Here is a 55,683-nt window from a genome sequence, read left to right on the forward strand (position 1 = left end):
AAAGAGTCCACAGATCTTCAGGTGCCATCCGCTCGACAAGCGCAGCAGTCATCACCCCAGACTGCCGCAAGATCACACCAAGTGAAATGGCGTCTTAGCCCGTAGGATCGCGGCCCTTGCCGGCTTGACCAGGAAGGTGACGTCCCGGCCGGACCGAGCGAGGTGGGCTCCGAAGTATCCGCCCGTCGCCCCTGCTCCTACAACGAGAATGCGACTCACCGCGTGACTCCGTTCATCGACACCAGCGGAAGGGTGAGAATTATTTTGCGGCTGGTCACGGGCTGACTCTCCTGGGTACCGCAGATGAGTTTCTTCATACAGGGAAATGGATCGGCTCGCTGCCGAGCAGTCGGCCGCGGCATACTCAGTTGCGGTCCCTGAGGACGAGCACCAGGACAGCAGCGAGCGCAGAGAGTACTGCGGAGACGATCACGGCGAGGTCCGCTCCGTGCGCTGCAGATCCAGCCGATGTCACGATTGCGATGGTCATCGCCACACCGGCGCAAGACCCTATGTATCGGAAGGTTTGCTGCGCACCCGACCCCATGGCTGCCCTCGTCGGGGGCACCGACTCCACGGAGATCAGGGGCAGTGCGGCGTTGAGAAGCCCACTGCCGATGCCGGCCACGATCAGGCCGGGCAGGAGCCGAGTCCAGGAATGGGCTGCGATGGAGCCCAGCAGGGCCACCACACCAATGGCATGCAGGACGAATCCCAGTGCCAACTGGTGGCGGGACGTGACGCGGTCCGCGAGGCGCCGTACCTGAAGCGCGGTGAGGAAGGAAATGCCCGACCACAGCATGAGCAGCCACGCGGTGCCGATGGCGGACATGCCCATGCTCCTCTGGAGCAGGGAAGGCATGAAGCTGAAGAGTCCGATCACAGCCAGTCCGGTGAACAGGCCGCCGGCTGACGAAGCCAGAAAGCGAGGGTGCCGCAGCAGTCCGAGGTCGATCATCGGAGCTCGGCCACGGTGTTCAACCCTGACGAAGATCGCGGTCAGCAGCACAGCCACCGCGAGCAGAACACCGACCGGCGTCCGGAACCAACCGTCCCGGCCCAGGGTCAGCGCGGCCACCAGCGCGCCGAGAGCCAGGCTGAACACCAGGGCACCGACGATGTCCGGACGGCCGCTACGAGGTGCACGCGTTTCCGTCAGCGTACGAGCCCCGAAAGCTGCGAGCAGGAGTGCCACGACGCCGAACACCGCGTAGGCGACGCGCCACGTAGGCATGACTCCGGCGACCAACGGCCCTACCGCGATGCCGCCGCTCACGCATGCGCCCCATACGCCTGTCGCGTGCCGTCGGGCCTGCGGTGTCGGGAAGGCGTGCACGATCAGGCCGAGGCTGCTCGCAAGGATCGCCGCGCTTGCCGCGCCCTGCGCGATCCGGGCGATGGTGAACCACCATGTCGTCGTGAGGAAGGCTCCCGCAGCGGTCGTGAGGCCCAGGGCTACCGTGCCGGACACGAACAGCCTTCGGCGGCCGTAGTCGTCAGCGAGGCTGCCGGCCACGAGAAGCAGGGCCGCCAGGCCCAACGGAGTGCCGTTGAGCAGCCAGGCCTGGGCAGAAAGGGGGGTGTGCAGTGCGGCGGCGGTCTCGGGAAGCGTGACCATGGGCGCTGTGTAGATCATGAGTGCTACCGCGGTGACCGCACTGGTCAGGACGAGGGTGGCTCGGGCCCTGGGAGGGGGACTCGCCGTGTGCGAGGCGGAGGCGGTGTCGCCCACGGTTGCTGTGGTCTCTGTGGCCGAACCAGTTGAAGCCTTATCCAGGTGGGCCATGATTTGCCCTTCCATCCGTCGATACGGTGACTGAACCCTGAGTTCTCATAGTTCACTGACTGAACCCTGAGTCGCCCTGACCTTAGCACCATCAGTTCAGTCATTGAACTGAGTGGGTGAGGTGCGAGTACAGTGGTGTCATGTCACTGGGAAAGGCCTACGCGGCGCAGGACTGCTCGATCGCGCGCACCCTGGAGATTGTGGGCGAGCGATGGACTCTGCTGATCATCCGTGACGCACTCTACGGAGTACGCCGCTACAACGATCTCCTTGTTCACCTCGGCATTCCGCGCGCCGTCCTGGCCAACCGGCTCCAGACGCTCACTGCCTTCGGCATCCTGGAGAAACGCCGCTACCAGGAGTCGCCACCGCGTGACGAGTACGTGGTGACTGAGCGCGGCGCAGGCCTGTGGCCAACTCTGCGCTCGCTCAGTTTCTGGGGGCAGAGTCATGTCCTCGACCATCCGACACGAACCTTCCGGCACGCCGATTGCGGAACCGAGCTCGGCGTCTACGGCGAGTGCCCCACGTGCCGAACCGCCGTACCTGTCAGGGATGTCGAGATGGTCCCGGGTCCAGGCCTCAACCTCCAGCCATCCGATCCTGTCAGTCGAGCGCTGCTCAAGCCCAAGCGGCTCCTTCAGCCCATCGAGGCAGACCGCGGATGACCGGTCACCGGTCTCTGCCCACCCACCCTGCCTCAGTGGAGATGGAGGGGGACTCGCATCCAGGCCGGAGGAGTTCGCTCCGATCGCCGCCGCAGCGAACAGCGCCCGGATCGAGGCCGTCCTGGACGCGGGCTCCGTGGAGGAGCTCTTCGCCTCGGAGTCCGACTATGAGGCTACGAACCTCATGCACGCGCGCTCCAGCCTGAATTCGCGCTTCAGCCGCTACCAGACGGCTCGCTTCGCACTCCGGCTCTACGCATGGGCCTCGCTGGTCAGACCGGAGCGGGGCTTGAGTGGGTCACTCATCCGGTTGGCAGTCCGCACCTGGTGATCGCGACGACACACCTATTGCATGCGGATAGTGACTGCACTGGTGAGCTTGCGCTGCTGGTGGAGGATGCCTGGCAGAACAGCGGATTGGGCGGCAGCCTCATCCGCTACGCCCTCGCTCATGCCTCGGTGCTCGGCCTGCGTTCGGTGATGGTCAGGACTCAGCGTTCCAATGACCGGATGCTGGCGATTTGCAGAGCTTTGGGTGCCTACAATCCATCTCGAGGTAGACAGGGAACCGACGTCGAACTGGTTCTTCCCGCGACCTGACTGTGCGGCTACACCTAAGCCGGAACATTCGGGTGCCGGAGACAAACTGCCTTCAGGGACGGCGGTTCGTGAGACGTGCACGAAGGCTGTCCTCATCCACCCTCCAGAAGGTGTGCTGGACACCGTGCACCAGCACCACCGGAACCTGTTCCCAGTAGGCGCGATGAAGATCTTCGTCCCGAGTGATGTCTCTCTGTTCCCAGGAGACCCCAAGCTCCGAGCAGACCTTCTCGACAACGATTCGCGCGTCGTCGCACAGGTGACAGTCAGGCTTGCCGATCAGCGTGACGACTCGATCAGACTTCTTGCCAGCCGTACGAGCATCACTGCGGCGGATCGTCATCTTCGGTACCGGCCTCTCACTCAGTTGAACCCACTGGGACACTACGTCACCTTAACTTCATCGCATCGACTGACATCCTTCGAGCCGCTCTCTCCCTCCGCCTTGACCGGCGCATGCGCGCCGCACGTGTGCTGGCGCCGACCGGCCTCGCCCGTGGATCGCTCCGGACCGGCGGCGCCGCGCCCAGAAATATTTGACTTGAAGGTACAGAACATGTTGGATGGGACCATGGGTAGGCCGAAGCAGTTCGATCCGGAAGCAGCTGTCGAGCAGGCCATGCAGGTCTTCTGGCGCCATGGATACGCCGGCACCACGCCACAGTGCCTCGTGGACGCACTGGGTATCGGCAAAGGCAGTCTCTATAACGCCTTCGGTGGCAAGCGGCAGCTGTTCGACCTGGCACTGCGCCGCTACTTGGACGCACACGCCACGGCGATGGACGAGCTGCTCAATGAGGCCGGACCGGTGAAGGAGCGGCTGCGCAGAACGCTTCACTTCCTCGCCGAGACGGATCTCGCCGACCCTGACCGCCGGGGGTGTCTGGCCATGAACACGGCCATGGAGTTCGGACACAGCGACGTTTCCCTGACGACCTTGACTCAGGGGATGCTCGACCGGACCGACCGAGCCCTGCAAGCACTCCTCGAAGAGGGGCAGCGGGCGGGAGACATCAGTCGTGAGCGTGATTCCAAGGATCTCGCAGCACTGTTGTTGAACACGGTCACCGGTCTTCGCGTCCTGGCCCGCATCGAGTCCGGGCCCGAACGCATCAGGCGCGCGATCGACACCACTGTCGATCTTCTCTGAGCCCCGCTCCCCTCTGGGTAGCTGGGTGAACTCTGTCCATTTTCTGTACCTGCAAGTCAAGAAAAGGTCAACAGTATGAACTTGAACCTCGATTCCAAGACCGCGGTCGTCACCGGCGCCAGCCGGGGTATCGGCCTGGCCGTCGTCAAGGGCCTGGTAGCTGAGGGCGTGCGTGTCGTCGGTGTCGCCAGGAACATCACGCCCGAACTCAAGGACGCCGGCGCCATTCCGGTGGCTGCGGACCTGAGCACCGCGGAGGGTGTCAGCGCGGCGTTCGACACCGCGGCGACCGAGCTGGGCGGCATCGACCTGCTCGTCAACAATGTCGGGGGTGGCGACCTCAAGGTCCAGGGCTTCCTCGACACGGACGACGAGCAGTGGGCGCACCTGATCGACGTCAATCTGCTCACCACTGTCCGCGCGAGCCGGATCGCCCTGCCGAGCCTCATCGAGCGCAAGGGGGCGATAGTCAACATCTCGACGGCCGCCGCCCACATGCCCGGCCTCGGCCCGGTTGCCTACGCCTCCGCCAAGGCCGCAGTCACCGCCCTCAGCAAGGCGCTCGCCGAGGAGTTCGGCGCCCAGGGCGTACGCGTCAACACTGTCTCCCCCGGATTCGTCCGCAGTTCCATCTACGACAGCCCGAAGAACTTCGGCGGCAAGATCGCCTCCGCATTCGGGATGGACATCGCAACCTTCCTCGAGCAGGCACCGGGCGCTCTCGGCGTCACCACCGGCCGCTTCGTCGAACCGGAAGAAATCGCGGCGGTCGTGGTGTTCCTCCTCTCCGGCGCCGCGGCCAGCATCACGGGGGCGGACTACGTGGTCGACGGTGGCATGCTCAAGACTGTGTGACCTCTTCGTATCCACCGCCTGCCGCCAAGAGCCGAACGCCTTGGCGGCAGGCGCGTCTACCCGTTCGAGCTCCGGACTTCCTCCAGGCATGCTGACGCGGAAGGCGCAGGGTTGCGATTGACTTGCGGTCAGTCGTACGGTTGTGCCGAGCAGGGCTCGGCAACATGAGGAGCACCGATGGGAACCGCCACACGAAGGAAACGGGTCTCCAAGCCGCCGGAGGAACGCCGCAAGGACATCATGGACGCGGCAGCAGAGGTCTTCGCGCGCAAGGGCATCGCGGACTCGAAGATCGATGAGATCACCGTTCTCGCCGAAGTTTCCAAGGGCACGTTCTACCTGTACTTCAAAACGAAGGACGACGCTGCCGCAGCGCTGTGGGAACGCCACATGAACGACTTCGCGGATGTCGGCGAGAAGATCCTGAGCAACACAGACGCGCCTCTCGACTCACGTCTCGTGAACGTCCTGGAGTCGCTGTGCCGCTTCGCGCTCGACCATGCCGACCTGCACCGGGTCCTCTATGACGGGGCAGGCGCCCAAGCAGTCCACGCTGCGACCAACGAACGCCTGATCGGCATGATCGCAGCCGCGGCACGGGGTGGTGTGGAATCGGGCGAGATCGAGTGCGCCCATCCGGACATGATGTCCAGGGCGCTGTTCCACGGCTTCTGCGGAGCAGTGACCGATGCGATCACCGGATTCGCACCCATCTCCCGCGACGAGGTGATCATCGCATCGGGCCAGATGACGCGCGCCGTATTCGGGCTCAAGAGGCCGACGCCGGCCTGAGGTCGTTCCCGCAGGCGTCTTCCGTCCTCCGCCGGCGGGAGTCGGCCGGTGGGCGCCCCTTGGAACCGCATCGCCCAGGCGGTGTGGTTCCAAGGGCCCTCGGCAGGAGCGAACAGCCCGGTGGAGCATTTCCACACGCTTCCGTTGGGCACCGCCCGGTCGACGGTTCCGGTTCAGTTCACCGGAGTGTCACCCGACCGTGAACCACTCAGGGCCCAGTGAAGTCAGCGCCTTGAGTCAGGCTTATCGTTCGAGTTGTGCCGGGCCGTACGGATCACGTCGGGCCGTCCCGTCCGGGCTGCACGGCGGGCTTCCGCACCGGCGGTTCGACGTCGGCTCCGCACCCCGGAACATGTCGACTGAGGACTGAGTCACATCGATTGACTGCCGGTCAGTCAGTGGTTATGGTGGTCTCATCCTGCAACTGACAGGGTCCTCGCCACTCAACCCCGTGGCCCTTACCTCCGAGGTCGATATGACTGACTCGAAGTACCCCGCCCCCCCGTTCGACGCAGAGCTCAAGCCCGTCCTCGAAGTCGTCCTCCAGGCCTTCAACTCCTCGCTTCACCCTGAAGACATTCCGACGCTGCGTACCGGGAGCTTCACCCCGGGTGTCGAGGATCTCGTCAAGGGACGACCGATCGAGCACTTCGAGCGCACGATTCCCGGCCCGCAGGGAGCTGCAGACCTGGTCCTCTCCGTCTTCCGCCGGACTGACCACGTCACCCCCGGGCCTGCGTTCTTCTTCACCCACGTAGGCGGCCTGATGTTCGGCGACCGCTTCGTGGGCATCGAGCCGATCGTCAACTACGTCGAGCAGTTCGACGCGGTGGTCGTTTCGGTCGAGTACCGGCTCGCTCCCGAGAACCCGGCACCGGCTCAGATCGAGGACGCTTACGCGGCGTTGAAGTGGACCGCTGAGCACGCCGAGGAGCTCGGCTTCGACCCTGCCAAGCTCATCACCGCCGGCGGAAGCGCCGGTGGCGGTCTGGCCGCCGCCGTCACGCTGAAGGCCCGCGACGACAGCAACGGCCCCGCTCTTGCCGGCCAGCTGCTGATGTACCCGATGCTCGACGACCGCAACGAAACCGTCTCCAGCCATCAGATCGACGGCATCGGAGTCTGGGACCGTACCAGCAACTTCACCGGCTGGAACGCCGTGCTGGGCGACCGCCGCGGTACGGACGACGTCTCCATCTACGAGTCCCCGGGCCGGGCCACCGACCTGTCCGACCTGCCCCCCACCTACATCGAGGTGGGCAGCGCGGAGGTCTTCCGCGACGAGAGCGTCGCCTACGCCTCTTCCATCTGGGCGGCCGGCGGCTCTGCCGATCTGCACATCTGGGCCGGCGGCTTCCACCTGTACGAGCTCGTCGCCGCGGACACCGTCATCGGAACCGCCTCCCGCGAGGCACGCACGAGCTGGGTGCGGCGCACCCTGGGGCTGTAGGACCAGTCCTGACTGTCGTCGGCGGAAGGCGGTGAGGCATAGAGCGTCCTCATAACTCCTGTCCGTGTGGGCTCCCTTCACATCGCCGTAGCCAGGCATGCAACCACTACGGAACCGGAGCCGACAAGGTCATCGGCGGGTGTGCCGGCCCAATGACGGGTCGGCACACCTCCGTATGCCCCTCCCGTGCCGACGAGACGCTCCGGTCCTGACCGGCCATCGGCGACCGGGCCAGCAGTGCGCCGGACAGTCCGTCCTGCTCTGCCGGGAGCGCTGACTTCGCGGACGCTCTGCGGCTCCCTTCTTTCGTTCCAGTCCTGTGTTGAGGGCGGACGGAGGCCAAGTCCACGCACACGAGCGATCATTGGGTGGAGCGGGCGATGTTCCCACGCCCGATCGGTCAGCTGCTGACGATGCCGCCCGGACAGGCAAACCCACGATCACCCCTTGCGGGCTGGGCCTGATGCGCCGCATGCCCTTGGCATACAGGCGCCACAGCCCCTGTCTCACGGAGGAACCGTGCTCACCACAACATGCGACCTGGCCCACGGCGTCCTGTCGGCACGACCGGCCACGCCCCTCCGAGCACCGCTCGCCGCAGGCCTGCACTGGCTGGACACACCCACCAACCCCGCCCTGTTGTACGTGCCGGACCGTCTGCCTTACCGGCCTGCGCCCCTCCTGGTCGCTCTCCACGGCGCCAACGGCGTCCCTGGCGACATGCTCGCCCTGCTCAGGCCCGCAGCCGCACCGCACGGCGCGCTGGTTCTGGCCCCCGCCTCCGAGCAATGCACGTGGGACACCGTCACCGGCGGACGCTTCGGCAAGGACGCGGTCGGCCTGGAGCACGCCATGGCCACCGTCTTCGACCACTTCCACGTCGACGCCGACCGCATTGCCATCTCCGGGTTCTCCGACGGTGCCTCCTATGCCCTCGGCGTGGGACTGGCCAATGGCGACCTCTTCACCCGCATCCTGGCCTACTCCCCCGGTCAGGTCCCGCCCGTCCGCAGGCATGGCCGCCCCACCATCTTCGTTTCCCACGGCCGGCACGATGTCGTCCAACCCATCGCCCGCACCAGCCACCGCATCGTCCCCGCCCTCGAAGACGACGGCTACCACGTCGACTTCATCGAGCACACGCTCGGCCACCAGGTCCCCGACACGGTAGTGACCGCGTCGGCCGAACTGCTGGGCTGATGCGGGATGGACACGCAGTCATACGGTCCCTGCATCGCCTCGACGACTCCCTCGGACGGGGCTGTCGAAGGTGCCGGTGCTTCATCCGTCCTTGACTCCGACATCTGGTGCCGTGGGGACCACAGCAGCCACGGAGGCGTCCTCGCTGGTCCGCGATGTCATGCCGAGGGCTGCCAGCGCGCTCAGAAGTGCCGCGCCGGTAATGATCCACCAACCCCGTGCGAACGCGGCATGAGCATCGCCGGTGGGTGATGCGGACGCCAGGACGGCGACCAGTGCGGCCACTCCCAGGCTGGTGCCGATCTGGCGGCTCATGGTGACCACCGCTGAACCCGTCGCGCCCTGATCGGCCGGCAGATCGGTAGTAGCGGCGGCGAGAATGGTCGGCATGGCCAGCCCTACGCCGGCTCCTGACAGCAAACTGCTGGGCAGCATCTCGGCGGCGTAGTGGGGAGTGGTGCCCGTCCTCAGAGCGAGCAGAGCGGTGGCCGATGCGTAGAGAGCAGAGCCCACAGCGACGATGGTTCCCGTCGATACACGGTGGGCGACGCGCTGGCCGATTGCGGCGAAGACAGGGACCATGAGCGGGCCGGGGGCGACCGCCAGGCCTGTGCGAACCGCGCTGTACCCCCAGGTCTGCTGCATCCACAGAATGCTTGCCAGCAGATTCGCTCCGAACGCCAGAGAGAACAGCAGACCGACAGCGTTGGACCATGCGAACGTGCGGACACGCAGCAAAGCCGGTGCAATGACCGGTACGGGGTGACGTACGACGCGAGAGGCGAAGACCAGGGCGCCAGCAACGGTCGCTGCCAGCGCCAGCAGCGTTTCCTTGGATGCCCACCCCCAGTCAGGCCCTTTGACGATGGTGAGACTGAGGACGCCGACGGTCACGGCAAGTACCGCTGTACCAAGGATGTCGGGCAGCGCGCGCCCCGAAGCGCCGCGGGAGTCGGCGGGTACGTACCGGGCACCTGCGGCGAGTGCGAGTACGCCGACAGGCACGTTGACGAGGAAGACCCACTGCCAGGACGACTCGACGAGCAGCCCGCCGAGGGCTGGGCCGCCCGCGGCGGCGAGCGCTCCCGAGGCGGACCAGATACGTACAGCTCTGGCGCGTCCGGAGGTGGGTGTGGCGGCGAGGAGAAGTCCGAGGCTCGCCGGTGTGAGTGCTGCCGCTCCGGCTGCCTGAAGAGCACGGAAAGTGACCAGGTGCCAGAGGCCGGGGCTCGCGGCGCAGGCGGCGCTGGCAACGGTGAAGACAGCAACTCCGGCCAGGAACATCCGTTTGCTGCCCAACCGGTCGGCGAGGCTGCCCAGCGGCACGAGCAACGCGGCGTAGACGATCGCGTAGGCGTTCAGTACCCAGCTCAGATCTCCCAGTGACGAACCCGGGAAGTCCCGCCCGATGTCGTCGAAGGCGACGTTCACGATGAACACGTCGAGGCCGGCCATGCACGCTGAGGCACAGAGCACCAGCAGCGTGATCCCCGGCCTGGTCGCCACAGCCACCCCCATGTCCTGACTATGCTTTACCATAGTCAGGAGTGTATGCGGCGATCTCCGGCTATGTAAAATTGCCGCCGGAGGGGGTGAACAGATGGGAATTTCCCACATGAACCTGACAGGTGCCCTGGCCGACCGTTCGGCGTGGACGCTGAGTGACTGCTCGATAGACGGAACGATGCGGGTCATCGGAACGCGGTCCGCCGTGCTGCTCATGCGCGAGGCCCACTACGGCACGACACGATTCGACGACTTCGTGCGTCGCGTCGGCATCACCGAGGCCGTTGCCGCAGCCCGGCTCCGCGAACTGGTGCAGGCCGGCCTGCTGGAGCGGCGTCCCTACCGGGATCCGGGTCGGCGCACCAGGCACGAGTACGTACTCACCGAGTCCGGATCCGACCTGCAGCCGGTTCTTCTCGCCCTCATGCAGTGGGGTGATCACCATCTCCCGCGGGAAGACGGACCGCCTCTGACGCTGCACCACACCGACTGCGAGGAACCAGTCGCTGTCCAGCTGCGCTGCGCGGCTGGACACGACGTACAGCCCGACGAGATCACCGTACGCAAGGCGCGGACCTGAGAACTGTAGTGATCCAGCCGGCGCGCAACGCCCCTGGCAGCCGCCCGCACCCGGGATTCCGGAGAGCCATCTCACCGGACGGGCATCCGCGTGCTCCCCGGGTCCGGCACGGTACTGCGAAACCGCGCCCGGTAGGCGCTCGGTGATACACCCAAGGCGTGCTGAAACACTCGGCGAAGCGACTCCGACGAGCCGAAACCCGCCTGCTGTGCTACTTCTTCCATGGATCCCGAGCCGTCCTCCAGCAGTGTGCGTGCCGCTTCGAATCTGACTGACTCCACGTATTGGCCTGGTGTTACGCCGACCTCGGTGCGAAAGAGCCGACCCAGGTGCCTCCGGCTCAAACCCCCCGTGCTGGCCATGGATTCGATGGTGTGCAATCCAGCCGGGTCGGCTGCCACCTGGTCCAGTACCCGGCGGATGGTCGCATGCCGTGGTTCGCGCGTCACGAGCCGAGCGCTGAACTGGGCCTGGCCTCCGGGTCTGGCCATGAAGACAACCAGCTCTCTGGCAACTCGGCGGGCCACGTCGGCGCCCCAGTCCTGTTCGACCAGATGAAGTGCCAGGTCGATCCCGGCGGTCACACCTGCCGAAGTGACGACACGCCCGTCCTGGATGAAGATCGGGTCGTCCTCGACGCGGACATCTGTGTACGCGGCCGCAAGCTCAGGCGCCAGTTCCCAGTGGGTGGCGGCCCTGCGGCCTGCGAGGAACCCGGCCTCCGCGAGAACGAACGCCCCGGCGCACACGGACACGACGCGGTCCGCGTTCTCTGCCATGCGCCGCACGAGGTCGATCAGGACGGTGTCGGCGACAGCGGACCGCCAGGACCTGCGGCCCGGCACCAGCACGGTGTACGGCGCTGCAGGGAATCCGGCCTCCGTGCCGTCGACGCCGATGGTCACTCCCGACGAGGTCCGGACTCCCAGGCCGGTGGGTGAGACGATCCGCACGTCGTAGTCGGCGCCGTGGTGATTAGCTGTGGTGAAGACCTCGACCGGGCCCGTCACGTCCAGAAGCTGAACGCCCTCGAAGGCCACGACCGTGACCGTGTGCTTCCTGCCTGGCACGCCCACCGGTCTACTCCTTCCAGGGAGAGTCCAGGATCGTCTGGACGAAGTCGCCTCGCACGAAGCCAGGCACGAAGTGCTCCAGGACATCAGCCTTCACATTACCGAAGGTGGTCTCGGGCTTGGACCTGATGCCGTCGGTGAATGTCTGGAGGATCTGACGCTTGAAGTCGGGGCGCGGGTGCAGGGCGGTGATCTCGGCACGGTCGGCATCGGAGACAGCGTCGTAGCCGATGCCGAGCACGTCATATTCCACCCCCGCGGTGACCAGGGCGACCTCCGGCTCCATGTACTCGGGGATACCGGGTGTGGTGTGCAGCGCGATCGCTGTCCAGACTCGGCGGATGCTGTCTTCGGGGACACCATGCGAGTGAAGGAACTGCCTCGCCGCTTCGGCGCTGTCCACTTCGAAGCGGCGACCGCTCGTACGGAACTGCTCCGCGAGGCCGACATCGTGGAACAGGGCACCGACATAGAGCAGTTCGGGATCGAAGCTGAGATCCCGGTTGCGGCCCTGGAGGCTGCCGAAGAAGTAGACACGGCGAGAGTGGTGGTAGATCAGTTCACTCGTCGTGTCGCGAATGAACTCGGTGGTCTCCCGGGCGAGCTTGGTTCCGGGTACTTTCACACCAGATGTGATGATGGAGTCGATGGTCATCTCATTGCCTCGTTCCATTGTTCCTGGCCCGTTGAGCCTGTACTCCGGACAGGCTCCCTCTTCGGCTTCGCAGGCCGCCAGGGCTGGACGGCCCGGTACCCCACAGATCAGGACACGCGGATGGCGCCGGGGCCGGGCCGGTTGGCAAGCGCGTCGCTCCGGAGCGCGGCATTGCAGCAGGCCGGGGCGGTGATGGTCGGTCATCACCGCCCCGACCTGGACGTCGGCGCGCTATGGATCAGCCGGGGAGCTTCGTGGCGAGCAGATCGACGGGAGTGATGGTGGGCGGTGTGCTGAAGAGTGCGTCACCGCGGGCTTCGATCTGCTGCCGCACCTTGCCCTGGAGATGGGTCTCCCGGTCCTCCTCCGTCTCGAAGGCATCGAAGATGCGGAACGACGTCGGGCCCAGCCGGAAGGCGAACCAGGCCAGGGTCCCCGGCTCCGCGTCCACGAGTTCCTTGGCGTCGACGAGGAACTGGGCCACGTCTTCTTCCTTGCCCGGTCGTGCTTCGAACTCGACGAAGAATCCGTATGCAGGCATGCTTCTCTCTATTCTTTCAGGGGGATGGTTTCGTGCTGTGCCACTGTTCGAGGCCCAGCCTGCTGCGGCTGGAGCGAGTTGTCGCAGGCCGCACAGAACGTCATGGGGGTGTCCGTCTCAGCGGTCGAGGAAGTCGTGGACGATGTCGCCGAACTCCTCCGGGAACTGGAAGAGGAAAGCGTGACCAGCCCCGCTGTAGAAGACAGTGCGGGCGTCCGACAGCTTCTGCGCCATGGCGAAGGAGTTGCCGGAGTCGACCATCACGTCGTGTGAACCGTTCGCCACCAGGACCGGGAGCTTCAGCTCCTCGATGCGCGACCATGCGTCACCCTTGCCACCGGCCCAGAGCTGGATGGCCTGCAGCTGGCGGCCCCACTGCTCGGCGGACACGTCGGCCTTCGACTTCTCAAGCCGGGTTTCCAGCCGGGCGAGGGACTCCTTGCCCAGGCGTACCCCTTCGTCGGTGAGGCCGAAGAAGAGGTACAGGAACCCTTCCTCGGAGGTGACCGGCGCGGTCATGTACTCCACCACGCGCTGCTCCAGCTCCGGGGTGCCGGGCACACCGCCGGGGCCGCTGCCGGCCACGATCAGCTTGCGGACAAGGTCGGGACGGTCCAGGGTGACCAGCTGCGCCACGAACCCGCCGACCGACCATCCGAGCAGGTCGACCTGCTCCAGCCCGAGGCTGGTGAGGAAGTCGACGGCTGCGTCCGCCATGCCCTGCATCGTTGCAGGCACCTCACCGGTGCTCTCACTGATTCCGGCGTTGTCGAAAATGATGACGCGCCGCTTCTTCGCAAGGGTCTCCAGGAACAGCGGGTCCCAGTGGTCGAGGGTGCCGCGGAATCGCTGCAGCAGGACCAGGGGCGGGGTCGCGTCCTGCTGACCGAAATCACGGTAGGCGTAGCGGGCAAGGCTGCCTTCGGCATGGCGCGTGTCCGCGAGATCGGAGATGTAGCTCATGAGAGGACTCCAGTTGGTTGCTTTTTGCTATCCACTCACAGTTAAGCCGTGTCAGCCCCTCGAGTCAACTTCCTGAGCTGCTGAGTAGTCATTGACTACCCACTCATCTACGGCTACCCTGAGCGCGTGAGGAAATCCAGGACACCCGACCCCCGCGTATGCTCGATAGATGCCGCCATGCAGGTCCTGGGCGAGAAATGGGCGATGCTCGCCCTCCGCGAGATCACCTTCGGCGCACGCCGTTTCGATGAGATCGTTTTCAACACGGGCGCCGCGCGGAATATCCTCGCCAGCCGACTCAGGTCGCTGGAAGCCGCCGGGGTCATCACCAAGGCTCAGTACGAGACCAACCCGGTCCGCTACGAGTACGAGCTGTCCGAGGCCGGCGAGCAGCTGTTCACCATCCTGCACAGCATCCGGGACTGGGGCGACCGGTATGCACGAACGGACCCGGAGAACATCGCCGTCTTCCGGCACGACTGCGGAGAGGTCTTGCGACCTGAGATGCGCTGCGGGGCGTGCGGGGCAGTGCTGGCCTCCGACTCCGTCGTCACAGCGGATCGTGACGTCCACCGGTCGGATCTCGCTCCGGCAGAGTCGTGACTCACTCACCACAGGTCGACGCACTCTCCCCCGGCTCACATCCGAGTGGAAAGCCAGCCCTACCGTAATACGTGTATGATTCACGTCTATTGCATCCTGTAGAAAATCGGCTGCGGTTGGAGACTTACTCTCATGTCATGGCCTGCCACCGAGCGCTACGAGATCCAGGCTGCTCCAGACGGCCTGGCCTACGTCCAGGACCTGCTCAACACTCTTTCGGCGGGTAAGCCCCGGGAAACCGATCTCCTTCTGGACCGGGGCACCGCTCAGACCTGGCTGGACGAGACCTGGCGTCATCGGAGTCTGCACCTCAGTCGGCCACCGGTGGAACTCGGTGACGAGGACGTGGAACAGCTGCGTGCCTTCCGTGACAGCCTGCGCGAACGTCTGGCGGCTGACACCAAAGCGGCGGAGGAAGATCCGGAAGACATCGCGCGGCCGCAGGCCGATGCGGCTCTTCGGCTCGCGCCCGACGGGAGCGTGGTCGCTGAGCCGACGGGCAGTGGGTGGCACGCCGTCGTCTCTCTGGTCCTGATCGAGATGATGAACGCCCAGCGCACCGATCAGTGGCGGCGGCTGAAGGTATGTCGCAGTGAACGTTGCCGGGTGACGTTCTTCGACCGGTCGCGGAACAACAGTGCCGTCTGGCACGACGTACGACGCTGTGGCCATCCTGCCAACCTCCGCGCCTACCGGGCTCGTCAGCGGGCGCAATCACACGAGCAGACCACCGTCTGAGAACGGTTGCCGCACCGGACGGGGTCCTGCTCCATCGCCGGCGCCCCTCTGTCAATTGTTCGTGCTGGGCCCCGGACCGGGCAGTCGTCACCGGTCCGGGGCCCAGCGCCTGGCCCGGCCGGGCCAGGCGGTCGCGCGACGACGCCGCACCGCCGTCGCGCAGGCTGGGCAGCAGGGTCACCGGCCCCGGAAGTCCAGGGCCGGGCGCGGTATCCCCGCCTTCAGTGCGTTCACGGCCGACGCCAGACCTGCCTGGCCGTCCTCACTCTCGAAGAGGGGAATCGCAATGTCGAACATGGCCTCGTCTGCCGCGGCGATCCCTCCCACTCGCCATGACCGCAGCAGTGCCTTGTGTGCCGCATAGGCCCGGGTCGGTCCGCTGGAGATCTTCCGGGCGAACCGCTCGGCTTCCTCGTCGAGCGCGGCATGGGGCACGACCCGATTGACGACACCCGCCTCGGCCATCGCCGCAGCAGTGATCTGCTCCGATGTCAGAGCCCATTCTGATGCCCGCGCCTGCCCGGCCCGCTCTGCTACGCGGTAGATACCGCCCAGCAGAGTGACGAGTCCCAGCGTCTGCTCCGGGTGACCGAATCGGGCGCTATCGGCCGCAAAGATGACGTCGGCGCGCAAGGCAAGCTCGAATCCGCCACCAAAGCACAGCCCCTGGACGGCTGCGACGACCGGCAGAGAGAGGCGCTCGAACTGGTTGAAAACACCCATGTAGCGCTCGAAAAGGCTGCGCAGCTCCCGCGCGTTCATGTCGGGCCAGTCCATGATGTCCCCGCCGAAGCTGAAGTCCGGGCCGTCAGCCCGCAGCAGAACCGCACGGGCTTCACTGGTGGAGATGGCCTCGATCGCGGCGCCGAGCTCCTGGATGAGTTCTTGGTCCAGCCGGTTCTGCGGCGGGTTCCGCAGAACGATGGTCGCCAGACGGTCGTCAAACGTGTACTCGAGACGAGTCATGTGCACTTCCTACGGGAGGGCCCCACGGCGACAACCGCAGAGACGGAGGGGATCGAGTGACGCGTGCCGGCGTCTCACCCGAGGTGGAGCTTGAACCAGTCGCGAGCAGCAGCACTCGCAGCCGGGAATTCGTTCAGGTAGGGCGCGAAGTGGCCACCCTCGATCAGGCGCAGTGCCTTGGGCTCCAGGGCGCGCTCGTAGGCGGAGAGCATCAGGTCGGTGACGGTGATCGGATCGCGGTCAGCCACCACCAGCAGCAGGGGTGTGGGAGACACCCGAGTGATCCACGAGCCGGGCTCATACATGCGGGCGGCGTAATTGGATCTGATGGTGATCTTGTTCTCCCAGTTCTCCGGAGCCGTGTCGAGGTAGAAGTCGACGGCGTCGGGAGCCCGGTAGGAAGCCGGAACCGAAGGGTCGGAGCTGACGATCGCCTGCGTCCGCGGGGGCTCGCCTCGGTACTGTGCGCGTTCGTCCTCGGTAAAGACCTCGTTCAGCCTTGCCACCGCATCCGGGGGAACACGGCGCAGCCCCTGCTCGTACCCGCTGATCGTCGGGACCTGTGCCACTACGCAGCGCAGCCGCCGATCCGTGGCACCGAGTACAAGGGCATGGCCGCCGGAGTAGCTGGTGCCCCACAGTCCGATCCGGTTCATGTCGACCTCGGGGCGGCTCTCCAGGTAGGAGATGGCGCGCCGCCAGTCCTTGATCTGCTGCCAGGGGTCGATGTCGTGACGTGGGGTGCCGTCGCTTTCACCAAAACTGCGGTGATCGTGAAGAAGGACCATGAATCCGGCCTCGGCGAACACGTCGGCGAACTGCGCCAGTCGTTGTTCTTTCACACCGGCGAACCCGTGTGCCATCGTGATGGCCGGATGCGGACCTGTCCCATCAGGTGTGTAGAGCCACCCGCGCAGGGTCACTCCGGAGTCGGCTGCGAACTCCACGTCTTCACGTGTAGCCATGGTGTGCCCTCATTCCCTGCTGGTCGGTCAGTCGACGGTGTGAAAGTGGCTGGGGTCGACAGTGCCGTGGAGACGCTCGCGCATCTCCACGGAGAACCTCAGTGCCGCCCCGAGGGGGCGGTGGTGAATGGCTACGTGGTTGATACGGCCGTCGGCGCCTTTGGTGAGGACAGTGACGCCGAAAATCTGGAGGCCGCCGAAAGCGGTTGCCTCCCATTCCAGGTAGGTCCGTGTCCCCGCAGTGGCCTCCCGGACGAATTCGAGGGACTCGTAGATGCGGCTGGCCTGGGTCATCGTGGCCTTGACCTGGTCTCGCCCCTTGACCGGGATGGCCAGCACGCTTGCCTCCAGGACGATGTCCTCTGCGAACGCGGCGGCAAAGTCTTCCGGGGTCTTGCCGGCGAACGCGCCGCGCCAGCCGCTGTCCGCCTTTTCGGGGGGATCGGAGCTTTCGGGGGCTTCCTGAGGCAGCGTGGTCAGGAACGCCTCGATGTGGGCTGCCACAGTGGCCGGGGCCTCCACATGGGCCCAGTGTCCGGCCTCTTGCACCGCAAAGCTTTCCGGCCACTCGAACCGCGGCAGGACGTGGGCCGTGACCATCTCGTCGGTGACGAATCCGTCCTCGGCGCCGCGCCCCACCAGAACCGGCCCGCGGTACCAGCTCGCCTCACGCCCTCGCGGGTCCCCCTCGTTCCAGCATTTGACCAGGTCGCGGACGACTTCTGCGGGGATCCGTGTCCCGACCACGACGAGGCGGTCCAGCTCGGCCTCAGGCAGGGAAACAGACAGCTGCCTGCGGACTGCGCGCTGCAGTTCGGCCTGACCGCCCATGGAACGGAACTGCTGCACGTCTCCTGCGGGAAGGCCGGCACCGGCCAGAGGCACCGGGGACAAAAGGACCAGGCCCCGTGTGTTCTCGGCGTGGTCTGCGGCGACCAGTTCGGCAACGAGGGTGCCCATGCTCTGCGCGGCAAGGACGACAGGCTTGTCCAGCGCCTCCACGACGGCGGAGACGTCGTGCGCGAAGCGGTTCAGGTCAAACGGTCCGGTGGAGGCAGTGCGGTCACCGCTGCCGGCCAGATCGAGCTGGACGTACTCGAAGCCGGGAACGGCCATAGCGTCGATGACCGCGTCCCAGACGTACTGATCGTCCAGGAAGCCGTGCACGAAGACGAGCGCAGTGTCACCGGTCCCGCGTCGCTTGAACCTGATGTCGGAATCGGCGACGCGCTCAGTCCTGGCAAAGCCTCTTGTTGCGGTCATCACTTGACCCCTTCGCTCATCGTGGAGCCGGACGGCGACCAACTGTCGGTGTCGATGGGCGACCAGTCCGCGGCCCGCTCATCGAGTCGGTGCATGCGCTGACTCGCGTGTGCCGCAACCAGGTCGTCGTCGAGTGGTGTGGTGAAGACGGTATTGACGAGGGTGTACTCAGCTGCCAGCCGGCCGACGGCGGGAATGGCCGCAGTGTCGATACGGCCGCCCTCCAAGTACAGATCGTCCTGGACGTAGAAGCGCACGACTTCGCCCCACACCACGTGGTCCAGGCTGCCCTCGATGGGGATGATGCGGTTGAGTTTGCACTCGAAGGCGATCGGGGCGCCCTTCACCCGCCGAGGTCGCACTGCCTGCGAGGGCTCGGTCTCCAGGCCCAGCGCGGCAAATTCATCCACATCGGTCTCGAACTCGAAGGCCGAACGGTGCAAGTGGTCCGCGAGGGGAAGCGTCGCCAGATTGACGACGAACTCACCCGTGTCACGGATGTTGACGAAGGTGTCCTTGAGTGTGACTCCGTCCGACCTGGGCTGCATCGAAATCGAGATGAGGGGAGGTTTCCGTCCCACGGCCGTGAAGAAGGACACCGGCGCAAGGTTTCCCACCCCGTCCTCGGACTCCGTACTCACCCAGGCAATCGCGCGGGGGATAATCCCCCCAATAAGCAGCTTGTAGGACGACTTGGTATCCAAATCTGCGGCGTCGACAAACATCGGTGCACCTTTCAGGCTGATTTCTGCGCGACCCTGACCTGCCACTCGGCCCCGCGGGGGGCACACTCCGCCCCGGCGTCAGCTGTACATCCAGCAGGAGTGCGCGACTTCGCCGGGCCGACACAGGAGGGCTCACGAAGCCGGTCTCCTCACCCGCAGGGTGAAATAACTGTATGGGCTATGACTATTTCACGCAAGGTGCGGGCATGCTGCCTCGCCGGAAACCCGCCGGACCCGACGAGCACCGACGAGCACCGACGAGCACCGACGAGCACCGACGAGCACCGACGAGCACCGACGAGCACCTGTACCAAATTGGCGTGGCGCGCCACGCCAACACCTCAGTTCCACAGCCGACACAGCTGAGCGTCCGACACCGAGGCGCACCAGGCGCCCCATTCCGGCCTGTCGCCCCTTGGCCAGCGGATCGCCGTTCGGGCGGACGCCGCTCATGGCTCAGACCTTGACCAAACGGATGCGACCGTGACCGGGGGTACTTCAGCGGTCTTCCGGGAAGACTCCCCCGAACATCGGCAGCCCGCTCACCGACTGCTCGCGCGTGACCTCGTCCTGCAGCACGTCCCAGTGCTCCTTGAGGATTCCGTCCTGCACACGGAAGATGTCCACGCCTATCAGGGCCGTCGGCCGCTCGTTGCCTGTGTAGCGACTGTGGACCATCACGCAATCGCCGTCGGCAGTGGCTGCACCGGCCTCGTGCTTGAACTTCGGCAGACTTCTGACCAGGTCGAACAAGCCTTCACGGCCGGGTTCGATCAGGGCGCTGTGCTGGATGTAGCGCGGATCCCAGAAGGCTGCGGCAGCCTCGAAGTCGCGCTGGTTGAACAGCACATCGAGAGCTTTAAGGACGATCGCCTTGTTCTTGTGGGGGTCGTGGTCGGGCACCATGTCTCCTTCGCAATCGGGTCCCACCGGCCGGCCCGGATGCCCACCGGTGGGTGAAAGTGGTGACAGCCACCCGACCGCTCGATTCCAGCAGGCCGGTGGGGTGGGAGCAGAGGTCGCACCGCGCAACTCAGCGTGCCGACCTTGGCTCTATCGACCACACGCGAAGCCACTTCTCGACGGCTTCGGGATGCGCCGGCCGGGCCTGGACCTCCATCTCGACGAGTACGGGAGGCGTCTCTGACCCGGGTCTGCCTGTCGGCAACGGAGCCGAACCACCGCGCCACCCGACCCCGAGCCAGCGTCTTCTTCTTCGACCCACGCCGATGCCGACGGCAGTCGGTGCCGCAGAGCGCCGTCCACCTCCACCTCATCGACATCGCGGCCCGCCGCCAGGCGTTCGCGCCTCCTGAGCTGCCCGAGAAACGCTGCTCTTCGTCATCGACAGAGCCACGAACTCGGCACCCGCCAGGCCCACCACGGTCGCGGCCGCCCCTCCGGTACGTGCACGGCCTTGGAGGTGCCGCAAGGGCGGGCGACTGTGCAAGGTCTCCGTACACCGAGGCACCGCAAGCCGAGTTCACGCCGCCGAAGCAGCTACTCAGGGCTCCTCGCGGACCAGCTGCTCACTGCGAACAGACCCCACAGGCTGGCGCCTTGATGCATCTTCACCCTGGTACCGGACCCTACTCCACCTGGCTGCGCCTTTGCGTAGCCAGGTGGATCTGTATAAGATTCTGGCTATGGCATGCCATAGTCAGCTAGTGGGCGGCCGGTCCTGAACCGGTCTCCGGGACGCCTCCCGTACAGGCCAGCGGGGCCTTTAGGCATGGAACCACCCATGTTCCGGTTTCCGTACCGTCGCCTGAGTCCACCAGCTCGCCGACCGCGGGCCATAGTCCTCCGTGGACTTCCTCGTCACCAGCAGCACGATCACCGGTCTCTGCACGGCCGCCCCCGGTCGCGGCAGTCATGACACTCAGAAAGGACACCGCAAATGTCCACACAGGAAGACCGCCTCTTCCTCATCACCGGCGCAACGGGCACCACGGGCAAGGAGACGGTGCGCCTCCTGCTGGAGCGGGGGCACCGCGTACGCGCCCTTGTGCATCGGGAGGACGACCGTTCCCGCGCACTGGCTGCCGCCGGCGCCGAAATCGCCGTAGGGGATCTTCTCGACTTCGATGATGTGAGCACGGCAGTGCGCGGAGTCAGCGGCGCATACTTCTGCTACCCCATCGGCCCCGGCCTGGTGGACGCGACGGTCATCTTCGCTCAGGCCGCCAGTGAGGCCGGTGTCCGGTCGGTGGTCAACATGTCACAGATCTCGGCACGGCGGGAAGCAGTCAGCAACGCCGCACGACAGCACTGGCTCTGCGAGCGCGTCCTGGACCGCACATCACTGCTTACCACTCACCTGCGACCGACGTTCTTCGCCGAGTGGCTCATCTGGTGGTGGGGCCTTGAGGACGGCAAGGGCGTCCTCCGCCTCCCGCTGGGAGAAGGCCGCCACGCTCCCGTCGCCGGAATCGACCAGGCCCACGTCATCGCCGCCGTGCTCGAGAACCCGGAGCCGCACGACCGCCAGGCCTACCCTCTGTACGGACCGGTCGAATTGGACCACCACGGCATCGCGGATGCCATTTCCACAGCGCTGGGCATCCCGGTCAGCTACGAGCCTGTCAGTGTGGCCGAGTTCGCCGAGGGCCTGGCGTCTCTGGGCAAGTCCGCCCACCTCATCCAGCATCTGAGCAATGTGGCCATCGACTACCGGAACGGCATCTTCCAGGGAACGAACAACCTCATCGAGGTCGTCGGCGACCGCACCCCCCTGTCCGTCGAAGCCTTCGTCGATGAGCAGCGGGATGCCTTTGCCCAGAGCGGCTCGCACTTCGTGCCCGCTGTGAAGTCGAAGAACTGACGCATGACCACTCCTGAGGCCCGAGGGAACCTTCTGCGGTACCTCCGGGCCCAGTTGAGGCCGGAGGACATAGGTATGTCCTCCGGCCTCAACCGGCGTCGTGTCGAGGGGCTGCGGCGTGAAGAGGTCGCCAGGGCTGCCGGCATCAGCCTCAGCTACTACACGCGTCTGGAGCAGGGGCGGGTCCACAACGTCTCACCGGACATTCTCGATTCACTCGCCCAGGTCATGAGAATGACCGCTGCGCAGGCTCAGGAGTTGCATCATGCCATTGACCACGCCGAAACCCAGCGGACTGGTCCTGCCCGGAGCCGTCGAACCGATCGCCAGGCGGTCGCTCCAGTTCTCACACAGACACTGGACGCCCTGGCCGGCACCCCTGCTCTGATCATTGACCGCAGCATGGCCGTGCTCCGGTGGAATAGCCTGGCAGGCTTGCTGCTGGGCGACTTCGCTCTTCTCGAGAAGTCCGAGCGCAATATCGCCAGGCTTGTCTTCCTGGACACTGGCTGGGGGCGCTCCCTGTTGGCCGACCGAAGCAAATATGCCCGAGTCTGCGTGGACAATCTGCGAAGGGCAGTACATGACAATCCCGATGACTCCGCCCTTGTCGGCCTGATCGGCGAACTATCCGTCAAGAGCATCGCCTTCCGGCACCACTGGGCTCAGCAACCGAGGAAGGAGAGAGGTTCGCCCGCAATAGTCATTCACCATCCGGCCGTCGGCCCTGTGCAGGTCGCGGTGGACGCACTGTGTATGGCGGACGCTCCACATCAGGCTCTGCTGGTGCACCGCCCTCTCAACACCGCCTCCGCAGGGAAGCTTCACCTGCTCGTGGACGCGCCGGAGGACGACCTGGGCGCGACGTCTCACGCCCCTACCGCCGTCTGAGGGAACATGCAGGCGCTGCGGCAGGTCGTGAGTCCGTCCCTGAAATGTCAGCACGATCCTGCCGAAGACCTCGCCGCCGTCCGCCTTCTGATGTGCCAGGACCGAGCCCGAGGGCTTCGATCACGAGATCACCTTGCTCCATCCGCGCACCGTATGACGGGCACCGGCCCTCAACTCGGGCACCGCAGCAGGTGTGATAACCATGAACCGGACGACGTTGCAGGGGCCGACCGGGAAGGGTGGGCCGTGGGCAAAGTACCCCCAGCAGCCGAGACCGGCCTGGTCGACTCGGGGGTCGTGGGGCCCTGCCGTCAGCAAACCCCGGCTCCAGCCAACCGATCTCCGGTGCCGGCACCGGCCGGCATGCGATGGCTGGGATCACCGAACCTTTCTTGGTGATCCTTCCTGCCGCCGACACCCGCTTACTCCTTACCGAGAAGCTTCCTTACGGTCTGCACGATTTCCTCGTTGGTGTACGCGTGACGGCCGATGCCCCATCCACCGGGAACCGCCTCGGTCAGCGTCACCCATGTACGCTCCGAAAGCGAGTCGTCCCCTGCCGCCTTGGCTATGAGTGCGGAGATGTCCCTGACGATTCCCAGCTGCTGGTCACGGTCCAAGGCGCCGGCATTGGTGATGATATTGACCCGCACGTGGTCACTGCTGCCACCGGCGGTGGAGAACGCCTCCGGATCCAGCTCGTGGATGAAGGCCGCGGTGTTGTCGGTGAAGAAGGGAATGACCGGAACCTTCTCCCAGCGCATGATTGTTTCAGCCAGCTCCTTGGCCAGAGCCTTCTTATCGCTGAAGATCCCCACGGGGGCGTACACGTCGAGCATCGGCATGATATAGGTCCACATCTGTGAGTGAGTGGTCTCAGGACGTATTGATCGGCAAGCAGCAACTGACACACGTCGTCACTTGCTCTCCGGGTCGCATTACTCGCACGCCGGCACACCGACGGCATGAGTCACGATGTTGCCAAGTCAGGGGACTCGTCGGCAGTTCAAGACTGACTGACACCGGACTGACATGATCTTCCCACAACATCTCGGCGAGAAGTGTCCGACGACAGCGGCAGCGCGGAGGTCGTTGCGTTGCCCGATACGGTACTTACGGGTCATCAGGAGATGATCGGTCGGGGGCACGAGACTCCAGAATCCGGTCACCGGTCCGGTCATGCCATCACCTCTTCATGAACAGCCGGTATCTCGTGACCTCTTCGAAGCCCATGCGTTCATAGACCGGGGCCCCCAGGCTGCTGGCCTGAAGTGTTCCGGTCCGCAGTCCCTGTTCCCGTCCCGCGTTCAGTGCAGCGGTTGTCAGCGCCGTGCCTATTCCGCGGCTTCGGTACTCCGCAAGGGTGCCGACGACGTAGACGCCGGCGATACCCTGGTGGATGAACAAGGCTGCAGTGGCCACGAGTTGGTCATGCAGGTAGCCGGAGAAGCGGACCAGGGTGCCGGATATCCCGGACCTGGTCGACTCAAGACACACTATGTCCTCGCGGGGCGCCCGTATCCCGAAGGCGGACACGTAGCAGCTTACCCACTCCGCCAGTTCGGCCGCGCTCTCCACCTTCCGGATCTCAAGCCCGACGGGAAGCGGGGAATTTCGGACACGGTCGAGCTCAATCGCCATGACGGGCATGGCTCCGACGTCTGCGTAGCCGTGCTCAACGAGGCCTGCGGTGGTCAAGCCGTTACTGTCCGGCCCGACCCACCACAGCCACGGCAAGCCGGAGAACGTCCGCTCGATCTCCTCCAGTTCATCGGCTACGTGCTCACCGCCGAAGGAGACGATCCCGTTCAGCTGAGCGTCCACGACACCGCTCCGGAACAGGGAGTATCCGTCTCTCCGTTGCTCCTGGACGCCGTAGCCAAGCCAGTACTCACGTGCATTCGCCAGGTACTCGGACACCATCCACTGATACGCCGGTCCGTCCATGATCCTTCCGTAATATGTCTGGTCCGACGCTATGCCGCGATCAGCGTGCGTGCGGCACGGCCGAAGGATGCCGCAGCCACACGGCCGTCACTGAGATAGCCCGCCACCATGGCGCCATCCCGCAAAGCCATCATGATGTCGGCCCCGAGCACAGGATCAGGATGGCCGCCCAGGCGCAGTGCCTGGACGATCACCTCGTGGAACCAGGAACGGTGCGTCAGAACTGCCTGATGAACGCTGCTCTGTGCGTCGGGATACTCGGCCGCGGCGTTGATGAAGGGGCAGCCGCGAAAGCCCGGCGCACAGATTTCCTGGCCGATTCCGTCAATCAGCAGGCCCAATGCCTCCTGAGGGCTGCCGGCGTGCGTCATGCCGTACTCGACTCGAGCGCGGATACGCTGGTCCTCCGCTTGGAGGTATGAGCTGACGAGGTCCTCCTTGCTCGGGAAGTGGCGGTAGAAGGTGGCTCGGGTCACCCGCGCTTCTTCAACCACCCGGTCCACACCGACCGCGCGGATGCCTTCGCCGTAGAACAACCGGGCGGCGGTGGACATGAGGCGGTCACGCGCAGCGGACCGCTGGGTGGTTCGCCGGAGGTCACGCTCGGCTGGCACAGTCATTTCGTACGGCCCTTCTCGAGGCGAGACTGCCCCGGCCAGGTGGAGGACGGCACACCGCGGCGCCCTCCACCCAGCCGTGGAACACGCGGCCGGGTGGAGGGCCGGGGCGGTCGGTGCCGCCAGTTACTTAGCGGTGGAACGCGCGGCCTGCTCGATGACGTGGGAGACCGCGGTGGGGTTGGTCAGCAGAACGGCGTGCGGGGCGTCGACCTCGCTCGTGTGTGCCTGGGCACGGTTCGCCATGAACCGCTCGGCAGCCGGCGGGATCAGGTGATCGCCGATCGCCACGAGGTACCACGAGGGGATGGTCTTCCACGCCGGAGTGCCGGTGGGCTCGCCGAGTGCCTGAGGGGTGATCGGGCGCTGGGTCGCGGCGAGTACGGACGCTTCGCGGGCGCTGACACGGTTGCTGAGGAAGACATCGCGGAACTTGTCTGACTTGATGTAAAGGTCGACGTTCGTCGTGCCGTTGTCGTCGAAGGGCACCGGGTTGAGCGCCGTCGGGATCTGGGCGTTCGGGTCGTCGCTGATGTGGCTGCCCGGGAACTTCGCGGTGAGCGCCGAGGCGTTCTCGCCCTTGTCCGGTGCGAAGGCCGCAACGTAGACGAGCGCGGAGACATGGGAATTGCCAGTCGCCGCCTGCGTGATCACGGAGCCGCCGTACGAGTGCCCCACGAGCACGATCGGACCGTCGATGGTCTTCAGGTAGTCGGAGAGGTAGTTGGCGTCACTGGACAGTCCGCGCAGCGGGACTGCCGGGGCAGCCACCTTGTAGCCGTCGGACTGAAGTCGCTTCGTCACACCCTTCCAGCTGGACGCGTCGGACCAGGCGCCGTGGACGAGGACCACGGTGGGCTTGGCAGCCTGGGAGGGGGCGGCCACGTCGGTGGCCTGGGCAGACTGGGTGAGAGCGGTGGCGGCAGCCAGCCCTGCCACCGCTGTCGCGGCAGCGATGGTGATGGAACGACGCTTCATGATTCCGCTTCTTTCTGGTAGCGCAGGTTGCGCGGGGCCACCGGCGGCGCCGGAGGCCCGATGGGGAACGCCTATCGCAGGACGTTGGTGTGGTCGACGGCCCAGGTCAGGGCATAGTCAGCGACTTCGCGCCAGCCCTCCTGCCCGATCGTGAGGTGGGACCGCCCGGCAAATTCCTGGTAATCGGTGATCGCCGCGGACTTGCCGTACAGGCGGGCGTTGGCACGGTTGACCTTGGGCGGCACGATGTGGTCGGCCCCTCCGGCAATGAACAGGAGCGGAGCGCGCTCGTCATTGCTGAAGTCAACGCGCGTGGGAGCCTGGGAGTTGAAGTTGGCGAACGCACCCTCGAACAGGACTCGTGCCGGCCCTGGGACGTGGTAACGCTCGTAGGCCTGCAGCGATTCCTCGGCACTGAGGGTGTTGGCGAACGCGTAATGGAACTGTTTCGCCGACAATCCCAGCGCCTTCCCCTTGTTGCCGGGGTTGCGAAGGACCGGCCAGGTCGACCTCAGGGTGGAGACGGGCAGGGGCAGTACGCCCTTGACAGCCGCCGAGTCGATGGCGACACCGGCAGAGCCGAGGCCGCGGTCGAGGAGCAGCTGGACGATGGTCCCGCCGAACGAGTGTCCGATCAGGATGGGAGGCCGGTCCATTCCCCGGATGATGGCGTCGTAGCTGTCCACCACTTGCTGGATGCCAATGCCGGCCATGCCCGAGGCGTCCGTCCTGAGGTCCTCGACTTCTCCCTCCACTCCCGGCCAGGCCGGGGCAGACACCTGAAGGCCCTGGGAGGTGTAGTACTCGACCCAGTGCTCCCAGCTGCGCGGAGTCACCCACAGGCCATGGATAAGGACGACTGGTGGGGCTTCCTGGTCATTGCTGAACGTCATATCGACTCCAAGAGGGAGAACGTTCCGTCTGTTCAGACACTAAGTGGCCCTCACTACTGAGTCAAGCCGCACAAGTCTGAAGTCAGTGCGACTTAGGTAACAAGCGTACTGTTTTTGGTTATAGCGGCAGGTGGGGCGCGATGGCGGATGCTCCACCCCCGCGCGCCGGGCCGGGGCGCCTGGCACCGATCAACCGTAGGAACGCAGGCCGTGAAATGCGCCGAGGGCCTGCAGGTAACCCGACGAGGTGGTCGGCCGCGCACTTGGCCGGACGTGGTCCTGACGGACGAGGCGTACTCGATCCCGCGTGATCCGCGACCACCTGCGCAAGCGCGGTTCCCGGGCGGTGATCCCAGGTCCTGCGGACCAGCAGGGCCACCGGGTGCGACAGGGCAGCCGGGGTGGCAGGTCAATTGCGTGCCGACTGCGTGACCTACAGCAGCGCAACACCGTCGAGCGGCGCACCGACCACCTCAAGCAGTGGCTCGGCCTGGCCACTCGCTACGGGAGGACCACGACCATCTGCTGGCCGGACTCCACGTCGCCGGCATCGTCGTCTGGTCCGGCCTGTGATCCGCCAGCTCAAGTGATGTTGAGCCCAACCGGAGACACTGCTCAGCCGGACGGCTGCGCTGGCGGGGGCACCGGTCCGGGTGGGTCGGCAGCCGGGGCAGGGGCAGATCGGCGTCGGAATCAAAGCCGGCGTTGAGGCGGCCGAGCATTTCCTGCAGCGTCAGGCCCGGCTGCACCCGCACGAGCACGATGTCGTAGGTCACGGGGTGAATCTGCGCAGCCTTTGGCTCCTCGGCAAGACTGCGCCACCAGAACTGGCTCGCTCGGGGTGATCGGAAACGAGACCGCCGAGCAGGTGATCGTCGTCGATGCTGCAATTGGTCAGTCCACAGTGATCCAGATAATTTCGGGCCTCCGGTGCGGTACAGCCCGACAACCGACGCGGTGACCCACCCTCCGCCGACAGGCCGGTACGGATGACCCCACCGAGCAGCACGTCAATCGCCGGTGGCCGCCGCCGGGCAACTCACCAGGCAGCCCGACCGGCCCATGCCGCAGCTGGTCCGGCCGACGAAGGCACACGCCGACCAGCCCACCGACTGTTCAAGATTCAGATCTGTCAGACCTGGAACGGGCGGTCGATGGCGTGACTGCCGGGGGCTGTTCTCGGGGGCACGTGCCGACGGACGGGGCAGCGACGGTGCCGGGAAGACGGACACGGCGAAGGCGGTTTCCCTGCGGCTGTCCTGGGCTGCCTGGTCTTGGGACCATCCTGCGTTCCTTCCCCCTACCGGCTGTGCACCGAGTCGGCTTCAGCTGCGGTCTGTCCATGAGACCCCGACTTGACGGGGGTGGAGCTCCCGTCCGTCCTGGCTGGTCAGTTTCAGACGTGCGATCGGCTCGCCGGTTGTTCTGTCCACCAACGGCGGCGGGTTCTCGTCAGGCTCGAAAAGGTGGTCCTGGCCCCACTGACGCAGCGCGGCCAGCACCAGGCGGAGCGACTCCCCCTTCTCGGTCAGCACGTATTCCTGGTATGAAGTGCCGTCAGAGGCTGGCTGTGTCCGCAGAATGCCGTTGTCCACGAGGGCGTTCAGCCTGGCGGTGAGTACGTTCTTCGCCAGTCCGAGGCTCCGGTGGAATTCGCCGAAGCGGCATACCCCGTCCAGTGCGTCCCTGACAATCAGCAAGGACCACCAGTCGCCTACCTGATCCAGTGAACGGGCCACGGGACAATCGGCGTCCGAGAACGTCTTCCTGCGCACGTCGGGCACTCCCTCGTACCGGCACAGCCGACAGTGACACCTTCTGACGCCTACGTGTCATGAGGATGCCGCGGCTGTAGCAATTTCTACCTGCTGCTCCAAGACGGAGCGGCTGAGGATACATCTGAGACCGTCATGCTCGGTGAGCTCCTGCCGGCCGCGCCCTGTTCCGGAGGACATGGGCGGCCGTGGCAACGGCCAACACGGCGAAGGCCAGACTTGCTGCCGCGAGCACTGCCCAGATGACCGGGCGCCAGGCGGGTATGTCGGCGCCGTGCGCCCATCGTATGGCGAAATTGGCCGTAGCCGCGATGGGGAAGGAGAAGGTCCAGAAGCCGGTGTGGAAGTACTGCTGCCGCAGATCTGGCAGCAGGCAGATGATGATGAGCAGAGTGAAGGCCACAAGGCCGGCGAACCCGTATCCGACAGCGTCCACGGGGCCGGGGTGCGATGCTGTCCATGCCAGGCCCCCGATGGCCGGCGGGATTCCGAGCACCGTGAGCGTGGGACGGGCCCGCTGCGGCAGACCGGGGCTGGCCACCAAACTGCCGAGAACAACCGTACCGAAGGCGAGCCAGTACAGCAGTCCGACGGCGAATGCTCCGTCGGCAACCTCGGGAAGCTGCAGGGTGGAGGCCGTGATGCTGGCGATGAAGGGGCCCGATGACACAGGCAGCAGATAGCCCGGGTGAAGTGGGGAAGAGCTGAGCGTTCCGGTGAGCCAGTGGGCCAGCAGTCGCGCGGCGACCACTGCGGCCATCACAGCGAACGCCGCAAACGCCCAGCGCGCCGGATCAAGTCCGAATCGGGAAAAATGTCCGGCGAAGAGCATTCCGACGATAGGGACATAGGCTAGGGCGAATCCTTGGCCAGGGTGACTGAGGTCGTGCCGCAGATTCGCCCAGCGCGCTCCGCCGTGGCGAACGTACTCGGCCAGCAGAACCAACCACACCAGACCGCTGACAGCGAACAGCCCGTCACTGATACCGACGGGAGCGGAGACCGTCGCCGTGGCCGACTGCCAGGCTCCGCCGAGACCTGCGGCACCGAGCGAGACGGAGAGCAAGCCGATGCGCTCGGCACGTCTTTCCCTACGCAGGTCGTCCGAAGCGGCGGGGAATGCGGGGTTGCCGGTCGGTTCGTCCCGCCCCTTGTCTTCAGCGGCCACGTGGGGCATGCCAGATGGTGCGAGCATCCCGCCCGGTGTGTCTCGTTCCTTCTCTGCGGCGGCCAAGGTCGGCGGCGCGTCAGTCAAGCGTGTGTCCACGGGCGCTGCGCCACTGGCCACCGAGTTCATTGGGTACCTCATAACGTGCAGGCCTCGCACGGTCCCCGTGCCGGCCGACAACTTCGTCCAGCCGACCTCTTGGGGGCATCCCGCAGTCGGCCAACGGCCGTCCGCGCCGTGCGTGACGATGGGGGTAGTCGCCTGGCCTGCCCCGTCGGCCCGCCGCTGCGCCGATCGCAGCCGGTAGGTCACAGGAGTCGAGTCGAGCACCCGTGGGGCCGACGCCATCGTCGGGCAGGGCAGGTCGACAGCCAAGCAGTTTCGATATTAAACCAGTTGTGCCTGGTGAGCAACGCGCCATGGAATACAAGCAGAAGTCGGATATGCGATGCCACGATGAACGGCTGGAGTGGGACAGTCGCAGGATCGGAACCCGCAGACAGGGCAGGCAGAGAGAGATGAGTCGACGGGACGGGCGTCACGGGCTCAGGCCGCTGAGCACCGGGAGCAGATCGTCGCCGCTGCTTCCCGGCTGTTCCGGGAGCAAGGCTTCGAGGTCAGCCTGACAGAGCTCACCGGCACGGTGGGATTGACCACCGGCGGTTTCTGCCGACAGTTCGATTCGAAGGACACCCTCGCAGATGAGGCTACCGGCCACGCCTTCGAGGACCTGCGCGCCCTGCTCGACGGGTTCGAGGCGCCACATACCGGGGATCACGACGCGGCCCGGACCGCCTTGATCGACTACTACCTGTCTCCCGGGCACCGGGACGACACGGCACACGACTGCCCCGCATCCGGGCTGAGCGCGGACATCTCACGCAGACCTGCCCACTCGGAGGCCAGGCAGCACGTCGTGGAGGGGGTGCGAGAACTGTCCCGTTGGCTCGATCCCCCACTGGGATCCGCCTGTAGTGCCCGCCGAAGTCACCCCCGAGCGGCGAGCCTGACAGGGAAGCCGATCAAGCGACCGACGAGGCCCTCGCAGCGCTCTCCACCATGGTCGGAGCGCTCGTGCTCGCGCGAGCGACGAACGGTTCGCCCCTCTCGGAGCGAATACTGACATCAGCCCGAGCGTCGGCACCTCCCTCAGTCGACTGAGTCATCACACTGAGTGACACATGACCCAGCGCCCGAAGAATAGATGATGCAGGTAATCTATTTTCGTTCGCGTGCTGCTCACGCCTCGACAGCACGTCACCACTCACGCATGTGAAGGAGAAGCGCTATGAGGGCTGTAGTCGTTCGGCGTCCTGGCGAAAAGAACCCGGTGGAGGTCGTCGACCTGCCCGACCCCGGTCACCCCCGACCGGGCGAGGTACGGGTCCGGATACATGCAAGCGCTCTGAACTACCACGACAACATCGTCATGGCTGATCCCGATACGGCCGCGGACCATGTCCCGCTGGCCGATGGTGCGGGTGTGGTCGAGGCCGTCGGCGACGGAGTGACCCACCTCTCCCCCGGCGACTCGGTCGTCGGCCGCTTCTTCCCTACCTGGCAGGCCGGCAATCCAGTCGTCGACCACTTCGGGACCACACCCGGTATCGGGCTGCCCGGCTACGCGCGCGAGATCGTGGTGGCCCAGGCCGCGCAGTTCGACCGTGCCCCGCGAGGCTACAGCCACGCCGAATCCGCGACCCTGACCGTCGCCGGTCTGACGGCGTGGTCCGCGCTGATGGGCGACGGCGGGATCAGGCCCGGGGACACCGTCGTACTGCTGGGCACCGGCGGCGTGTCCATGTACGCCCTCCAGTTCGCCAAGCTCGCCGGCGCCACTGCGATCGTCACATCCTCGTCCGACGAGAAGCTCGAGCGCGCCCGTGCACTCGGGGCGGACTACGTACTCAACTACCGCACCGTGCCCGAGTGGGGAGACCACATCCACCAGTGGACCGGGGGCGGCGCAGACCTCGTCCTGGAAGTCGGCGGCCCTTCAACCCTCCCCCAGTCGATCCGAGCAGTCCGCATCGGCGGGAAGATCTCCATGATCGGAGTCCTGACCGGAATCTCCGGTGAGGTACCCACCGGAGAGATTGACATGAAGCAGCTCAGGCTGCGTGGTGTCCTCGTCGGACATCACCAGCAGCAGCGCGAGATGATCCGCGCCATCGAGGGGTCCGGGATCCGGCCCGTGATCGACCGCTCCTTCCCCCTCGATGAGCTTGGAGACGCTCTGCGCTACTTCACCTCCGGCTCGCACTTCGGCAAAGTGGTCATCGACATCTGATCGCCCATGGAAGACGCCGGTGGCGGTGGCACCCGACCCAAGTCGCAGAGCGGGAAGTCCGACCTGAGTCAGGCCCCGCGGCCAGGCCCGGCAGCGTGCACGGGTGACGCACCGAAGCTCTCGTACGGACTGTGGCTCACATCTCCCGGTCTCTATTTGCACCGATCGGTCTCAATGCCTAGGCTGCAGAGTGGGAGGTGCCCCAATGGCGCGAACGAAGAGCTTCGAACCCGCTGTCGCGCTCGAGAAGGCAATGCTCGAGTTCTGGCAGCACGGCTACGAACGGACCTCCACCGATACCCTGACCGCCGCGATGGGCGTCGGAAAACGCAGCCTGTACGACACATTCGGCAGCAAGCACGACCTGTATCTACGCACTCTGACCACCTACATCGAGCATGCGGAGGCCTCACACAGCGAGGCCGTCGAGGCAGTGCCCGGCGGCGGTCTCGCCGGAATCCGCGCCCTGCTGCGCTCACGCGTGGAGATCCACAACTGCCCGTCCGGCTGCTACGCAGTGAACGCCGCTACGGAGCGGCCGGACGACCAAGAGGTACTGCAGGCCGTCTCGGCCTACTTCACCCGCTCACGCGACGTCATCGCCTGGCTTCTGCGCCAGGAGGAGCGATGGGCGGGTGTCGGGGCGGAGCAGCGCGACAGCGCTGCCGATACCATCCACAACGCCTGGCTCGGCCTACGCGTTCAAGCGCGCCTGGGCTGCCCCGACCTCGAGCTCGACACAGGGACGGATGACCTGCTGACGCGCTTCCGCTAAGACGTTCCGTCGCCCCCGTCGCCCCCGTCGCGACGGAACAAGGGTGCTTCACATCCATCACCGCAGGACAAACCAGGGTGTCTTGCGCCCAAATTCCGCACCGATCGGTCTCAAGAGCTCTCGCTCTCCGTCTCCACACAGAAAGACGTATCCCCATGTCCTCACCGCCCTCCCACGCTCGCAACACGTCCAGGCATCCGCTGATCGCGGTCGTGGCCATCGCGCTCGGCGCCTTCTCCGTAGTCGTGTCAGAGTTCGTGCCAGTTGGCGCACTCCCGCAAATCAGCACCAGTTTCGGTGTCAGCGAGGGTGCAGCCGGCCTGCTCGTGACCCTTCCCGCCCTCTCCGGGGCCGTCGCCGCCCCCGTGGCCACAGTCCTCATGCGGCGTCTGGACCGGCGGCTTGCCATCATCGCTCTGACCTCTCTCATCGCCGTGACCGCTGTTCTGTCCGCCGCGGCGCCGAATTTCGCCACGCTGCTGGTATCCCGGCTGATCCTCGGTATCAGCATCGGCGGCGTCTGGGCCACCTCCGTCTCAGCGGCGGCCCGGCTCGTTCCCGCTCGCATCGTCCACACAGCGTCATCCGTGGTCTTCGGCGCCATCGCCGTCGGGTCTGTCGTCAGCGTGCCCAGCGCCAGCCTGATCGCCGATCACACCAACTGGCAGATGACGTTCGTCGCCGCCGCGGCCGTGGCGGTACTGTCCGTCGTCGTCCAGGTGCTCGTCCTTCCAAAGATCCCCGCGGCGGACCGAGTCACCATGGCCCACTTCACCCCGCTGCTGCGTTCCCTGCCCGCCGTCGTAATCCTCGCGGTGGTATTCCTCGTGGTCTACGCCCAGTTCAGCGCCTACACCTTCGTCGTGCCCTACCTGCACGACGTCACATCCCTCAGCACCGGCGCTGCCAGCGGCCTGCTGCTCGGCTACGGTCTGCTGACCATCGTCGGCAACTTCGGGGGCGGCGCCTTGCTCGGGCGCAGCATCCGCGGCACGGTTGTCGCCACCCTCGTCGCTGGTGTCGGCGGGCTGCTGGCGCTGAGCGCGGGCGGAACCGTCACGGCCGCGGTCTGCGTCGGACTCGCTCTGTGGGGTCTCTCCTGGGGGAACGCTCCCGTGGCCCTGCAGCACTGGCTCTACACGTTCGGCCAGGACAAGTTCTCCCCCGAGGCCGTCAATGCCTCATTCACCGCCGTCGTGCAGGTGGCTGTGGCAAGCGGTTCCCTGTTCAGTGGTGTGGCGGTCAATGCCTCCGGTGTCCGCAGTTCCGCAGTCATGGGAACCGTTGCCAGTGGCATCGCCTGCGCCGTTGCCCTCGTCTTCATGGCGGTCACTGCGCGCCGCAACACCACTGTGGCGAAGGAGCCCACGGTCGTTCTCGTCCAGGAGGACGCCCGGGTATCCGCTGTCGACTGATCATGGCTGTGGGCTTACGCCGGCGGTTAGGTATCAGCCTGCATGAGGATCCTGCATCGGACGAGTGGCCGATGCAGGATCCTTCGTCGCGCACCTGGGGAGAGCACACGACCTCAAGCGCTATCTGTCGTGTGGCGGACTACCCAAGAGCGAAACGGGCCGAGCCCCACAGAGCCCCACGGTTGATCCGGTCCGGGTAGATCTCCAACATGGCCTTGTAGAGCTCAAGTGGGGAGGTCGCCTTCTCCTCGAGTCGCGCGAAGTTGTGGATATATGCGCGCGTCTCACTGATGGCGGTTACCGTGTCGGCGAGCTTCGGGTCCTTGTGCCCGGCGACCACCAGGCGCGGGTTGAGGTTCTCGATCACGTCGAGGGCCGCGAGCCACTGCTCACGGCCCTCCTCGGGAGACTCCGACAGGTAGAGATGCACGTTGTTGTACACGGCGTCGCCGGCCAGGACCAGGTCGAGGGACGGTACGTGCAGACACGTCGTGTCGTCGGTGTCGGTGTGCCCCAGAGGGATGGCTTCCAGCCGGTGCCCCTCGAGTTCCATGAAGGCGCCCTGCATCGGTTCCGGCAGGACCAGATCGATCGGAATCTGGCCGGGGAATCGCGTGTTCCAGAAGGATTCCACGAATTCGGGACTGGCCTGCGCGTTCATACGTTCGACCACATGCGGAAACGCCAGCGCATGAGCATCGGGGAACGCCTTGAGGATCCGGGAGAGGCCGAACCAGTGGTCGCCGTGCGCGTGGGTGACATACACAGCGGCGAGCCGCTTGTCCCGGGCCGCGACCCACTCGACGAGGGCATCGGCCTGACTGATCGTCATCAGCGGGTCGACGAGGACGGCGTCACGGTCCCCGTAGATCAGCGTCGAGGAGATCGGCGACCACATGCGTCGATCCAGGTCTGGGGGCAGGTCGGTCACAGTGGTCGGGATCCCCGGTGCGACGAAGACCTCGTACGTCAGCTGACCCTGCGGCATGAACAGCTCCTTACTTCTCACGAAGATGCTGGTCGGGGCTCTGCGCGGCAAGCACCGACGGATGACCAGCAAAACATCCGCGTTACAAGTAAACCCTGTTTGCCTATAACATTTCTACTGGGAGCAGCGCATGTCTGCGCACGAGGGTGATCAGATTCCCGCGCGGGGGCACTCGAGTCAGGCACTGCGCACGGTCGGGCTGCCGGGTCCGAAGCTCACGCCGTTCAGGCAAGATGCCCCAGCCGAGCACGGAGTGCAGCCTGTCGGCAGAGGCCATAACCACATTGCCCGGCCCTCCGGCGCCAGCAGGGGTGCTGCCCCTGCATCCGCGCACGGCCAGCGAGCCGCTGCCCCGGCTCAGCAGTGCGGTCCAGCCGATGCCCATGACTTCACAGTTGTCGAGCGTGCCCCGTCCAGCGCCCTTCACGGGCAGACCTGCGTTCCCTCGGGCGGACTGCGGATGGCGTTCTGTCGGGTCGCTGCCGGAGAGGACGCACTTGAGATATGGAACACCACTGACTCAGGTTCTCATCGCGGGTACACGGGCGCGCCCCTCAGCGTCATCAGTATCGTGTTCTGTGGACGTCGGCGCACTTGCAGTTCGTATTTCAAACTGAGATACTCAGGCGACCATCCCAAGGGAAACGCTTCGTCGTGCGGCGCCCCCCGATGACGGAAGGTGCCGTCACGAGGGGTGCAGAGCCGAGAGGTCCTACCGTGGGGTCAGCTGGCCGGAGACATCTCTCGGCCAAGAGGTGTGGAGCTGTAGAAAACAGACCTGCCCTGCTTGCTCCTGCTGACCCGCCCCTGCGCAACAAGCGCTTCGAGGGTCGCTCGGACAACGGTAAGTTTTACGGGCCGCTCGGGATGGCTCTCAGCGATGTCGGTGGATACCTCCCCCGCCGATCGGGGTTCGGGCTGACCGGAAAGGTGACTGCACACAAGATCGACCAGCGTAGGCTTGAGGGCCCTGCCCGGCTCGGACATTCTCGGAGTACCCGACTGGTCGGGCCGCTGTGGCACAGTCGAACCTTCCGAGCCCGCGGTCGAGCCGTGAGGTGCAGGCACGTTGCCATCGATCTGGCCTCTGAGAGCCGTCTGCACTCCCAACAGCACCACGCGATTCCGCTGCAGGGCCTCCTGCCTCTGCCTCAGCGACTCGATTTCCTGGTCGATCCGCTCCTGCTCCTCAGTGTTTCTGGCAAGATCCTCTTCCACGCGAGCCACGTACCGTGCTGCCAGGTCTTCGGCTTCAACATTGATGTCAGGCACGTTCACTTGTCCTTCCGTCCGTCCCGTCACCGTGCTGGCTTGCCCCTCTGCACTTACGTCAGCGGGCTGACCGCCACAGGACACGGCAATATGGTCCTAGCTACAGCCTAGAATGGTACGCAACCAAGTTGCCTCCTCACGCATGCGGCCCGATGCACGTCAACCGGCACAGCAGGCCGCGCCATCAGCAGCCCTCGGACCGGCATCACCGCCACTCAACGGCCGCCGCATCGTCCACCACTGCTGTCGAGAGTGGCATCTCCCCCTCTTCGCGCACACCCGGCCGCGCACCGGAGACACAGTGGCGCAGGACGCTACGGGATATCAACTGCCCACCCGCAGGCAGCCTTCACCGGTTCGCAGCCGGTCCCTCACCCTAGTCGCGGCCAGGAGGAAAGCAGCAAGGATGTCCGCACAGGAGAGTGTGATCGCGGCAGCACGGAACCGTCGGCTGCCGGAAAGGTATGACTACTGCGATCGCCGCAGCAGCACCCATAGGCCCTGAGTGGCAGAGCGGAGCCGCGTCTATCCGAGGTCGTCAGCCGACTATCAGCCTTAGAGTCGTTACTCACAGTGTTTACAACATCCGGATGATCTGGCCTATATGCCGCGAACGGCAATCGAGATCATGCCGACATTGAACTGTCGCTGAGTCTGGCCAAACACTCGGAGCCGAGCGGCTGTGGGTTGGCAATACGGACTGAGGATGATCCGGGTGGGCGCGGAAGTCGACTACCAGCCTCGGACAGAGGCTGCATGCCGCCGAATACCCCAGGGACGCACGATATGCCGCCCAACGGCAGTCCCCGGCCGGCACGGGGGGAGCCGACCGGGGACGCTGCGAGGCGCGCCCGGAGAGGACGACGCCTTGATACTTAACCACATGTTAGTTTGATTTCCAAACCTCAAGCCCGGGCGCCATCCCTCTCTCGCGCTCCACCAACCCCGGGGATGGTTCGGCAGTAGGTTCTCGGGGGCAGTGCGAACCGGCCGCAGTGCAGTCAGATGGGAAGCTCGAACCACACTGTCCTTCCGCGGCCACTCGGCGAGTTGCCCCATTCCGACGCGAGGGCCGAGACGATCATCATTCCCCGGCCCCCCTCCGCCTGGTCCTCGCCCACCTTCCCTACGTTTCTGGCCGGATGCGGATCGCTGTCCCTGACCTCTACACGCAAGGAGTCGGATAGCCTCTAATCCGAAGATCCACATCGCTGCCGGCGTGCACGAGCGCATTGGTGACGATCTCCGACAGCATCAGCTGCGCCTCGTCGTCCAGCGGCTCGATGTTCCATGCGGCGGGCCACTCACCCAGGAAGTGGCGAGCTCGCTGCACTCCTTGCAGGTCGCGTCTGGGGATTTCCAGAGGGCGTACGAAGTTGCGTGCCCGCGCGGAAGGCTCCTCGTAGCGGAGAAGCATCAGAGCAGCGTCGTCCGAGGCGCGCGGAAGTACTGCCGCCCGCTTCACCACTTCGTCCCCGAGTGCCTCCAGCTGCCCGCGGGCAGCCTCGTAGGCGCTGTCGATGAGACTGGGGGTGATCTCATGTCCACCACCGCTACCCAAGAAGCCGTCGGTGAAGAAGGCCACGAGTGCCCCCGGCTGCAGATGGACATCCACATCGGTGCACTCGTACTCGGTCTCGATCCCCAGCGGCAGACCCACATCCGGCTGGAGATCGAGATAGTTGCTGGACGCATCCCTGATCAAGGGCGTGGGGTGACCCGCAGTGGCCACCCGCATCCGCCCCGTCTCCAAGTCCAGCCACCTCGGGCACAGGGTAAAGCCACCTCGCCGAGTCTCTGGCGAACAAGGCCATCGACGAGGGGATGAAGGTCTCCTGGTTCACTCTCGAATCGCTCACCGCCCACCTGGGGCGCGCGACCGTGGACAACACCGTCTCCAAGGTCGCGAAGATCACCCGGTGCGACCTCATCATCATCGACGACATCGGCATGCTGCCCTCCGGACAGGCCGCCGCCGAAGCGTTCTACCGAGTCATCGACGCCGCCTACGAACGCCGGTCCGTGATCGTCACCTCGAACCTGCATCCTTCAGGCTTCGATTCGATCATGCCCAAGACGCTGGCCACCGCCGCCGTCGACCGACTCCTGCACCATGCCCACATCGTCCTCACCGAAGGCTCCAGCCTGCGGCTGACCCAGGCCACCACCGGTCAGGGTGGCGTCCCTCTGAACCAGCCGAGCTGATCCTGACCTGCTCAGGCGGCTGGCTCTGGCAGATGACCGAGGTGCTCGATGACCCGCTTGCGCAGGAGAAGGTACTCGTCCCAGCGACGCAGGGGGCCCGGCGGGCGCTCGACGACACGGGCCTCGGTGACGGTCTCGCCCCGCTGGAACTGCTCGCGCGTCAAGTCGAGTTCGACACCGCTGGGCAGCCGGTTCCACCAGTGGAAGCCGTGCTGATCCCGACCAAGATGCACTTCGCCGACCACAAGATCTCCGCCGAAAATGTCATGGACGATCAAGGCGGTGATGTCACAGTGGCCCCAGGCAGGATTGTCGGCCGTCCAGGCAATGCCACTCAAATCGCTCGGCGAGCAAGTGTCGGCAGCCCAACTGGCTCGCAAGGCTTTGTCGAGGTCGAGCAGGTTCCAAGGAATCATGCCGGCAGCATCGCAGCCACCACTGACATCGCTGGCGCACCGGGCCCTATCCCCAACCCGCACGCACCCCCATCCGAGGGACGAATAGTCGTACCGGGCAGGGAGATCGACTGTCCGCCTACAAGGACCTGAAAAGTCCGCTCACCCGGACGGCCCGCTGTCCGTGGACAGCGCTCCGCCCCTTGCTGGGGATTGAGCTACAACCGCCCGCTCATGTCCCATCCTGACACCGTCATCTCTCCCATGAGATCAGTGTCCTCGATCGTGTTCCCGCATGTAGAACAATGGCTTTCCGGCTCTAGAGCATGGTCATGGTGGGCAAGGCGCAAGGGAGGAGTCGTGACCGCCCATTTGTTGCCCCAGGCAAGCAGTGCCCGGAGCACGTGACTAAGATCTTTTCCTGCCTCGGTGAGGTAGTAGCCTTCATGACGGCTTTCCTCACTCACGGATCGACGTTCGAGAACCCCCGCCTCGACCAGGCTGCGGAGACGAACCGACAGGCGATCCCGTGGCGCCCCCGTGTTGCGGGCTATCTGGCTGAACTGGTGATTGCCGAAGAACACCTCGCGCACCACAAGCATCGACCAGCGGTCGCCGACCAAGTCCATCGTTGCAGCAATCGCGCATGGCCTGCCGTTGAGGGTTGCGGGATCTCGCCGAGGAACCATGCAGCCCATAGTGCCACAGCCTGCAGTTTGAAGGCCGAACTGAGAATTCGGTCCCTCAGCCACCGTCGGAGCCTACCTCTTCGCCGGGTGTTGCTCCAGAGACCATGCGGCCGATTACGGCTCCCAGGCAGACCCGTCGGAGGACGAACCGGTCCTCGGCACATCCGTTTCGCAGACGCCCGGTGAGACGCCGGCGACCGTCACGTCACTGCACGAGTGGCACCTGGCACACCTTCCCCCGGACACCCGGCCGCTGCCGTCGGTGCCCCTACGACCAACTGCTACGACGTCGCCGCACCAGCGGCGGCGGCCATCATGAGGGAGAGGCCCAGTGACCCTGCCCCGCCAGCGAGGCTTGACCGAGCGGGCCGCCGACGCGGCAATCGACACCGCCTGCCGCCTGCTGCGACTTCCGTCGATCCGCAACGAGTTCAACGAGATCGCCGACCGGGCGATCAAGGACCAGATGACCTACCGCGGCTTCCTCGCCGAGCTGCTGATGACCGAGTGCGACGACCGGGCCAGGCGCCGTTCGGAACGGCGGATCAAGGCCGCGGGCTTTCCACGGGAGAAGTCCCTGCGGGCCTTCGACTTCGACGCCAACCCGAACATCGACGCCGCCACCGTCCACACCCTCGCAAGCTGCGAGTGGATCAAGAAGAGTCAGCCCCTCTCAGATCAGCCCGCCCATTCGCCCCTCACATACGCCGCCGTCGGCATCGGCGTGGTCAAAGACAAAGACGCTGGCTCGGGGTCGGGTGGCGCGGTGGTCTGGCTCCGCTGCCGACAGGCAGACCCCGGTCAGAGACGCCTCCCGTACTCGTCGAGATTGAGGGGGCTATTAATCAGCCGACGGTGACCTCGGTTACATCAATGGTGACCAAGACAGGTTCTGGCAGGGGTCGGCCACTCTCCGGGACGGGCACCACGTACCGACGTGTCGGGAAGACCAAACCGGAGACAGCGGTGTGCGCGTCGCTGTAATGGGCTGCAGGCGGAGCGCCAAGAACCTCCGCCGCGTAGTCGTGGCGGCGAAGCAGGCCGGAGGTGTTGTAGTAGAAGACCTGCTCCCTGCCGTGCGTGACGAGGTCCGCAGGGAACACCGCTCGCAGTCGGCGCCACTGCTCGCCAGCCTCGTCCCAGGGCTCCAGCTCCTCCACCTGCACGCCAGGGCGGGTAAGCAGATAGGGGGCTGTGAAGTAGTTCCACATGGCGTAGCCTCCGAAATACAGGGAGTGAAGGCGGTCCCATGGCGTCTCGGGGCCATGTCCGGCGAAGGCTTCTCGCGGAGCGGTGCGCTCCTCCAGCACCTTCCCGTCCGGTGCCTCGATCATCACCCGGTCGGGGGTGAACACGCCGCGCAGACCGGGGGCAGTGAAGTCGTCGTAGACCAGATGCGGTTCCTGCACATCAAGAGTGAAGTCCGCGTTGGTGTAGATCCCTTCCTGGCCGCGCCAACCCCATAGCCGGCCGCCCACCGATCCCTTCACATGGATGGTCCGGGCCTTGCGCCATTGAGGAAGACCTCCGTGAGCGTCAAGGACGAGATTGAGCAGATCAGTCATGTCACGGTTTCCTGTTCCTGTTCACGCGATTGGTGGCTGTTCACTCTTCTTCGGGGTCGCACGCCCCTACGCGCTGTCCGGGGACAGTGCGTAGGGGCGTGCGATCTGCAGCTGTGCGGCCTCGGTCCGTATCGGGTACGGACCTCTTGTAGTACCTGGGGAACTCGACGAGGGCCTGCCCGGGCTTCGACGACCAGCGGGTGGACCTGCCGAGGGGTCGTTTCTGACACAGGGCTGCGCGGTGGAATCCGCGTAACCCCGGGCGTGTCAGCCCTCCTTGGTGAGGAAGGAGTCGACGTCGGCGGCGAACTCGGCGTGGTGCTGGTAGAGGAAGCCGTGCGCCGCATCCGGGTAGATCTTGACCTGAGCGTGCGGGATAAGGCCGGCGAGCAGGTGGGAGTAGTGCGGCAGGATCATGGGGTCGCTGTCACCGTTCGCCACGAAGACCGGTGCCGTGATGGTGCCAACGCGCTGCAGGAGGGCGTGGTTGGGGATTCCCCACGCGGTGATTGCGTCGTACTGCGAGAGGCGGGTTTCCCAGGTAGTGGGGTGGTCGGGATCCGTGGTCCGGGCGAAGGCGCGCTGGGCGAACTCCAGACCTGCCTGCTGACTGGCCGGTGAGGGCGCGAAGAAGATGCCGAGGAACTTTTCCGGCTGGGTCTCACGGGCGCCGACGGCGTCGATCACCTCGGGGGCCCAGCCATGCATACCGGCGGCTCCCTGCGGTGCGGAGGACGCCAGGACCAGGCGGCGCACGAGGGCGGGCCGGATCAGGGCCACTTCCTGGGCCACGAAGCTTCCGAGGGAGAAGCCGAGGATGTCGGCCCGGTCGATGCCCAGGGCGTCCAGGAAGGCGATCGCGTCGTGGGCCATGAGTTCCACGGTGGCCGGGGTGGTCCCGCTTGACGCGCCCACTCCGGTGTTGTCGAACGTCACGACCCGCCGGTTCGCCGCCAGCGCCTCGACCAGGGCGGGGTCCCAGTTGTCAAGGTTGCCCCGGAAGTGCTGGAACAGTACGAGCGGCACACCTCCGTCGCCAAGTTCGCGGTAGGCGAAGCGGACGCCGTTGGCAGCGTCGACGGTCCGGGTGGGGGCTTCGATGTACGCCGTCATGGTGGTACGCCTTCTCGTTCGTCGGGCTGGATCATGCCGGTTTCCGAAGGGTCTGACGCGGTGACGTTTTCAGGACCGACGCATCAACGAAGGGAAACCGATCGGTTTCCAAACCGTACACCGATCGGTTTCCACCGTCCAAGCGACGTCGTAACCTGGTGCCATGGCGAAACCGACACCCTCCGCACCCACCTCCACGCGCGAGCGTCTGTTGGATGCCGCGGCCGAGCTCTTCTACCGGGAAGGCATCGGCGTCGGCACCGAGGCGCTGTGCCGCGCTGCCGGTGTGTCCAAGCGCTCGATGTACCAGCTCTTCAGCAGCAAGGAGGAACTGATGGCGGCAAGTCTTGAGCACAGCGCACCCGTCTATCAGGCGTCCCTGCTGCCCGCGGAGGACGACGACCGCTCCCCCCGGGCCCGGATCCTGTACGTGTTCGAGCAATTGGAGAAATTCGCGGCCGGGCAGGACTTCCAAGGGTGCCCCCTCCTGTCCATCGCAACGGAACTCAAGTCACCTCGGCATCCGGCGAGCGTGGTGGCCAGACAGTTCAAGAACACGCTGACCGCGTTCCTCGAGAAGGAAGCCAGAACTGGCGGGGCAAAGGACCCGGTCCTGCTGGCACGGCAGTTGACCATTGCGTTCGACGGGGCGAGCGCCCGGGCCGTCATGCAGGGTGAGGGGATCGACGGTCTCGCCGTGGCGACGGCAAGCGCCCTCCTCGATGGTGTTTCCGGCCTGCCATGTTCACTTCCGGATACCACATAGCGCGTTCTGCGGAGCCCGCTGCCGGGACGAGTGGTCGTATCCATGAGGCATTCCCCATGGCTCCTCCCGCTCGTGAACGAGGAGGGCTTCTCGCTCTGCCGGTTGGGCTTCGCGGCGGACCAGCCCGTAGAACATTGAGCGCCCCGACGACGTCGGCGTGCGCGGTGTGACCGCACGAGACGCAGTGGAACTTCTCCTGTGCAAGCCGGTCCTCCTTCGCGGTGTGCCCGCACTCGGGACACCGCCGGGAAGTGTTGCGGGGATCCGCGGCAATCACTACCCGCCCGGCGCCATCAGCCCTGGCGTGCAGGATCGTCAGGAACACACCATCCGGCATCGTTGATCGATCGGTTGAGTCCGGTCTTCGAGGCGGCACCGTTGGGAAGGAAGCTGCCCGGAGCCTCCGGGCCGGCTTCGGCCCGAGGGCCTTGACCATGTTGCGGATCGTGAGGTCTTCATGCGCGATGAAGTCGAGTTCCCGCACGAGGGCAAGAGCCGTCTTGTGCGCGTGGTCCAGGCGCTGACGGCGAACCTTGGGTGGCGTTTCTGGGCGTTCGGAGGGGGAATCACCGCGCGGATGCCGCGCCTGCGTAGGTACTCGCGGATGGCGCGTGAGGAGTACGCCTTATCGGCCAGGACCACAACGGCGCGAGAACCGGTGCGGGTACCCCGGCATCCGCGGGATCAGCGCGGCACCTTCGATCCGAAAACTGCTGGCGGGTTACTTGTCACCTGAATCGCCTCTCGTCAACGGCGCCCCATGGTGTCGGCCCGCTCTCCGGTACCGATCGAGGGCACGCTCGCCACGCAGGCCCGCACGTCGCGAGTTCCCTGCCCCGTGAGCTTGTTCAGACGCAGATCGGCCTGTTCAGATACTGATCACGATCTTTCCGCGGGTGCGTCCGCGCTCGGCGTGCGCGTGGGCATCGGCGATCCGTTCCAGGGGGTAGGTCTGGTCGATACGGGGTGTGTAGCGGCCTTGCCCGCCCAGTTCCGCCGCCGCAGACAGGAGGGCGGAGTCGTTCACCGCGTTGACCACATGCGTGCCCAGGCGCTGCCCGCCCGCGTGGTCGGCGACCGTCGCGACGCGCTTCGGGTCGCCCGCGATCGCGACGAGGTCGTCCAGGGAGCCCGAGGCCGCGGTGTCGAGCACGAGGTCGACGCCGTGCGGAGCGAGGGTGGTGAGGCGCTGTGCGAGGCCAGGGCCGTAGGTGGTGGGAACGGCGCCGAGAGAGGTGAGGAACTCGTGGTTGCGTTCGCTGGCTGTCCCGATCACGGTGGCAGTACCTTGTGCCACGGCGATCTCGACCGCCGCGCTGCCCACGCCTCCGGCGGCACCCTCGATGAGGAGGGTGCGCCCCGCGAGGGAGCCGAGCGCGTTCAGTCCGCCCATCGCGGTCACTGACGCGAGACCGGCACCAGCGGCCTGCTCGTCGTTCCACGTGGCGGGGGTGTGCGCCCAGGCCGAGAGGACGAGCAGTTCTGCGGTCGCCCCGGTGACACCGCCCAGTCCGAAGACCCGGTCGCCGATGCTCACCCCCTGCACCCCGTCGCCGATCTCGTCGACCACACCGGCGCCGTCGCGCCCGGGAATGTCGGGCAGATCCAGGGGGAAGATCTGGTGCAGGGAGCCGGAGCGCAGCTTCCAGTCGATGGGATTGACGCTGGCCGCCGCGACGCGGACACGAATCTCACCGGGTCCGGGGTGGGGGTCGGGGGCCTGCTCGATCACCAGGCTCTCCGCTCCGCCATATACGTGAAACCGGGCTGCGCGCATAATGGCTGCCTTACTTTGACGGGCCGGAATGACGTGTTCATCCGACGTCCGTCACGCTACAACCTGACGTTGACGTGAGGTGCAAGTCGACACGTCGCAACTGCCGCCCGGCCACGAGGAGGGCAGACGCGGATCGGTGAGGTTACCGAGCGGACGGGTGAGCCTGAGGGACCTGCGCTGCTACGGAGAACAGCAAGCGGCACCGGCAACACCTGGCGCACGGGCAGAGGGCACGCCGCCCGCCAAGATCGACACTCATGTGACCTCGGGCGAGCTCGGCGATCACGGCACGACGCGAGGCCTGCGCGTGCATGCGTGAACCGCGTGAACGCCCTCGGGTCCGCCGCCGGGTCATGATCAATCTCAGCGCCGGTAATGGTTCGATCGGCCCCCGGAGCCGGTATTGCTAGCCTGAAACTGACATCAACATGAGGTACGAGCGGGAAGAGAGTGACCTGCGCCATGCGCATCGGACAGCTCGCCAGGCGGTCAGGGGTCAGCGTGCGGGCCCTGCGCTACTACGAGGAACAGCGTCTCCTGGAATCGGCCCGGACACCCGGTGGGCAGCGTGACTATCCCGACGAAGCCCTGGAGCGGGTCCAGCTCATCCAGGACCTCTTCGCGGCCGGCCTCTCCAGCCGTACCGTCGTCGAACTCCTGCCGTGCGTGAGCACCGGCGTCGCGACCCCCGCCATGCTCGACCAGCTCGTCACCGAACGCGACCGCATCGCCGCACGTATCCGGGACCTGACCCGGGCCAAGACCAAACTCGGCCGCGTGATCGAGAATGTGACCGCGGCGAACGTGGTGCAGGACTGATCAGCCGGCCTGTCGCTCTCGCCGGCGATCCCTTCCGTCCGGAGCGAAATCGGACATGGTCGACGGGAGCGGTCCGTGCAGCCACGGCGGCCGGCCCCGTGTCAATACCTCCCCGCGTCATCGCCGACGACCTGCTGCACATCGTGCCTCTGCGCAGCACGACGCCGAGCCCGCCGAGGACGTCCAGCCCGATCGCCCCATCCCCGCCGGCCGTCGCGAAGGGCAGAACCCCGGCCTGGCCGGCATCTACCGGGCACTCGGCGACGACGCCGAGGAGTGGGCGATGCGGAACGTGAGCACTCTCGGGAGCACAGCGCACGCGATCCACGTCACCGCGGATACCTGGCGGATCGGTTCCAGGTCGCTGTGGCCAAGGAGTTCGGTGACCGCAACCCGTACCGGGCCGGCGCGGGGCTGACGGGGACATCGGCTTTCAGAAGGTCATGCCTCACTTGATCGAACGCACTCCACTGGGGCGGGTGCTTGCCAGGGTGGAGACGCCGCACGCCGCACCGTACGAGACTTCAGGGAAGCCCCACCCGGGCAGTCGAGGAGCCAGGAACGTCACCGCCGCCGAATGTCCGAAGGCCCCGCCGTGGAGGTCACGGAGCGGGGGCGCCATGGTCCCGTTGGCCGGCCCCCAGCACCACCAGCAGAGCGATTCCGCTGAGGACCACATTGCGGGTGGCCGCGTCCAGGCCGTTCCAGTCGTCCGACTGCCACATCGCGAACCACTCGCCGCCGATCGCGAGGAACCCCATACCGAACAGGAGCAGCACCATCACCAGGCCGACGGTGGAGATCTGCCGGGCCCGCGGACTCCGGCGGGCCCAGAGCCAGGTGCCGGCGAGCAGGACGAGGGCGGCCACGGTCTCCCAGGCGATGATCGCGACGTACGCCGCGTCCTGCAGGGTGCGCGAGGTGACCGCCCGCCACATCAGGTCCTTGTCCTGGAACGTGGTGTCCATCGCCAGCACATGACGCACGAAGTCCCTGTTCGTTCCGGCGTCCGTGATGTTACCGAAGGCGACGAGAGCGATGAGGAGTGCGACCGTCGCGGTGAGCAATGCGGCGGCGATCTCGTGTGATCCGAAAAAGCGTGTACGTGGTGGTGCCGTTCCCTCGGGCGGGACGGGCGGCGCATCCGGTGAATGGTTCATGATCAGACTATGGTCCGGACGGGGGCCGGTGGGAAGAGTCCAGGACAACGATGCCCAACCCACCCGCTCGTGGAGGCAGGAGTTCCGCAAGCCTTCGCGGGCATCCGGGAGCCGCTCGCCGGTGTGGCCACGGAAGAAGCGGCCGAAGTTCGCGGGATCGGTGAACCCGAGATGGACGGCCACAGCCCGGGCGTCCCAACCGCCACCTCCCAGCAGGCGCCGGGCTTCGAGCAGCCGCCGCTCGTCGATGACCTCACGCACCCCCTTGCCGGTGGCGTCCCGGGACGCGCGGCTGAGGGTACGAACCGAACAGCCGAGCAGGCCGGCATAGTCCGCAGCCCGGTGCAGTTCCCGGAAGTGCAGCTCCAGGGCGTCCACGAACCGTGCGTACGTGACCCTGCGGCCCGTGCCGCCCTCCAACGCGCCGGTGGAGGTGACATCCGGGGAATTGGCGAGGCGCAGCAGCAGCGATTCGAGCAGGCTGCGCCGCAGGGCGTGGTGGACGTCGAGCCGGCGGCGCCCCAGTGCACGGTGCTCGTCCAGGAGCTGGAGCGCCGTCCGCCTCAGCCAGGCCGCGTCATCGGGGTGCGAGCTGAGAACGGCAGGGGCCTCGTGCGCGGTGAGCGGGGCCAGCAGGCAGGCGGCGTCGGACGTCAGCACGTCCGGCTCGAACAGGATGAACAAGCCGCGGGCGGCGCCCGGTGGATGCCAGCACTGCGCGTGCCCGGGACGCACCCACAGCCACTGGCCGCAGGCAACGGTCCGCGTGACGTGGTCGACATCGTGGAGCAGCTCACCCTCGGTGACGAGGATCAGGTAGTGGAAAGTGGCGCGGCCCGGACGGCGCGGATTCCACGGCCAGTCGTCGTGCTCGGCAAAGAAGTCCTCGACGGTGCTCACCTCAAGGCCGTACGGAGTACCGACCGGCTGAAGGCCGCCGTCGCCAGGGTGCTGGGGCAGAGTCGGGAAGGATTCCTGCGAAGCTGCTGTTCAGGACGTTGCGGACGCCTCAGGAAGGCGGCCGAGGGTCACCCTCCGCCCAGGCTGCCTGCTCTTGGAGGTAATGCGCTGTCCTGTTGGAGTGGTGCTTCCGTAGGATCACGTCATGACTGCCGATGCCCCGCTCACCCGAGAGTCATTCCGGCGCCTCCATCCGATCAGCACGCCCCGTCCGGTGTCTCAGTTGCCGGGCCGTGTCTGGACCGACGAGGACTGGGAGCAGATCCGGCGCGGATATCACGCCTGGGACATGGATGAGAAGTGGAACGTCTTCGCTGAAGACGATGTCCTTTTCATGCACCGGAGTTGGACCGGCCGCGGCATCTATGAGGCGTCCTTTGCCCCCGCGACCGGTGGTGGGAGGAGGATCACCTCTGCTGTCGTGGAGGCCGATGGGGAGCGCTATCGGAGCAGGGGCGACGAGTACGACTGTCTGATGATGGAGCTGATCATCAGCGCGATCGTCCTTGGCGAGCCCGCCGCCGAACTCCGGGCCGGCCTTGTGGAGTTGACTGCCAGGGCTTCGGGAAAGAGTGATCCTCCCTCGGGTGTGGTGGAGCACAGTGCTCTGGGATTGCGCTCTGGATCGTAAGTTCTGCAGTCCGGAGAGTGCTGTCACAGCCCTGGGCCGTATGACTGGATCACGCGTTGCAGCGCAGGATCTCACCGTGTGCGGCGGCCAGTCGCTGTTCGAGCTCTTGGACACGCTCGTCGGCTGAGGGCGCCTGAGGGGGGAGGCCGGTCCTCGGTCCGTTGCTGGCCGCGGTCGGTGGCGAAGTGGTCGCAGCCGTGGCAGGCGTTTCCCTTGTCTCAGGACCGGGTGGGCGGCAGCAGGCAGTAGCCGTTGGGCAGGATGCGGTCGGTGCGGCGGTCGAGCTGCACGAGGTCGAGCATGTCGCGGCGGTCCATGCCGATCTCTCTCCCGTCGCGCCCGATCTCCCGGATGATCTCCACGACGTCGCGGTCGACGAGGACGGTGTTCGGTGCCGCGTCGATCTCCGTCTCCTGGTAGCGGTGCCGGGCAACCATCCCCTCGGGAACGGCGGCGGCGTCCAGGCCTGGGATGTCGGAGAGTGGTTCGAAGTCCGTCATCAGCACTTCGCTGGCCCGGCGTCCGGTCATGGCCTGGATGAGCCAGGCCCGCATGACTGCGGGATGTCCGAGTCCGGTCAGCTCGGCCTGGCGGGCGTCGCCGACGGCGGTGCGAGTCTGTTCGGCCGGCAGGCCGAGGAGCTCGATGTGGGTGAGCATGCTGCTGCCCTCACGGGCGGCGAGCCGTCATCGGGGGGAACAGCAGGCCCGACACGCGGTTTCGCCGTTCGGGCCTTCCGTGCTCCTGGATTCCGATCTCCGGGGTTGCGGGATTGAAGGTTCTACGAGCCGTGTCCTACCCGTTCGCCAAGAACTCGTCGAACGTACGCGGCGCATGCCCGGTCAGCTCCCGCACCACCGTCGTCACCTCAGACATCGCACCGGCTGCCATCTCTGCGTAGAGCAGAAGAAGGTCATCTACGAACCATCCGGGCAATCCCTGTGCCTGGAGACCCTCAGCCGCCTCCTGAGGTGTCAGATCACGGAAGGGAATGGTGAGCTTGGCGGCGATCTCCTCATGCGTCAGCGCCTCCGGCCCGGTGAGCGCATAGGTTTCGCCGTCTCGGAGCGGGTCTGTCAGCAGCACTGCGGCACAGGCGGCGACGTCGTAGGCGTCGATGTACGACACACGTCCCGCACCGTACGGACCTTCCAGGACACCACTGTGGGTGAAGCCGCCCTCGCCGGTGAGGAAATTCTGCATGTAGCCCGTGGGCTGCAGTGACGCCCACCGCAGCCCGGACGCCTTGAGGTACTGCTCGATCTCCCAGTGCGCGCGTACGGACAGCTTCGCGTCCCGGCCGGGTTGCCATGCCGATATCTTTACCACCCACGAGACCCCGACAGCCCGTGCCGCGTCGATGACGCCGGTCTGCTGCCGGATCATCGGCTGCTGCCCGTCCACGGGAAGCGCGCCGCCACTGTTGAGCAGAAGACGGTCAACGCCCTTCAGAGCGGACTCCATCGACACCGGATCGTCGAAGTCCCCGACCACGAACTCGCAGTCCAGCTCCTTGCCCTTGCGCGCGTCCCGCACCAGCGCCCGAAAGGGCACGTCCGCCTCCGCAAGCGCCCGTACCAGGTACCGGCCAATGGTGCCGGTCGCACCCGTCACAAGAATCATCCTGTCCCCACCGTCCGAGAAAGCGTCAAGGGTCCTCACCAACACTACCGGAGGGTCCATCCGCTTACCGAGTTCAGGGACGCACCACCGAGCATGTTCATACCCGCGCTCAGAGACGTTCATAGGCACCTCAACGGCAGGCCCACGATGCGCGCCGTGCACCGGGTGCGCCGGCGCGCACCACCGCCGTGTAGGCGCACCACACCAGCCGATGCCGCGCGAAGGACGTCGCCCGGGCACAGCGCGCATCTGGCCTTTGCGGCGTTTTCTCTCTGATCGTCGCACTACGGTTGGCTCATGACTGATGATGGTGTGGTCGTGGATGAGGCGATCCGTGCAGCGTGGGACTCGTACCGGGTCCTGGAGAAGCGCACTTCCTCCGAGGAGCGCCAGCAGGCGCAGCAGCGGGTCAAGGCTGCGATGGACGCCCACGGGCGTCAGGAGGTGTCCCGGGGCACGGTCTTCATGGTGGGCGTGCTGACCGGGTATCTGATCGCCGAGCAGAACGATGGCGAGGATCGTCTTGATCCGCTCAGTGATCTGATCCCCGCTGTGATCCGCAGGCTCCCCACGTTCGAGATGGCCGACCCGGCTGAGGTGCCGATGGTCACCGGTGTCCTCATGGCCGCGGCGATGGGCATGGACACTGTGGCATGGCGCGACCAGTTCGGACAGATCTCGCCGAAGGAAGCCCTGGTCCACAGCTTCGTGTTGTGGCTGCTCGCCGACCTCTTCGACTCCATGACAGAACGGCCCGGCTCCATCGATCAGCTCATCCGGGCGGCCTTCGACTCCATGGCCGCCGAGCACAGCTGACGTGCTCTTTGGTTCCCGGTTCATCACCGTGACGCTCGCCGACAAGACCCCGAACAGCTACGCCGCAGACATGGCGGTGGCCGTCGCGATGGGCACATCCAGGCCGATCCCGGCCACCCCCTACCAGGAGGAGCTGCGCGAGCTGATCGAGGCCCGCACCGCGCTCAACCGAATCGGCTCGAACCGCAACCAGATCGCTCGCGTCGTGGAGGTGTGCGGGGCTTTCGCCGGCCCCCGGACCCCCGCTTCGGTTGGCAATCCCGGCCACGAACCCGCATCGTCGTGGTCATCCACGGCACGCGCCCGAGGAGACCGCCCCCTGTCCGCGTCGGCCGGGCCCACAGCTCCTGATCTTGGCCGGAACGCATGCTGTCCTACCAAGTACGACTTCGTCACCGAGGTTTCCAGCTCCCAGAACTCCTCGTTTCCGATGTCGAGGTCACAGCGAAGCATGCGAAGAGGTGCCCGGCTGACAGATGGCAGATCCGCCATTACGTCACGTACTGCACTCTCAGATCGCCTGGTACCAGTCTCCGGGGATGCGCCAGCAGGTCCGCCCCATCGCTGATGGCCTCCACCATGATGGCGTCGGTGAAGTCATCCGCCTCGAACACTCCATCGGTCAGTTGGCCTGCGAGGCTTGCTCGATGTGCACCCAGGCGCCGTTGCGGCCGCCGATGCCCAAGGAGGCTGCACCCTGGATCCCGCGATCTCGTACGTCGCGTGCGATCTGGACCGGACCGGTGATCCGGACATCAGTGGACCTGAATCCCGGTGACACGAGCCCGGGGGTGGCTGCCTGTGCACACATCGGCCCGTTGCCCCTGGCAGCGGTGCTTGAGCGGGCCCACCTGCACGATCCGAACGGGGGACACCGGCTATACGGCTGGCGCCCTCTTGGAGGGCGCCAGCCGTAGGCGATCTCACGCGGCAACGTGATGGCGCCTGGAGTTCCTGATCGTTTTGGTGGAGCCCGCAACTCTCAGGAGGGGTGTGTCTACGCTGGAAGAGATTGCCTCCTGGCCTTGAATGATTGATGAACCACGTTGCGGGGCGATTGGGATAATCCCTGCATCTAAACGCCATCTGGCTGGCAGTGGCTTTGTGTCCGGGTACGAACCGGCTGGTAGAGGCTGTGTTTGTCGTCAGCGTCGGCCCAGCGTCAGCGAGCACAAGCGTGGACACTCGCGCATCAATCGCGTTGGAGGGTATCCCCCGGATTGCCGGCCGGGTGGCACGATGCAGATCCGATCGGGGTCGGCAAACCCCTTTCGGATCGCAGAACTTGGAGCCCGCAATCGGTCTCGCGCGCAGGACGCGTGAGAGTCTCTCGATCTCAGGAGGCACAACCCATGTCACGTCCCTCTTTCCCGGCTCGCTGCGTGGTGCATGGCGACCCCTGCCGTAGTCGGCCCTCCACTCCCGATGCGGTGGTCATCGTGGTGATCACCGTGCTGGCGTGTGGGCTGTCCGCGAGCGGTCTGGAGTTGTCGTCGGTCCTGGCGGTACTGAGCGGCGCTGGAGCGGTGGCGGCAGGCACGCTGATGGCCCTGCGGGTAAGGGGCCGGAGGGTGGGTCACAGGCTGGTCCAAGTCGTGCACGCTGTCACTGCGCCCTGAGAATCCGCTGCTGCAGTGGGACGCAAGGAGAGGCCGATCGCGTCGTCCAACAGGGCGTTGGTCGCGTTGGCGCAATGGCTGCGCGACCAACGCACGGCCCGCGGATATTCGTATGCGGAGCTGGCCGTCCGTGCGGGTTGCCATGCCACCACCCTCCAACGGGCGGCTTCAGGGCGGTCAGTCCCCAGTGAGCAGAGCGTGCGCGCCTATGCGCGGGCCTGCGGTGCGCCGGAGAGCAAGGCGATGGAGCTGTGGCAACAGGCCCGAAGGCGCAGTTTCCGTAGCTCCGCCGGGGGTTCGCCGAACCCTCTGGGTATCGATGGCATCGACACGCTGCAAGCCGGCCTGCGAAAGCTGTACGAGTTGGCGGGCCGGCCGTCGGTGCGTGAGATGGAGACTCGAGCCGGTACGGGCTGTCTTCCGCACAGCACAGCGCACCGCATCCTGCGGAGCAGGACCGTACCTCGCGACATCCACCAGCTGACGGGCTTTCTGACAGCGTGCCTGGTCGCGCCGGCTGAGCATCCGCTGTGGATCGACGCCTGGCAGCGTGCGCTCGGTCAGGTAGAACTCCTCCCGCCACCACCAGTCACCCGTGCGGCTCCCAGAAGCGTGATTCTGGTGGAGATGGCGGCACGGCTCGAAGGTCGCAGGAGTGTCGAGCGCGTCGCGCCGGCACCGCCGCACGCGGTGCCGGCCCCAGGGCTCCATTTCGCCCTGCTGGGGCCGGTGCGCGCGTGGCACGAAGGCCAGCCGCTGGTGACCGGCTCTCCGCAGCAACGGGCCTTGTTGGCAGCCCTGTTACTTCGGGAAGGCCGGACCGCCACAGCGAGCGAGCTGATCGACGCGCTCTGGGGCGACGCCCCGCCCTCGCAGGCCTTGGCCTCCGTGCGTACCTACGCCTCCAGACTGCGCAAGCTGCTGGGACCCCAGGTATTGGTAACCGAATCCGGTGGCTACGCCATCCGTCTGCCTGCCCAAGCCCTGGACGTCACCAAGGCCAGGGACCTCTGTAAGCAAGCGGAAACTGCACGTGCCGCAGGAGACCTGTTCCAGGGGCGAAGCCTGCTTCGGCAGGCACTCGCGCTCTGGGAGGGCGAAGCACTCGCTGCGATCCCCGGCCCCTACGCGGAGAACCAGCGCACCAGCCTGGAGGAGTGGCGACTACAGATACTTGAATCCTGCCTAGACATGGACCTCACGCACGGTCAGCACGCTCAGGCGGTCTCCGAGCTCACCGCGCTGACTGCGGCGCACCCGCTGCGCGAGCGGCTCCGCGAGCTGCTGATGCTGGCCCTGTACGGCAGCGGCCGGCAGTCCGAGGCCCTCGCGGTATACGCGGACACACGCCGACTACTGGCCGATGAGCTGGGCGTCGACCCGCACCCCGAGCTCGCCCAGCTTCAGCAACGCATCCTGCAAGCGGATCCGACTCTCTATGGACCTTCGACGTCCGGCGCCTTCGACCCCGGTCACGCACACGTCCGGCCAGCACAACTACCGGCGGATCTGCCTGACTTCACAGGACGTGCCACCGTTGCGTCCAAGCTGGTCCGCCTACTCACTGCAACGGGCGAGAGGCCGGCGGTGGCTGCCATCTCCGGCACCGGCGGCGTGGGAAAGACCAGCCTGGCAGTGCACGTCGCACAGGCAACCCGTCATGCCTTCCCGGACGGCCAGCTGTATATCCCCCTTGACCACGTGCCGCCGACGGCTGCGCTCGGTCTGGCGCTGCGCGCTCTCGGAGTCGCTGAGCACAACATTCCCGAAAGCCTCAGCGGGCGCTCTGCCCTGTTCCGCTCCGTCCTGAACGACCGGCATATGCTGTTGTTCCTGGACGAAGCACAGGACGCAGCACAGGTCAGATGGTTTCTACCCGCTTCTGAGAACTGCGGCGTCCTGGTCACGTCACACAGAAGGATGATCGACCTGGCTGGGGCTCGTCTCGTGGAACTCGACGTGATGTCCCCGGACGAAGCGCTCAGTCTTTTCGCACAGATCGTCGGCGCGAGGAGGATAGCCACTGAACGCGAGCACGCCCGGTATGTAGTTGCCGCTTGCGGATTCCTGCCGCTGGCGATCCGCATTGCCGCTTCCCGACTGGCCTCCCGCCGTACCTGGTCCGTCGCGACGCTGGCTGGACGCCTGGCGGACGAGACCAACCGGCTGGCTGAGCTGCAGGCCGGCGACCTGGCAGTGCACACTGTCATCGCGCGGAGTTACGCCCGTCTTGATGCTGAACAAGCGCATGCATTCAAGCTGCTGAGTTCATCAACCAACCCGTTCATGTCCCTGTCCGAATCAGCGGGTCTCCTCCACCGCGGCCTTGCTCAGGCAGAGGACGTGCTGGAGAGCCTGATCGACGCCGGTCTGGTCATGCCCGTAGGCCCGACCCACTACCAGGTGCACGTTCTGGCACGGCTCTTCGCGATGTCCCTTGACGCTTCATGACCTTGCACCATTGACCTTGCACCACCATCGTCCGGACCGCTGCTGCGGAGCACTCGTCGGCAGCCTCCGGGCCGACGGCAACCCCGGACAGACGGACCGTCCTACGCTCGGGAAGCGCAGGGCAGTCCTGCTGTGGAAGGGGCGAGCAGCGCACCCGTCCCCACCCCCACGGCAGGGCCAGA

The 55,683-nt window shown here is 66.0% G+C and carries 51 protein-coding genes and 7 pseudogenes; 24 read left to right on the top strand and 34 right to left on the bottom strand.

What is annotated here, in order from left to right:
- Positions 1 to 72 precede the first annotated feature (72 nt).
- Both ACFYQ5_RS34540 and ACFYQ5_RS34545 read right to left on the bottom strand, forming a co-directional pair.
- The gene (locus ACFYQ5_RS34540; protein WP_389203381.1) at positions 73 to 219 is read right to left on the bottom strand and encodes a 2-dehydropantoate 2-reductase N-terminal domain-containing protein; all 147 of its coding nucleotides are present in this window, start codon (positions 217 to 219) and stop codon (positions 73 to 75) included.
- A gap of 145 nt (positions 220 to 364) precedes the next feature.
- On the bottom strand, positions 365 to 1,786 hold the full coding sequence (locus ACFYQ5_RS34545) for an MFS transporter (RefSeq protein WP_389203383.1): 1,422 nt from the start codon (positions 1,784 to 1,786) through the stop codon (positions 365 to 367).
- A 140-nt stretch (positions 1,787 to 1,926) separates the two neighbouring features.
- Between ACFYQ5_RS34545 and ACFYQ5_RS34550 the strand changes: the two genes are divergently transcribed.
- Both ACFYQ5_RS34550 and ACFYQ5_RS34555 read left to right on the top strand, forming a co-directional pair.
- Entirely contained in the window at positions 1,927 to 2,454 is a 528-nt protein-coding gene (locus ACFYQ5_RS34550) for a winged helix-turn-helix transcriptional regulator (protein ID WP_389203385.1), read from the top strand.
- A 258-nt stretch (positions 2,455 to 2,712) separates the two neighbouring features.
- Positions 2,713 to 3,054: a GNAT family N-acetyltransferase gene (locus ACFYQ5_RS34555; RefSeq protein WP_389203387.1), complete on the top strand. Its 342-nt coding sequence runs from the start codon at positions 2,713 to 2,715 to the stop codon at positions 3,052 to 3,054.
- A gap of 52 nt (positions 3,055 to 3,106) precedes the next feature.
- Here ACFYQ5_RS34555 and ACFYQ5_RS34560 read toward each other — a convergent pair whose 3' ends face one another.
- Positions 3,107 to 3,397: a glutaredoxin family protein gene (locus ACFYQ5_RS34560; RefSeq protein ID WP_389203389.1), complete on the bottom strand. Its 291-nt coding sequence runs from the start codon at positions 3,395 to 3,397 to the stop codon at positions 3,107 to 3,109.
- A 198-nt stretch (positions 3,398 to 3,595) separates the two neighbouring features.
- On the opposite strand from ACFYQ5_RS34560, the gene ACFYQ5_RS34565 reads away from it, so the two are divergent.
- The 5 genes from ACFYQ5_RS34565 to ACFYQ5_RS34585 all read left to right on the top strand — a co-directional run bounded on the left by ACFYQ5_RS34565 (position 3,596) and on the right by ACFYQ5_RS34585 (position 8,501).
- On the top strand, positions 3,596 to 4,204 hold the full coding sequence (locus ACFYQ5_RS34565; protein WP_389203390.1) for a TetR/AcrR family transcriptional regulator: 609 nt from the start codon (positions 3,596 to 3,598) through the stop codon (positions 4,202 to 4,204).
- A 75-nt stretch (positions 4,205 to 4,279) separates the two neighbouring features.
- Entirely contained in the window at positions 4,280 to 5,059 is a 780-nt protein-coding gene (locus ACFYQ5_RS34570; protein ID WP_389203392.1) for an SDR family NAD(P)-dependent oxidoreductase, read from the top strand.
- Between the two features lie 240 nt (positions 5,060 to 5,299).
- Positions 5,300 to 5,851: a TetR/AcrR family transcriptional regulator gene (locus tag ACFYQ5_RS34575; RefSeq protein ID WP_389203394.1), complete on the top strand. Its 552-nt coding sequence runs from the start codon at positions 5,300 to 5,302 to the stop codon at positions 5,849 to 5,851.
- Positions 5,852 to 6,326: 475 nt separating this feature from the next.
- Entirely contained in the window at positions 6,327 to 7,301 is a 975-nt protein-coding gene (locus ACFYQ5_RS34580; protein ID WP_389203396.1) for an alpha/beta hydrolase, read from the top strand.
- Between the two features lie 519 nt (positions 7,302 to 7,820).
- Complete coding sequence (locus ACFYQ5_RS34585) at positions 7,821 to 8,501, top strand: alpha/beta hydrolase (protein WP_389203398.1); 681 nt, start codon at positions 7,821 to 7,823, stop codon at positions 8,499 to 8,501.
- An 81-nt stretch (positions 8,502 to 8,582) separates the two neighbouring features.
- Here ACFYQ5_RS34585 and ACFYQ5_RS34590 read toward each other — a convergent pair whose 3' ends face one another.
- Positions 8,583 to 10,040: an MFS transporter gene (locus tag ACFYQ5_RS34590; RefSeq protein WP_389203400.1), complete on the bottom strand. Its 1,458-nt coding sequence runs from the start codon at positions 10,038 to 10,040 to the stop codon at positions 8,583 to 8,585.
- 76 nt (positions 10,041 to 10,116) lie between these two features.
- Here ACFYQ5_RS34590 and ACFYQ5_RS34595 point away from each other — a divergent pair, with 76 nt between their 5' ends.
- The gene (locus tag ACFYQ5_RS34595; protein WP_389203402.1) at positions 10,117 to 10,587 is read left to right on the top strand and encodes a winged helix-turn-helix transcriptional regulator; all 471 of its coding nucleotides are present in this window, start codon (positions 10,117 to 10,119) and stop codon (positions 10,585 to 10,587) included.
- Positions 10,588 to 10,658: 71 nt separating this feature from the next.
- Here the strand turns inward: ACFYQ5_RS34595 and ACFYQ5_RS34600 are convergent, their stop codons facing one another.
- From ACFYQ5_RS34600 to ACFYQ5_RS34615, 4 genes are all read right to left on the bottom strand, one after another.
- Positions 10,659 to 11,627: a GlxA family transcriptional regulator gene (locus tag ACFYQ5_RS34600; RefSeq protein WP_389203404.1), complete on the bottom strand. Its 969-nt coding sequence runs from the start codon at positions 11,625 to 11,627 to the stop codon at positions 10,659 to 10,661.
- Between the two features lie 40 nt (positions 11,628 to 11,667).
- The gene (locus ACFYQ5_RS34605; protein WP_389203478.1) at positions 11,668 to 12,315 is read right to left on the bottom strand and encodes an HD domain-containing protein; all 648 of its coding nucleotides are present in this window, start codon (positions 12,313 to 12,315) and stop codon (positions 11,668 to 11,670) included.
- Between the two features lie 238 nt (positions 12,316 to 12,553).
- Entirely contained in the window at positions 12,554 to 12,856 is a 303-nt protein-coding gene (locus ACFYQ5_RS34610; protein ID WP_389203406.1) for a putative quinol monooxygenase, read from the bottom strand.
- A gap of 117 nt (positions 12,857 to 12,973) precedes the next feature.
- Entirely contained in the window at positions 12,974 to 13,819 is an 846-nt protein-coding gene (locus ACFYQ5_RS34615; protein WP_389203407.1) for an alpha/beta fold hydrolase, read from the bottom strand.
- 126 nt (positions 13,820 to 13,945) lie between these two features.
- Between ACFYQ5_RS34615 and ACFYQ5_RS34620 the strand changes: the two genes are divergently transcribed.
- A complete protein-coding gene (locus ACFYQ5_RS34620) occupies positions 13,946 to 14,422 on the top strand; it encodes a winged helix-turn-helix transcriptional regulator (RefSeq protein ID WP_389203409.1) in 477 nt (158 codons plus the stop codon).
- Between the two features lie 132 nt (positions 14,423 to 14,554).
- Positions 14,555 to 15,160 (top strand): CGNR zinc finger domain-containing protein, encoded by a 606-nt coding sequence (locus tag ACFYQ5_RS34625; RefSeq protein ID WP_389203411.1) that lies wholly within the window; start codon positions 14,555 to 14,557, stop codon positions 15,158 to 15,160.
- Between the two features lie 177 nt (positions 15,161 to 15,337).
- Here the strand turns inward: ACFYQ5_RS34625 and ACFYQ5_RS34630 are convergent, their stop codons facing one another.
- From ACFYQ5_RS34630 to ACFYQ5_RS34650, 5 genes are all read right to left on the bottom strand, one after another.
- Complete coding sequence (locus ACFYQ5_RS34630; protein ID WP_389203412.1) at positions 15,338 to 16,126, bottom strand: enoyl-CoA hydratase/isomerase family protein; 789 nt, start codon at positions 16,124 to 16,126, stop codon at positions 15,338 to 15,340.
- Between the two features lie 74 nt (positions 16,127 to 16,200).
- Positions 16,201 to 17,091, bottom strand: a complete 891-nt coding sequence (locus tag ACFYQ5_RS34635) for an alpha/beta hydrolase (protein ID WP_389203413.1) — start codon at positions 17,089 to 17,091, stop codon at positions 16,201 to 16,203.
- A 27-nt stretch (positions 17,092 to 17,118) separates the two neighbouring features.
- The gene (locus ACFYQ5_RS34640) at positions 17,119 to 18,396 is read right to left on the bottom strand and encodes an alpha/beta fold hydrolase (protein WP_389203415.1); all 1,278 of its coding nucleotides are present in this window, start codon (positions 18,394 to 18,396) and stop codon (positions 17,119 to 17,121) included.
- On the bottom strand, positions 18,354 to 19,079 hold the full coding sequence (locus tag ACFYQ5_RS34645; protein ID WP_389203416.1) for a flavin reductase family protein: 726 nt from the start codon (positions 19,077 to 19,079) through the stop codon (positions 18,354 to 18,356). The genes ACFYQ5_RS34640 and ACFYQ5_RS34645 overlap by 43 nt, the downstream gene beginning before the upstream one ends.
- 498 nt (positions 19,080 to 19,577) lie before the next feature.
- Positions 19,578 to 19,985, bottom strand: coding sequence for a nuclear transport factor 2 family protein (locus ACFYQ5_RS34650; RefSeq protein WP_389203418.1), 408 nt, complete (start codon positions 19,983 to 19,985; stop codon positions 19,578 to 19,580).
- Between the two features lie 994 nt (positions 19,986 to 20,979).
- Here ACFYQ5_RS34650 and ACFYQ5_RS34655 point away from each other — a divergent pair.
- Complete coding sequence (locus tag ACFYQ5_RS34655; RefSeq protein WP_389203420.1) at positions 20,980 to 21,903, top strand: NAD(P)H-binding protein; 924 nt, start codon at positions 20,980 to 20,982, stop codon at positions 21,901 to 21,903.
- Between the two features lie 3 nt (positions 21,904 to 21,906).
- Positions 21,907 to 22,794, top strand: a complete 888-nt coding sequence (locus ACFYQ5_RS34660) for a helix-turn-helix transcriptional regulator (protein ID WP_389203422.1) — start codon at positions 21,907 to 21,909, stop codon at positions 22,792 to 22,794.
- Between the two features lie 422 nt (positions 22,795 to 23,216).
- On the opposite strand, the gene ACFYQ5_RS34665 is transcribed toward ACFYQ5_RS34660, so the two are convergent.
- From ACFYQ5_RS34665 to ACFYQ5_RS34695, 7 genes are all read right to left on the bottom strand, one after another.
- On the bottom strand, positions 23,217 to 23,639 hold the full coding sequence (locus tag ACFYQ5_RS34665; protein WP_389203424.1) for a 4-oxalocrotonate tautomerase family protein: 423 nt from the start codon (positions 23,637 to 23,639) through the stop codon (positions 23,217 to 23,219).
- Positions 23,640 to 23,979: 340 nt separating this feature from the next.
- The gene (locus tag ACFYQ5_RS34670) at positions 23,980 to 24,741 is read right to left on the bottom strand and encodes a GNAT family N-acetyltransferase (protein ID WP_389203426.1); all 762 of its coding nucleotides are present in this window, start codon (positions 24,739 to 24,741) and stop codon (positions 23,980 to 23,982) included.
- Between the two features lie 29 nt (positions 24,742 to 24,770).
- Positions 24,771 to 25,295, bottom strand: coding sequence for a TetR/AcrR family transcriptional regulator (locus tag ACFYQ5_RS34675; RefSeq protein WP_389203428.1), 525 nt, complete (start codon positions 25,293 to 25,295; stop codon positions 24,771 to 24,773).
- A gap of 189 nt (positions 25,296 to 25,484) precedes the next feature.
- On the bottom strand, positions 25,485 to 26,336 hold the full coding sequence (locus tag ACFYQ5_RS34680; protein ID WP_389203429.1) for a lipase family alpha/beta hydrolase: 852 nt from the start codon (positions 26,334 to 26,336) through the stop codon (positions 25,485 to 25,487).
- A 71-nt stretch (positions 26,337 to 26,407) separates the two neighbouring features.
- Positions 26,408 to 27,229 (bottom strand): alpha/beta hydrolase, encoded by an 822-nt coding sequence (locus tag ACFYQ5_RS34685; protein ID WP_389203431.1) that lies wholly within the window; start codon positions 27,227 to 27,229, stop codon positions 26,408 to 26,410.
- Between the two features lie 1,325 nt (positions 27,230 to 28,554).
- Positions 28,555 to 29,004: a winged helix-turn-helix transcriptional regulator gene (locus ACFYQ5_RS34690; protein WP_389203432.1), complete on the bottom strand. Its 450-nt coding sequence runs from the start codon at positions 29,002 to 29,004 to the stop codon at positions 28,555 to 28,557.
- 133 nt (positions 29,005 to 29,137) lie between these two features.
- A complete protein-coding gene (locus ACFYQ5_RS34695) occupies positions 29,138 to 30,172 on the bottom strand; it encodes a hypothetical protein (RefSeq protein ID WP_389203434.1) in 1,035 nt (344 codons plus the stop codon).
- Positions 30,173 to 30,641: 469 nt separating this feature from the next.
- Between ACFYQ5_RS34695 and ACFYQ5_RS34700 the strand changes: the two genes are divergently transcribed.
- The 4 genes from ACFYQ5_RS34700 (at position 30,642) to ACFYQ5_RS34715 (ending at position 34,652) form a co-directional block, all read left to right on the top strand.
- On the top strand, positions 30,642 to 31,295 hold the full coding sequence (locus tag ACFYQ5_RS34700; RefSeq protein WP_389203436.1) for a TetR/AcrR family transcriptional regulator: 654 nt from the start codon (positions 30,642 to 30,644) through the stop codon (positions 31,293 to 31,295).
- A gap of 165 nt (positions 31,296 to 31,460) precedes the next feature.
- The gene (locus ACFYQ5_RS34705) at positions 31,461 to 32,462 is read left to right on the top strand and encodes an NAD(P)-dependent alcohol dehydrogenase (protein ID WP_389203438.1); all 1,002 of its coding nucleotides are present in this window, start codon (positions 31,461 to 31,463) and stop codon (positions 32,460 to 32,462) included.
- Positions 32,463 to 32,667: 205 nt separating this feature from the next.
- The gene (locus tag ACFYQ5_RS34710) at positions 32,668 to 33,237 is read left to right on the top strand and encodes a TetR/AcrR family transcriptional regulator (protein ID WP_389203440.1); all 570 of its coding nucleotides are present in this window, start codon (positions 32,668 to 32,670) and stop codon (positions 33,235 to 33,237) included.
- A gap of 155 nt (positions 33,238 to 33,392) precedes the next feature.
- The gene (locus ACFYQ5_RS34715; RefSeq protein WP_389203442.1) at positions 33,393 to 34,652 is read left to right on the top strand and encodes an MFS transporter; all 1,260 of its coding nucleotides are present in this window, start codon (positions 33,393 to 33,395) and stop codon (positions 34,650 to 34,652) included.
- Positions 34,653 to 34,791: 139 nt separating this feature from the next.
- On the opposite strand, the gene ACFYQ5_RS34720 is transcribed toward ACFYQ5_RS34715, so the two are convergent.
- From ACFYQ5_RS34720 to ACFYQ5_RS34730, 3 genes are all read right to left on the bottom strand, one after another.
- The gene (locus tag ACFYQ5_RS34720; RefSeq protein WP_389203443.1) at positions 34,792 to 35,640 is read right to left on the bottom strand and encodes an MBL fold metallo-hydrolase; all 849 of its coding nucleotides are present in this window, start codon (positions 35,638 to 35,640) and stop codon (positions 34,792 to 34,794) included.
- Between the two features lie 723 nt (positions 35,641 to 36,363).
- Positions 36,364 to 36,912, bottom strand: a complete 549-nt coding sequence (locus ACFYQ5_RS34725; RefSeq protein ID WP_389203444.1) for a hypothetical protein — start codon at positions 36,910 to 36,912, stop codon at positions 36,364 to 36,366.
- A gap of 1,165 nt (positions 36,913 to 38,077) precedes the next feature.
- On the bottom strand, positions 38,078 to 38,686 hold the full coding sequence (locus ACFYQ5_RS34730) for a SpoIIE family protein phosphatase (protein WP_389203481.1): 609 nt from the start codon (positions 38,684 to 38,686) through the stop codon (positions 38,078 to 38,080).
- Positions 38,687 to 38,706: 20 nt separating this feature from the next.
- On the opposite strand from ACFYQ5_RS34730, the pseudogene ACFYQ5_RS34735 reads away from it, so the two are divergent.
- Positions 38,707 to 39,117: pseudogene (locus tag ACFYQ5_RS34735) on the top strand (ATP-binding protein); the annotation flags it as partial.
- Between the two features lie 11 nt (positions 39,118 to 39,128).
- Here the strand turns inward: ACFYQ5_RS34735 and ACFYQ5_RS34740 are convergent.
- Positions 39,129 to 39,533 (bottom strand): hypothetical protein, encoded by a 405-nt coding sequence (locus ACFYQ5_RS34740; RefSeq protein WP_389203446.1) that lies wholly within the window; start codon positions 39,531 to 39,533, stop codon positions 39,129 to 39,131.
- Between the two features lie 197 nt (positions 39,534 to 39,730).
- Positions 39,731 to 40,141 carry a winged helix-turn-helix transcriptional regulator gene (locus ACFYQ5_RS34745; RefSeq protein ID WP_389203447.1) on the bottom strand — a complete coding sequence of 137 codons (411 nt, stop codon included), beginning with the start codon at positions 40,139 to 40,141 and terminating at the stop codon, positions 39,731 to 39,733.
- A gap of 391 nt (positions 40,142 to 40,532) precedes the next feature.
- Between ACFYQ5_RS34745 and ACFYQ5_RS34750 the strand changes: the two are divergent.
- Positions 40,533 to 40,874 (top strand): annotated as a pseudogene (locus ACFYQ5_RS34750) (ATP-binding protein); the annotation flags it as partial.
- Between the two features lie 172 nt (positions 40,875 to 41,046).
- Here the strand turns inward: ACFYQ5_RS34750 and ACFYQ5_RS34755 are convergent.
- Both ACFYQ5_RS34755 and ACFYQ5_RS34760 read right to left on the bottom strand, forming a co-directional pair.
- Positions 41,047 to 41,766, bottom strand: coding sequence for a hypothetical protein (locus ACFYQ5_RS34755; protein ID WP_389203449.1), 720 nt, complete (start codon positions 41,764 to 41,766; stop codon positions 41,047 to 41,049).
- Positions 41,767 to 42,033: 267 nt separating this feature from the next.
- Positions 42,034 to 42,879, bottom strand: coding sequence for an alpha/beta fold hydrolase (locus ACFYQ5_RS34760; protein WP_389203451.1), 846 nt, complete (start codon positions 42,877 to 42,879; stop codon positions 42,034 to 42,036).
- 163 nt (positions 42,880 to 43,042) lie between these two features.
- Here ACFYQ5_RS34760 and ACFYQ5_RS34765 point away from each other — a divergent pair, with 163 nt between their 5' ends.
- Positions 43,043 to 43,645 carry a TetR/AcrR family transcriptional regulator gene (locus ACFYQ5_RS34765; protein WP_389203453.1) on the top strand — a complete coding sequence of 201 codons (603 nt, stop codon included), beginning with the start codon at positions 43,043 to 43,045 and terminating at the stop codon, positions 43,643 to 43,645.
- 118 nt (positions 43,646 to 43,763) lie between these two features.
- On the opposite strand, the pseudogene ACFYQ5_RS34770 reads toward ACFYQ5_RS34765, so the two are convergent.
- The 3 genes and pseudogenes from ACFYQ5_RS34770 to ACFYQ5_RS34780 form a co-directional block, all read right to left on the bottom strand.
- Positions 43,764 to 44,180: pseudogene (locus ACFYQ5_RS34770) on the bottom strand (RNA-guided endonuclease InsQ/TnpB family protein); the annotation flags it as partial.
- An 11-nt stretch (positions 44,181 to 44,191) separates the two neighbouring features.
- Positions 44,192 to 44,287 (bottom strand): annotated as a pseudogene (locus ACFYQ5_RS34775) (IS5/IS1182 family transposase); the annotation flags it as partial.
- A gap of 226 nt (positions 44,288 to 44,513) precedes the next feature.
- A complete protein-coding gene (locus tag ACFYQ5_RS34780) occupies positions 44,514 to 45,422 on the bottom strand; it encodes an NADP-dependent oxidoreductase (RefSeq protein WP_389203455.1) in 909 nt (302 codons plus the stop codon).
- A 462-nt stretch (positions 45,423 to 45,884) separates the two neighbouring features.
- On the opposite strand from ACFYQ5_RS34780, the gene ACFYQ5_RS34785 reads away from it, so the two are divergent.
- On the top strand, positions 45,885 to 46,241 hold the full coding sequence (locus ACFYQ5_RS34785) for a MerR family transcriptional regulator (protein WP_389203457.1): 357 nt from the start codon (positions 45,885 to 45,887) through the stop codon (positions 46,239 to 46,241).
- Between the two features lie 602 nt (positions 46,242 to 46,843).
- Here the strand turns inward: ACFYQ5_RS34785 and ACFYQ5_RS34790 are convergent.
- Positions 46,844 to 47,401, bottom strand: coding sequence for a DUF2165 domain-containing protein (locus ACFYQ5_RS34790; RefSeq protein WP_389203483.1), 558 nt, complete (start codon positions 47,399 to 47,401; stop codon positions 46,844 to 46,846).
- A gap of 123 nt (positions 47,402 to 47,524) precedes the next feature.
- Positions 47,525 to 48,301: pseudogene (locus ACFYQ5_RS34795) on the bottom strand (helix-turn-helix domain-containing protein); the annotation flags it as partial.
- A gap of 205 nt (positions 48,302 to 48,506) precedes the next feature.
- On the opposite strand from ACFYQ5_RS34795, the gene ACFYQ5_RS34800 reads away from it, so the two are divergent.
- Complete coding sequence (locus tag ACFYQ5_RS34800; RefSeq protein ID WP_389203459.1) at positions 48,507 to 48,992, top strand: hypothetical protein; 486 nt, start codon at positions 48,507 to 48,509, stop codon at positions 48,990 to 48,992.
- 218 nt (positions 48,993 to 49,210) lie between these two features.
- Here ACFYQ5_RS34800 and ACFYQ5_RS34805 read toward each other — a convergent pair whose 3' ends face one another.
- Positions 49,211 to 49,651 (bottom strand): hypothetical protein, encoded by a 441-nt coding sequence (locus ACFYQ5_RS34805; RefSeq protein WP_389203460.1) that lies wholly within the window; start codon positions 49,649 to 49,651, stop codon positions 49,211 to 49,213.
- 136 nt (positions 49,652 to 49,787) lie between these two features.
- A complete protein-coding gene (locus tag ACFYQ5_RS34810; protein ID WP_389203462.1) occupies positions 49,788 to 50,738 on the bottom strand; it encodes an SDR family oxidoreductase in 951 nt (316 codons plus the stop codon).
- Between the two features lie 174 nt (positions 50,739 to 50,912).
- Here ACFYQ5_RS34810 and ACFYQ5_RS34815 point away from each other — a divergent pair, with 174 nt between their 5' ends.
- From ACFYQ5_RS34815 to ACFYQ5_RS34825, 3 genes and pseudogenes are all read left to right on the top strand, one after another.
- Entirely contained in the window at positions 50,913 to 51,431 is a 519-nt protein-coding gene (locus tag ACFYQ5_RS34815) for a hypothetical protein (RefSeq protein ID WP_389203464.1), read from the top strand.
- Between the two features lie 1,634 nt (positions 51,432 to 53,065).
- A pseudogene (locus ACFYQ5_RS34820) lies at positions 53,066 to 53,275 on the top strand (multiprotein-bridging factor 1 family protein); the annotation flags it as partial.
- Positions 53,276 to 53,677: 402 nt separating this feature from the next.
- Positions 53,678 to 55,480 (top strand): annotated as a pseudogene (locus tag ACFYQ5_RS34825) (BTAD domain-containing putative transcriptional regulator); the annotation flags it as partial.
- Between the last annotated feature and the right edge of the window lie 203 nt (positions 55,481 to 55,683).

Source organism: Streptomyces sp. NPDC005794 (genome assembly GCF_042871445.1).
Taxonomy (GTDB): domain Bacteria; phylum Actinomycetota; class Actinomycetes; order Streptomycetales; family Streptomycetaceae; genus Streptomyces.

Bases quoted from the DNA above. Each gene is read 5' to 3' on its own strand.
- ACFYQ5_RS34630 (WP_389203412.1), bottom strand. From the start codon at position 16,126: ATGACTCGTCTCGAGTACACGTTTGACGACCGTCTGGCGACCATCGTT.
- ACFYQ5_RS34610 (WP_389203406.1), bottom strand. From the start codon at position 12,856: ATGCCTGCATACGGATTCTTCGTCGAGTTCGAAGCACGACCGGGCAAG.
- ACFYQ5_RS34570 (WP_389203392.1), top strand. From the start codon at position 4,280: ATGAACTTGAACCTCGATTCCAAGACCGCGGTCGTCACCGGCGCCAGC.
- ACFYQ5_RS34715 (WP_389203442.1), top strand. From the start codon at position 33,393: ATGTCCTCACCGCCCTCCCACGCTCGCAACACGTCCAGGCATCCGCTG.
- ACFYQ5_RS34790 (WP_389203483.1), bottom strand. From the start codon at position 47,401: ATGAACCATTCACCGGATGCGCCGCCCGTCCCGCCCGAGGGAACGGCA.
- ACFYQ5_RS34660 (WP_389203422.1), top strand. From the start codon at position 21,907: ATGACCACTCCTGAGGCCCGAGGGAACCTTCTGCGGTACCTCCGGGCC.
- ACFYQ5_RS34605 (WP_389203478.1), bottom strand. From the start codon at position 12,315: ATGACCATCGACTCCATCATCACATCTGGTGTGAAAGTACCCGGAACC.
- ACFYQ5_RS34575 (WP_389203394.1), top strand. From the start codon at position 5,300: ATGGACGCGGCAGCAGAGGTCTTCGCGCGCAAGGGCATCGCGGACTCG.
- ACFYQ5_RS34815 (WP_389203464.1), top strand. From the start codon at position 50,913: ATGACTGATGATGGTGTGGTCGTGGATGAGGCGATCCGTGCAGCGTGG.
- ACFYQ5_RS34545 (WP_389203383.1), bottom strand. From the start codon at position 1,786: ATGGCCCACCTGGATAAGGCTTCAACTGGTTCGGCCACAGAGACCACA.
- ACFYQ5_RS34755 (WP_389203449.1), bottom strand. From the start codon at position 41,766: ATGACTGATCTGCTCAATCTCGTCCTTGACGCTCACGGAGGTCTTCCT.
- ACFYQ5_RS34710 (WP_389203440.1), top strand. From the start codon at position 32,668: ATGGCGCGAACGAAGAGCTTCGAACCCGCTGTCGCGCTCGAGAAGGCA.
- ACFYQ5_RS34780 (WP_389203455.1), bottom strand. From the start codon at position 45,422: ATGCGCGCAGCCCGGTTTCACGTATATGGCGGAGCGGAGAGCCTGGTG.
- ACFYQ5_RS34740 (WP_389203446.1), bottom strand. From the start codon at position 39,533: ATGATTCCTTGGAACCTGCTCGACCTCGACAAAGCCTTGCGAGCCAGT.
- ACFYQ5_RS34625 (WP_389203411.1), top strand. From the start codon at position 14,555: ATGTCATGGCCTGCCACCGAGCGCTACGAGATCCAGGCTGCTCCAGAC.
- ACFYQ5_RS34550 (WP_389203385.1), top strand. From the start codon at position 1,927: ATGTCACTGGGAAAGGCCTACGCGGCGCAGGACTGCTCGATCGCGCGC.
- ACFYQ5_RS34765 (WP_389203453.1), top strand. From the start codon at position 43,043: ATGGCGAAACCGACACCCTCCGCACCCACCTCCACGCGCGAGCGTCTG.
- ACFYQ5_RS34800 (WP_389203459.1), top strand. From the start codon at position 48,507: ATGACTGCCGATGCCCCGCTCACCCGAGAGTCATTCCGGCGCCTCCAT.
- ACFYQ5_RS34560 (WP_389203389.1), bottom strand. From the start codon at position 3,397: ATGACGATCCGCCGCAGTGATGCTCGTACGGCTGGCAAGAAGTCTGAT.
- ACFYQ5_RS34595 (WP_389203402.1), top strand. From the start codon at position 10,117: ATGAACCTGACAGGTGCCCTGGCCGACCGTTCGGCGTGGACGCTGAGT.
- ACFYQ5_RS34655 (WP_389203420.1), top strand. From the start codon at position 20,980: ATGTCCACACAGGAAGACCGCCTCTTCCTCATCACCGGCGCAACGGGC.
- ACFYQ5_RS34810 (WP_389203462.1), bottom strand. From the start codon at position 50,738: ATGAACGTCTCTGAGCGCGGGTATGAACATGCTCGGTGGTGCGTCCCT.
- ACFYQ5_RS34745 (WP_389203447.1), bottom strand. From the start codon at position 40,141: ATGGACTTGGTCGGCGACCGCTGGTCGATGCTTGTGGTGCGCGAGGTG.
- ACFYQ5_RS34645 (WP_389203416.1), bottom strand. From the start codon at position 19,079: ATGTTTGTCGACGCCGCAGATTTGGATACCAAGTCGTCCTACAAGCTG.
- ACFYQ5_RS34680 (WP_389203429.1), bottom strand. From the start codon at position 26,336: ATGAAGCGTCGTTCCATCACCATCGCTGCCGCGACAGCGGTGGCAGGG.
- ACFYQ5_RS34685 (WP_389203431.1), bottom strand. From the start codon at position 27,229: ATGACGTTCAGCAATGACCAGGAAGCCCCACCAGTCGTCCTTATCCAT.
- ACFYQ5_RS34635 (WP_389203413.1), bottom strand. From the start codon at position 17,091: ATGGCTACACGTGAAGACGTGGAGTTCGCAGCCGACTCCGGAGTGACC.
- ACFYQ5_RS34650 (WP_389203418.1), bottom strand. From the start codon at position 19,985: ATGGTGCCCGACCACGACCCCCACAAGAACAAGGCGATCGTCCTTAAA.
- ACFYQ5_RS34615 (WP_389203407.1), bottom strand. From the start codon at position 13,819: ATGAGCTACATCTCCGATCTCGCGGACACGCGCCATGCCGAAGGCAGC.
- ACFYQ5_RS34555 (WP_389203387.1), top strand. From the start codon at position 2,713: ATGGGCCTCGCTGGTCAGACCGGAGCGGGGCTTGAGTGGGTCACTCAT.
- ACFYQ5_RS34805 (WP_389203460.1), bottom strand. From the start codon at position 49,651: ATGCTCACCCACATCGAGCTCCTCGGCCTGCCGGCCGAACAGACTCGC.
- ACFYQ5_RS34665 (WP_389203424.1), bottom strand. From the start codon at position 23,639: ATGCCGATGCTCGACGTGTACGCCCCCGTGGGGATCTTCAGCGATAAG.
- ACFYQ5_RS34705 (WP_389203438.1), top strand. From the start codon at position 31,461: ATGAGGGCTGTAGTCGTTCGGCGTCCTGGCGAAAAGAACCCGGTGGAG.
- ACFYQ5_RS34670 (WP_389203426.1), bottom strand. From the start codon at position 24,741: ATGGACGGACCGGCGTATCAGTGGATGGTGTCCGAGTACCTGGCGAAT.
- ACFYQ5_RS34785 (WP_389203457.1), top strand. From the start codon at position 45,885: ATGCGCATCGGACAGCTCGCCAGGCGGTCAGGGGTCAGCGTGCGGGCC.
- ACFYQ5_RS34580 (WP_389203396.1), top strand. From the start codon at position 6,327: ATGACTGACTCGAAGTACCCCGCCCCCCCGTTCGACGCAGAGCTCAAG.
- ACFYQ5_RS34760 (WP_389203451.1), bottom strand. From the start codon at position 42,879: ATGACGGCGTACATCGAAGCCCCCACCCGGACCGTCGACGCTGCCAAC.
- ACFYQ5_RS34590 (WP_389203400.1), bottom strand. From the start codon at position 10,040: ATGGTAAAGCATAGTCAGGACATGGGGGTGGCTGTGGCGACCAGGCCG.
- ACFYQ5_RS34720 (WP_389203443.1), bottom strand. From the start codon at position 35,640: ATGCCGCAGGGTCAGCTGACGTACGAGGTCTTCGTCGCACCGGGGATC.
- ACFYQ5_RS34675 (WP_389203428.1), bottom strand. From the start codon at position 25,295: ATGTCCACCGCCGCCCGGTTGTTCTACGGCGAAGGCATCCGCGCGGTC.